Source organism: Rheinheimera texasensis (assembly GCF_964031785.1).
GTDB classification, from domain to species: Bacteria; Pseudomonadota; Gammaproteobacteria; order Enterobacterales; family Alteromonadaceae; genus Pararheinheimera; species Pararheinheimera texasensis_A.
On the sequence record NZ_CAXIRE010000024.1, the window covers coordinates 57,672 to 115,342 of the forward strand.

Below are 57,671 nucleotides of genomic sequence, written 5' to 3' on the forward strand. Positions count from 1 at the left end.
GCCGAACTGGAAGCAACATTAGGTCGTGACGTAAAAGATGTTGAAGTTGCTGAAAAACTTGATATAACTTTAGATGAGTATCATCACATGCTCAGTGATGCCAGCAATGGCCGCATCATTGGCATGGAAGATTTAGGCATCAGTGAAGATGTATTGGTCACTGCAAACGACAAACAAGATGATCAACTGTTTGAAGAGCAGGCCAGTGATTCGTTCCAACAGGCATTGGTAAAAAATATCAGTAGCTTACCGGAGCGTGAGGCAATAGTATTGTCGCTCTATTATAATGACGAACTCAATTTAAAAGAGATTGGCGAAGTGCTTAGCGTCAGCGAATCTCGGGTCAGTCAGATTCATAGTCAGGCATTATTGCGGCTGCGGTCGCGGATGCAGGACTGGTTGTAATTTTTAGGATAACCACTGGGGTATCTCGTCGGAGGGGATTTTGGATAAAAATATGAAAATTCTCGTGGTAGACGATTTTTCTACTATGAGACGCATCATTAAAAACCTGTTACGTGACTTGGGCTTTACCAACGTTCAGGAAGCAGATGATGGCAGCACGGCTCTGCCAATGCTGCAAAATGGTGATTTTGATTTTGTCGTCACCGACTGGAATATGCCAGGTATGCAAGGGATCGATTTATTACGTGCGATCCGTGCTGATGCCAAGTTAAAACATATCCCGGTTCTGATGGTCACCGCTGAAGCCAAAAAAGAACAAATTATCGCGGCGGCTCAGGCTGGTGTGAACGGTTATATCGTCAAACCTTTTACTGCTGCAACGTTACAAGAGAAGTTATCAAAAGTCTTCGAGCGCTTAGGTTAATCCGTATCTGACACAGGAGTGGCGCTATGTCTGCATATACGGCACCTATTATCACCCTTGAACAGGCGCGCGAGCTTGTGCAGTTGTTGGAGATGGGCGAGCAGGATGCTGCCAACGAGCTGGTTCAGGGACTCGCCGTCCCCGGCTCCTCAGAACTCTTCGCCGAAGTTGGAAAACTAACGCGTCAACTGCACGATTCATTAAAAAGTTTTCAGGTTGATCCTTCTATCAGTAATTTACTGGAGGAAGACATCCCTGATGCCAAACGCCGGCTTTCCCACGTTATTGATATGACAGAACAAGCCGCGAACCAGACCATGGACGCGGTTGAGTCTTGTCTGCCTATTGCAGATAAGCTGGGTGTCAGCTTAAACACAATACTTCCGGAATGGCAGAAATTGATGACCAGGAACATGAAACTTGGTGAATTCAAAGCCTTATGCCATAGTTTAAACACCTTTTTACATGAATCATCGACCAATGTCGCTGCGCTGCAGGGGTCTATGACTGAAGTTTTAATGGCGCAGGGATTTCAGGATTTAACCGGGCAAATCTTACGCCGCGTTATTGAACTGGTGCGTGAAGTTGAGGATAGCCTGATCGGCTTACTCACAGCATTTGGACATGTCACTGTCGCCGCGGAAGCTAAACCTGCAGCAGTGCGCAAACCGAAAGCGGGCCATGAGGCCGAAGGGCCAATTATCGATGCCGCCAGCCGGAATGACGTAGTGCAGGGGCAAGATGATGTTGACGATTTATTATCGAGTTTAGGGTTCTGAGAGAGGTAAAGTGGCATGGGCTTTGATTTAGATGAGGATATTTTACAGGATTTCCTAGTCGAAGCCGGCGAGATCCTTGAAGCATTAGCGGAACAGTTGGTCGAACTAGAAAACAACCCCGACGATTCTGCTTTGCTGAACGCAATTTTTCGTGGATTTCATACGGTAAAAGGTGGCGCTGGTTTTTTATCGCTGACAGAGCTTGTTGATGCCTGTCATGGTGCGGAAAACGTATTTGATATCCTGCGTACCGGCAAACGCCGGGTAACCTCCGAATTAATGGACGTTATCTTACAAGCGCTTGATGCCATTAATGAGATGTTCGCTAATGTCCAGGCCCATCAGCCACTGGAACCTGCTGCACCAGAACTACTGGAAGCCCTGCATCGGTTGAGTGAACCGGAAGGCGAGGGTGAAGCTGCGGATGTTCAGCATGCGGTTGCTGCAGAACCCGAGATGAGCATTGAATCCTTTGATGCCGCAGTATCCTATGAAACAGAAGCTGAGCCTGTTGCTGATACCGGCTCACTGGATGATATCAACGAAGACGAGTTTGAACGTTTGCTCGATGAGTTGCATGGTTCAGGTGCTCCGGGCCGCGATAGTGCGCCGGCAGCCGCTGCGCCTGTAGCGGTCACCTCCGACAGTACTGACATCACCGATGATGAGTTCGAAGCTATCCTGGATCAACTGCATGGCAAGGGTTCTTTTATCCCGGGCCAGGTCGATGCAGCGCCGGCAGCTCCCGCGATTTCTGCGAAAGTCGTGACACCGCCGTCGCCAGCTCCTGCAGCCGGTGGCGATGACATCAGTGATGATGAATTTGAGTCTTTGCTGGATGAATTGCATGGCAAAGGCAAAGCGCCGGCAGGTCCAGCGGTACCGGCAGCACCCGCAGCAAAACCTGCAGTTGCAGCGAAACCCGAGCCAGCAAAACCTGCTGTAGCGCCGACACCTGCTCCGGCAGCGAAAGCTCCCTTAGCCAAAGCCGAGGAACCGAAAGCTCCGCCATCTGCAATGAAAGAGAAAGACAGCGGCGACGGCGAAAGCAAAGGCGCAGCGCAGGCAGATACCACAGTTCGGGTCGATACCAAACGACTCGATCAGATCATGAACATGGTCGGTGAGCTGGTGCTGGTGCGTAATCGTCTGGTGAGTCTGTCCAGTGGCGCTCAAAATGAAGAAATGAGTAAAGCCATTTCAAATCTGGATGTCGTTACTGCTGACCTGCAAGGTGCAGTAATGAAAACACGGATGCAGCCGATCAAAAAAGTATTCGGCCGTTTCCCGCGTGTGGTTCGCGATTTAGCCCGCTCCCTGCAAAAAGATATCAACCTGGAGCTGGAAGGTGAAGAAACCGATCTGGATAAAAACCTGGTCGAAGCTTTAGCAGACCCGTTGGTACACTTAGTACGCAACTCAGTCGACCACGGTATCGAAATGCCGGATGTCCGGGTGAAATCGGGCAAACCACGCACAGGTCTGGTGAAGCTGGCTGCACAGCAGGCCGGTGATCATATCCTGCTGACGATTCAGGACGATGGTGCCGGGATGGATCCGGAAAAACTGAAATCCATCGCGATCAAACGGGGTGTGCTTGACCCGGATGCTGCGACCAGAATGTCCGATACTGAAGCCTTTAATCTGATTTTTGCACCCGGATTTTCCACCAAAGAGCAAATCTCTGACATTTCCGGCCGTGGCGTCGGTATGGATGTGGTGAAAACGAAGATTAACCAGCTCAATGGTACTGTGCACATTCACTCGAAATTAGGTCAGGGCACCTTACTTGAGATTAAAGTGCCGCTGACGCTGGCGATCCTGCCGACACTGATGGTCGTGGTTGGTAAACAGCCTTTTGCACTGCCACTTGCAACGGTTAACGAAATTTTCCACCTCGATTTATCTAAGACCAACATCGTCGATGGTCAGTTAACAATCGTTGTGCGTAACAAAGCAATTCCACTGTTCTATTTACAGCATTGGCTGGTCAAAGGCGCTGACAAAAAGTTGCGGCGTGAGCAGGGGCATGTAGTGATCGTTCAGATCGGTACTCAGCAGGTCGGTTTTGTGGTTGATTCACTGATTGGCCAGGAAGAAGTTGTGATTAAGCCACTTGATGCGCTGTTGCAAGGGACTCCGGGTATGGCCGGTGCAACAATTACATCAGATGGCAGCATTGCGCTGATCCTGGATGTACCTAATTTGTTGAAGCACTACGCCAAAAAATCGAAGATTAAATTCGACCGCTTTAATAACTTAGTGTCATAGGAGCCAACTCTATGGCAATCAGAGTATTAGTGGTGGACGATTCCAGCTTTTTTCGTCGCCGGCTGGCTGAAATTATCGCTGCAGATCCGGAGATGGTTGTCGCCGGAACTGCGAATAATGGCCGGGAAGCGATAGAAAAAGCTGCTGAACTGAAACCGGATGTTATCACCATGGATGTGGAAATGCCGGTGATGGACGGCATCCAGGCGGTCAGAGAAATCCTCAAAGTCCAGCGCACGCCAATCCTGATGTTCTCGTCTTTGACGCATAATGGCGCCAAAGCAACGCTGGATGCGCTGGAAGCCGGAGCAACTGATTTCCTGCCAAAGAAATTTGAAGACATAGCCCGGGATAAAGCGGATGCTATTGATTTGTTGCGTCAGCGGATTAAAGCTGTTGCCCGGCGCAGAAGCATTGTAAAAACGCCGTCTGCGCCTTTAGCTGCGCCGGCAGCTCCAGCGCGTCCGGTGCCACCACCTATCGCGCGCACACCGGCAAGCCGGGCAGAGTTGCTTCGCACTGTAGAGCGGCTCGATTCTGTTGAAAGCCATGAACGTCCGTTTAAAGTTTCAGGGAAGTCCTACCGTCTGGTTGCTATAGGCACTTCAACCGGTGGCCCTGTTGCACTGCAAACCATTATTACGGCGTTGCCGGCTAATTTCCCGTTACCTGTTTTGCTTGTGCAGCATATGCCGGCCGCTTTTACCGGCGCTTTTGCGGCGCGGTTAAATACCCTGGCAAAAATTGAAGTGAAAGAAGCTGCTGATGGGGATGTATTACGTCCTGGCGTGGCTTACCTGGCTCCAGGCGGCAAACAAATGTTGCTGGAAGGTTCAGACACACATTGCAAAATCCGCATCAAAGAAGACGATTCTCCGCGCATAACTTTTAAACCCAGTGTTGATATTACCTTTGGCAGTGCCGCCAAGGTGTTCCAGGATAAAGTTTTGGCAATTGTCTTAACCGGAATGGGGGCTGACGGCCGCGATGGTGCTCGTTTATTAAAACAATTTGGTTCGAAAATCTGGGCTCAGGATGAAGCCAGTAGTGTCGTGTACGGTATGCCACAGGCCGTGACTGCGGCAGGACTCACTGATGTCGAAGTAAGTTTGGCGGATGTTGCCAGCAAAATGCAGGCGGAAGTCGGCCATGGATAGACTGGCATTACTGGGACTAACCCTCGGTTTGTTCGCGATTGCCAGTGGTTTTACCTTACACGGCGGCCATCTCGATACCTTATTTGATCTGCCCGCGTTGGTGATTGTGATCGGCGGTACTTTGGGCGCTGTGCTGTTTCAGACGCCATTGCCACAATTTACTGTGGGCGTGAAAATGCTTGCCTGGGTGTTTAAAGCGCAATATGTGCCGCTGAACGCGACTGTAGAACGGCTGATTAATTGGGGCACGGCGGCCAGAACCAATGGTTTTTTGTCGCTTGAAGCAGAAGCTTTACAGGAGACAGACCCATTTCTGCACAATGCACTGAATTTATTAGTCGACGGTATTGAACCCGCCATAATTCAGGATGCACTTGATGCTGAATTGACTCTCGAGCGTGAACGTTTACTGCGCAGCGCGCGCATTTACGAAGCGATGGGCGGCTATAGTCCGACTATTGGCATCATTGGTGCTGTACTCGGTCTTATTCAGGCGATGCAGAATATCAATAATCCGGAGCTGCTCGGCAGTGGTATTGCCACCGCTTTTGTCGCAACGATTTATGGTGTTGGTTTCGCGAACCTGATTTTTATTCCGATTGCGAATAAATTAAAAGCTGTAGTCGTACAGCGTTGTTTGTATCAGGAATTAATCGTTGAAGGTGTCGTTTCCATTGCAAATGGCGAAAATCCACGGGTGATTGAACGCAAACTCGCTGCTTACCGGGTGAGCTGAAATGTATCGTCATCGGGTTCGGCATCAGGAAAACGAGCAGGAGCCGCTGGACCGCTGGCTGGTGTCTTACGCCGACTATGTCACGCTGATGTTTGCTTTGTTTGTGGTGCTTTATTCCATTGCTATACACAAAGAAGAACAATACAAAACCATTTCAGAAACGCTGTCGCAAGTCTTTGAAAAGCCAGTTGATAAACAAACCGGCGTCACGGGCGATGCAGTGCTGACGGATAATCAGCCACGCAGTGATTACCAGCAATTTGGTGCGTCCCTCGAAGTGCCGAGCGGCCCGGAAATAGTGGCGGATGCAAAAGAGCAGCCAGTGCTGGAAAAACCGCAGTTTGGTAATCCGCTGGTGTCTTTACAAGAACAGCTGACTCAGTCACTGGCCAATTTGATTGAAAAGGGCGTGGCTAAAGTCGAATCTGACGAAGACTGGCTGACCATCCAGCTCAACAGTGGTTTATTGTTTCCAAGTGGTAGTGGCTCGCCTATTGCGTCGGCCGACATTGTCCTGAAAGAAATTGTCACATTGCTCAACCAAACCAACAACGTCATCAGAGTCCGGGGCTACACCGACAATGAGGCGATTCACAATGAGATTTTTGATTCGAACTGGGAATTGTCGATGACCAGAGCGATGGCCGTGTTAAGGCGGCTGCAAGCGTTGGGGGTCAATCCGGAGCGCATGGCGGCGGAAGGCTATGGTCAATATTCGCCTTTTGCAGATAACGGCACAGTGGCTGGCCGTACTGAGAACCGTAAAGTAGTGATTGCTGTTTCTAAGTTGTCAGCGCAGGTTCCTCAGGCTGCGGACGAGCTGCAGCCTGCAGAACAGCAAGCAGTGAAGCGCGAAGGCGAGTCATTGCCGGCGCAGGCGCAGGAAGATGTTGAAGTGTCGGCAGACGGCACTATTAAAGTGATTCGATTGCCACACGGTGGTATTAAAATTACATCGGTGGCGGATAAGACAGCGCCGGTGCAGCAGAAGCGGGATAATTGAATTGGTAGTCTGGACTATTGCGAATCAGAAGGGCGGCGTAGGGAAAACCACGTCGACTGTGACATTAGGCGCCTTATTGGCTGGCCGTGGATCCCGGGTGTTACTGATCGATACCGATCCGCATGCGTCATTGACCTATTATTTTGGCATTGATGCGGAAGAGTTGGAAAACAGTGTTTACGACATTTTTATTCGCGGCAAAGACATTACCAAAGAAGAGATCCTGCAGTCATTATGTCCGAGCGGTGTTGATAATCTGGATATTTTGCCGTCGTCGATGGCGCTGGCCACGCTGGACCGCTCGTTGGGCGACAAAGGCGGGATGGGGCTTATTCTGAAGAAGGCGCTGGCGAAGATTGCCGACGAATATGATTACGTGCTGATTGACTGTCCACCGGTGATTGGGGTGCTGATGGTTAATGCGATGGCGGCCTGCAACCGGATTTTAATTCCGGTCCAAACCGAATTCCTGGCATTAAAGGGTCTGGACCGGATGTTAGCGACTATGCAGCTGATGCAGTCGCCGTCACAGCCGGCCTATGATTTTACCATTGTGCCGACAATGTATGACAAAAGGACAAAAGCGTCGCTGGAGGCCTATAAAGAGCTCAAAGCGAAGTATGGTGATTTAGTCTGGTCAGCGGTTATTCCAATCGACACTAAAATGCGCGACGCCAGTCTGGCACAGACACCGCCACCGGTTTATGCGCCAAAATCCCGTGGCGTCTTTGCCTACAATACATTATTGACCTATTTACTCCAGTTAAATCAGGAGTCTGCGCATGAGTGATCTGTTCGCCAGCCGCAAGGTGATGCGCAGTTATCTGAATGCCTTACTGACCGAAGAGCAGGAGCCGGCCCCGGTGACTGTCCAGAAGCAGCAGCTGAATAAGCTGCTTGCTGATGTTAAACCCGTCACAGAAATTCCGGCTGCTAAAGTAGTGGTGAAACCTGCTCCTGCCGCGGTCCCGGTGCAGGCAAAACCGGTCGCGCCCGTAGTAGCAAAAGTCGCGCCGGTGCAACCTGTACCCGCGGTACAAAAAGTGGTCACGCCACCGCCACCTGCTACGCCTGTCGTTGAAAAAAGCTATCGGCAGGGCAAGTTTCAGGCGCTGTTTTTTGAAGTCGCCGGCTTGAAAGTTGCGTTACCCTTGAAGGAACTGGGTGGCATTCATCAAATGGGAACACTGAACACCTTACCAGGCAAGCCTGACTGGTATAAAGGTGTCATGTTGTATCGTGACCAGAAGATTAATGTGGTCAATACTGCAATGTGGGTGATGCCAGAAAAATATGACCAAGCACTGGCAGAAAAGCTAAACTATCAATATGTTATTATGCTTGGTAAGAGCTCATGGGGCCTTGCCTGCGAAACACTGGTCAATACGGTTTCCCTTGAACAAGATGATGTGAAATGGCGGTCCTCCGAAGGCAAGCGCCCTTGGCTCGCCGGATTAATTAAGCAGCATATGTGTGCGTTGTTAGATGTTGACGCCCTGATTGCCCTGTTGGCAAAAGGTGCAGCGAGTTCTGACTGAACGCTGAGAATGAATCAGGTAGAGGAGCGTTAAATGAGTAATTTACTGGCCCAGTCCGGCAAAGGCAAAGAGAGCACTGATCAGGTTCTGCAATGGGTAACTTTTAAGCTGCAGGAAGAAACCTACGGTATTAATGTCATGCAGGTGCAGGAAGTACTGCGTTATACCGATATCGCACCGGTGCCGGGTGCTCCGATGTACGTGCTGGGTATTATTAATCTGCGCGGTAATGTGGTCACTGTTATCGACACCAGAGCCCGTTTTGGTTTGCCGCCTTCAGACGTTACTGAAAATAGCCGCATCGTGATTATTGAAGCAGATAAACAGGTGATTGGTATTCTGGTCGACAGCGTTGCTGAAGTGGTTTACCTGCGGGCTTCAGAAATTGATACTGCGCCAAATGTGGGCACAGATGAAAGCGCTAAGTTTATTCAGGGTGTATCAAACCGCGATGGTGAACTGCTGATTCTGGTTGATTTGAATAAACTGCTTACTGATGAAGAGTGGGAAGAAATTACCAGTATCTGATGATTATCCTGTGATTGTATCTTTTGAATTGCTCGTTTTGCTAACGGTACCGGCAGCCTGTGTGCTGCTGGTTGTTTTTGTGTTATGGCAACACAAAATTCAACGTGAAGAGCGGATAGCGCAAAGTCTGCAGCACCAACTGGCTTTAGAGCAACTCAGTTTGCTGAATGCCGAAATAGAAGAAATCCGGGCTGGATTTATCGGTATCGGCCAGCGGGTGATTGCACTGGAGCAGCAACAGCTGTCATTCAGCAGTCAGCTGGCTGAAGTCATGGAGATGCAGTCGCAGATCACGGAGCAACAGCAAAAAATCGATATGTTTGATCCGGATTCCAAGTTGTATAACAGAGCAATGAAAATGGTACAGCTTGGTGCGCCGCTTGAAGAGGTCATGCGCGAGTGCGAATTGCCGCGTGCTGAAGCCGAATTGTTATATAACCTGCATAAAACTTAAGTTGGTGTCGTTTTTGCTGACTGTTGCTTATTTGTTGCCATTTATTAACTGATTTTTGCCGATTTTTCCGCGAATTCTTCAACTCACCAGTAAGCGCCCCTATGCGCAGCGCAACAGTTTTGTTAAGCTAACTGCCATTTTTGGTATGATCGCAATGGAATCCGCTGATGATTAAAGTCCTGAGTGTCTTTGGTACCCGCCCTGAAGCCATAAAAATGGCACCACTGGTCAATTTGTTAAAACAAGATCCGGCGATAGACAGTCGGGTATGTGTCACCGGCCAGCACCGGGAGATGCTCGATCAGGTGTTGAAGCTGTTTAACATTGTGCCAGAGTATGATTTAGCCATCATGAAAGCGGGTCAGGACTTATATGACGTTGCGACCAGCATTCTGTTGAACATCAAGCCCGTATTGCGTGACTTCCAACCTGATATTGTCCTGGTCCACGGTGACACCAGTACAACATTCGCAGCTGCGTTAGCCTGTTATTACGAAAAAATAGCAGTTGGTCACGTTGAAGCAGGCCTGCGTACCGGTAACATCTACAGTCCTTGGCCGGAAGAAGCAAACCGGCGTCTGACTGGTGCTATCACCACTTTGCATTTCGCACCGACAGCCACATCCCGTGACAATCTGTTGCGTGAAAACACCAGCCCGGCGCATATCGAAGTGACCGGCAATACGGTGATTGATGCACTGCATCAGGTGGTGGCGAAAATCGACGCTGACCAGACGTTGAGCCAGCAGTTTGCCAGCCAATTTCCTTATGGTCAGGACGGTCGCCGGTTGATTCTGGTCACTGGCCATCGCCGCGAGAGCTTTGGGGCCGGTTTCGAAAATATCTGCGCGGCGCTAAAAACCATTGCCGAGCAATTCCCTGCCTGTGATGTTGTTTATCCGGTGCATTTGAACCCTAACGTGCGTGAGCCGGTTTACCGTCTGCTCAGTAACAGCCCGAATGTGCATTTGATAGCGCCGCAGGACTACTTACCTTTTGTCTATCTGATGAGCCGCAGTTATCTGGTGCTGACTGATTCAGGCGGAATTCAGGAAGAAGCCCCATCCTTGGGCAAACCTGTGCTGGTGATGCGTGACACTACTGAACGTCCGGAAGCAGTCGCCGCAGGTACTGTCAAACTGGTGGGAACTGATCAGCAGGTGATAGTGTCAGAGGTGCACAAACTGATGACAGATCAGGCCTATTACGACAGCATGAGCTTTGCCCATAACCCTTATGGTGACGGTTTGGCTTGTGGCCGGATTGTTGAAAGTATCAAAGCTCATTTTCAAAACGCCGGAACTCATGGCCAAACGAAGTAAAGGAATATCCATGTTGAATTTGTCGGAAGTAAAAATTGGTGTGATTGGCCTGGGCTATGTTGGACTGCCGCTGGCTGTAGAGTTTGGTAAAAAATTCCCGACGGTTGGTTTTGATATTTCAGCAGCGCGTATTGAGGAGTTAAAGCAGTTCAAAGACCACACACTAGAGGTCGATTCTGAAGAATTACGTTCCGCGCGGCTGCTCACTTACAGCTGCGATAAAACTGAATTAAAAGCCTGCAATTTTTTTATTGTCACAGTGCCGACGCCTATTGATGAGCATCATCGTCCGGATCTCATTCCATTGATCAAAGCTTCGGAGACATTAGGAGCAGTGGTCAAACCGGGCGACATAGTTGTTTTTGAATCCACAGTTTATCCGGGTGCTACAGAAGAAGACTGTATCCCGGTCATCGAGCGCGTATCCGGTTTGAAATTCAACCAAGATTTTTTTGCCGGCTATAGTCCTGAGCGAATTAACCCTGGCGATAAACAACATCGTCTGGTAAACATCCGCAAAGTAACCTCGGGCTCAACTGCACAAATCGCAGATTTTGTTGATCAGGTCTATGGCAGCATTATTACTGCCGGTACTTACAAAGCCAGCAGTATCAAAGTCGCTGAAGCGGCGAAAGTAATTGAAAACACCCAACGTGATTTAAATATTGCATTGATCAATGAACTGGCGGTTATTTTTAATCGTCTTGGCATCGATACCGAAGAAGTTTTGTTAGCCGCAGGCACAAAATGGAATTTCCTGCCGTTCCGTCCAGGCCTGGTTGGCGGTCACTGTATTGGCGTTGATCCTTATTACCTAACTCATAAAGCCCAAGCTGTTGGCTATCACCCGGAAGTGATTCTGGCTGGTCGTCGGATCAACGATAACATGGGCCGTTACGTGGTCTCACAGCTGATTAAACAAATGATCAAACAGCAAGTAGCAGTATCAGGTGCTCGTGTCCTGGTGCTGGGCCTGACCTTTAAAGAGAACTGTCCAGATATTCGCAATACAAAAGTCATTGATATTATTAATGAATTATCAGAATACGGTATTGAGCCCGATATTTATGACCCTTGGGTCGATGTTGAAGAAGCTCAGCATGAATATGGCATTACCCCAGTGAAGCAAGCGAGCACAGGCTGCTACGATGCAGTAATCCTGGCTGTCGCGCATCATCAATTCAAAGCCTTGGGCGCTGAAGGTATTCGTGCTTTTGGTAAAGAAAATCATGTGTTGTACGACCTGAAATATGTGTTGTCTGCACAGGAATCTGATATTCGGCTTTGAGAACAAGATATGACAAATAAATACCAGCAGATATGCGAAACCCTCAAAGCAAATCCGAAAGTGTGGTTGGTCACCGGAGTTGCAGGATTCATTGGTTCCAATTTGCTGGAACAATTATTGAGGCTTGACCAGCAAGTTATTGGGCTAGACAACTTTGCTACCGGGCATCAACGTAACCTGGATGAGGTTCATACCAGCGTGACTGCAGAGCAGTGGCAGCGTTTCCGCTTTATCAAAGGTGATATCCGTGAATTCAGCGATTGTCAGCAAGCTGTACTCGGCGTGGATTACGTGTTGCATCAGGCTGCGCTGGGTTCAGTGCCGCGTTCAATTCATGACCCCATTACTACCAATGCAGCCAATATCACAGGCTTTCTGAATATGTTGGTGGCAGCGAAGGACGCTGGTGTCAGCAGTTTTACTTATGCGGCCAGCAGTTCGACCTACGGTGACCATCCGGCGTTGCCGAAGATTGAGGAAAATATCGGTAATCCATTATCACCCTACGCCGTGACTAAGTATGTTAACGAGTTATACGCCGGTGTGTTCGCCAGAACTTATGGTTTTAAATGCATCGGCTTACGGTACTTCAATGTCTTTGGTAAACGTCAGGACCCGGATGGCGCCTACGCAGCAGTTATTCCGAAGTGGACAGCTGCTTTGCTCAAAGGTGAAACGGTTTTCGTCAACGGTGACGGCGAAACCAGCCGGGATTTTTGTTACATCGATAATACGGTGCAGATGAATATCCTGGCCGCCACTGCACCGGATGATGCAAAAGACCAGGTTTATAATGTTGCCGTCGGTGACCGCACCACGCTGAATACCTTGTTTGCGGCGATTCGGCAGTCATTATTGACTGAGGGAGCTGCGGTACTACAGCCACAACCGGAGTACCGCGATTTCCGTGCTGGCGATGTCCGCCATTCGCAGGCTGATATCAGCAAAGCGAAAACACTGCTTGGTTATGACCCAAAATTCCGGATAGAGCAGGGCATAGCTGAAGCTATGGGCTGGTATGTGAAGTTCTGTAATTGAAATGTACAGATCGTCATAATCGCCGGCAGTTTTACTCGTAGTGCAACTGAACTATAGGTAAAATGCAACCCCTGAAATACAGATGCATATTATTTACATTCTGAAAGCCGGCATCTTTGCTTAATCGTTAACAATCACGGAGCCAGAGAGTGATTAAAATAATCAGGGTATTCATGCTGTTAGTAGCAGTGTGTTTTCCTATCTCCGCAATGTCACAAACCGCCGCGATGTCGCCGGCGATGATGGCGCAATTCAAAAAGTTACCAAAAGCTGAGCAGCAGCGTCTGATGAAGCAATATGGCCTGAAAGCCTCAGATTTAAAAAAGCAATCTGCGAAAGATAAGTCGATGGTTGATTCGGCCGATGAGGAATATCTGGACGAAGAACCCGAAGAGAAAGAGAAGGTCGTTGAAGAAGCCGGAGAAAAAAAGGCTGAGCGTTTTGGTTTGAACCTGTTTAAACGTAATCAAAATCTGTCTCTGGAAAATGTTCCTGTACCGGACTCTTACATCGTTGGGCCTGGTGATCAGTTGTTACTCCAAGTGTTTGGTAAAGAAAGTCTGACCGAGGAATTGACCGTAGAGCGCAACGGGACAGTTTCTATCCCGGACATCGGCTCCTATCCAGTCTCGGGACTGACTTTTGCGGAAACGCGGCAGCTGTTGAGTGACAAAATAAAATCGCAAATGCTAGGTGTCGAAGTGGCACTCAGCATGGCTGAACTTCGCACGATCACAGTTTTTGTCGCTGGTGAAGTCAATAATCCTGGTAGTTATGCAGTGCCAGCAATGGCAACCGTCAGTAGTGTCCTGACCCTGAGCAAAGGGATTTCTGATATCGGTTCGTTGCGGCAAATTCAAATTAATCGAAACGGCGAGATTATAAGTCAGTTTGATGTCTACGATTTGTTGCTACGAGGGGACTCATCAGGCGATATTCCGGTCCAGCAGGGCGACGTGATTCTGGTCAAACCGGTCGCTGGTCTCGTGGAAGTTGTTGGTGAAGTAGTTCGTCCGGCTATCTATGAAATCAAATCAGGAGAAACCGTCGCCCAATTACTTGAAATGGCTGGGGGTAGCAAACCCGGTGCTTTTACACAAAATGCCATCGTCGAGCGCGTCAATAAACAGAACGTAAGGGATTTGCTCAATCTGGACCTCACGAGTGCAGAAGGGCTGCAGGTGAAGCTGAAACCAGGCGATGTGTTGCGGCTGGGCTCAACATCGCCGCGTTTTGAAAACGAAGTCATCGTCGCAGGGGCTGTGGTCCGCCCTGGTAAATATGCCTTTAAGCAGGGTATGCGGGTGAATAGTTTGATCCAGTCGTTCTGGTCGGATTTACATACGACAGCCGATCTGGATTACGCATTAGTAGTTCGCGAAGTGAATTACGGTGGTGAGATAAAACTGTTCCAGTTTGATCTGGCTGAAGCCGTAAACAACCCGGGTTCCGCAGACAATTTGTTATTGCAGCCACGCGATCAGATTTTGGTGTTTCATCATGAAGATAAAGCATTTGACCGTCAGGTATTAAACGAGTTTTTCCGGAAGAAAGCAGAGAAAGCCGGTTGGTTCGATGAAGAATCCATTTTGCAGTTCCAGAAAGCCCGTGAAGAAAATGGTAGTTCGGAAGTTAAACAAAAAGATGGCCTGGCGTTGCAGGTAGAGTCTTTGGTTGACCAGGCATTTGATTTGATTTTAGAGAAACAGAAAACAACACAGTTGTTTGCTGAGTCCCGGCAATGGGCAAACGAAGAAAAATGGTTGGTGGCGGAATTCCAGGCCTTCTTGGATAAATCGTTAACTGATCCTGAAATACTCGCGAAAACAGTACATTTAAGGCGCTCCGAGTTGTTGTTCGGTGTACTGGAAAAATTAAAAAGCGGCAAAAATGCCCTTGGGGGACAACGGATCGTTTCGATTTCTGGCGAAGTGAAGGTTCCGGGCGAGTACCCTCTGGTTGAAAACAGCTCCGTCAAAGGATTGATCGCAGCTGCAGGTGGCTTAAAAGGTAGCGCCTTTTTAGATCGTGCAGAACTGACGCGCGCTTTCATCGAGCCCAATAGTGGTGATATGCAGGTTAAACATGTCAGCTTTAGTCTGCGGGAAGTATTAGCGGGTCGTGAGGTTGAAGACTTGCAAACTCGCGACAAATTGAACATTTTTGCCATCCCGAACTGGAATATCGAACGTCAGGTCCGTTTAACAGGTATGGTCCGATTCCCTGGCGTCTACACCATAGTTCCAGGCGAAAAATTATCAACAGTTCTAAATCGAGCAGGTGGCTTGAAACCAGACGCTTTTGCGGAAGGTGCGGTCTTTACTCGCCTACAGACTCGCCAGCGTGAGTCTGAGCAAATCCAGAAACTTAGCCAACAATTACGCGCAGATATTGCCGCGCGCAGTCTGACTCCTGACGGCGCAGGTATAGCGCCACAAGAGGCTATGGCTATGATTGCTGAAATTGAAAAAGTGAAGCCTGTTGGCCGCCTGGTTGTGGACATCAATGCGATTCAGCAAGCCGACTCTAGCTCGGATATTGTGGCAGAAGATGGCGATGAGTTATTCGTGCCGCCAATGAATACCGCAATCAGTGTGGTGGGTGAAGTACAACACGCGTCAAGTCACAGATACAGAAAAGAGCTGATGATTGAAGATTATCTGGCATTAGCCGGTGGAGTACGTAAACGGGCAGATGCTGACAGAGTCTATATCATCCGTGCAGACGGCTCAGTCTACGTACCACAAAGCTCTCAGTGGTTTGCGGTTACTGAGCAAGGCTTGAAACCTGGAGACACCGTGGTTGTGCCTTTAGATACTGAGTTTAAAGACAGCATGACGTTATGGACTCAGGTCACGCAGATCTTCTATCAAAGCGCCGTGGCATTGGCTGCGATTAACTCGTTCTAAGGAGCTGAATGAAGATGTCTGATTCAGCGGATTTGCAGCAAATGCCATCTGTGAAAAAATTGACCTTTTTGCATGTTGCTGAGCAAATGTGGCAGAGAAAATGGCTGGTGATCGCGATTTGGGTTGGCTCCGCGATGGGCTCAGTTTTTTATGCTCTGTCTCTGTCAAATGTCTACAAGTCGGAGGCTGTGATGGTTGCAGCCATCGACACTGGCAGTATGGGTCTCAATGGCCAAATTGGTAGTCTGGCGGCAATGGCCGGGATTAGCATTGGCAAAGACAAGCAGGGCGATAAATCGGAGCTCGCCGTTCAACTATTAAAGTCTCGCGATTTTGTTACCGGTTTTCTGGTCCGTCACCAACTTGCCGTCGACCTGATGGCAATTAAGAGTTGGGATCCGATCACTGATAAAGTCGAATATGACCCTCAGGTTTACGATATTCATAACAAGCTCTGGACACGAAAAGTCGAGCCGCCTTTTACACCTGAGCCGAGTCCACAAACTTTGTACAAACAGTTTGACGAGATGTTTACTGCAGACAAAGACAAATTGACCGGTATTATCAAGGTGTCTTTACAGCATCCTTCGCCAAAAATTGCTCAGCAATGGTTGACTCAAATTATCGTGGATGTGAATGAAGAAATCAGGCGTCGGGACATTGAAGAGGCGAACCGAAGCTTGCAATACCTGCAGAAGAAGGTCGATGAAACCAATATCGCGGAACTGAAAACATTGTTTTATACGCTGATTGAGGACCAAACCAAGACCTTGTTACTGGCGAATGTGAAACAAGAATATGCATTGCGCATGATTGATCCTCCTTATGTCCCAGAAGAAAAGGCTGCGCCACGTCGCGCTGTGATCGTGGTATTTCTGACATTTGCCGGTGTTTTATTGAGTGTCTTACTGACTTTATTTGCTCCCGGCATCGCGGCATTCTGGCGGATTTTTCGTCCTGTCAGGTAATAATATGCATGAGTGTAAACTGAAGTAGTTTTTGGCTCTTAGCCGTTGAGACAGCTGATTGCAGATTTGTGAGGTTTGAAAAGTGAGAACAATTTTGGTCACCGGTGGTGCAGGGTTTATTGGTTCTGCGGTGTGCCGCCATATCATTGATCAGACCAAAGACCGGGTCATCAATCTGGACAAGCTAACGTACGCTGGGAATTTAACTTCGCTGGCTCAGATCTCTGGTTCAGATCGGTACATCTTTGAGCAAGCCGATATTTGTGACAAAGAAGCGCTGGACCGCATTTTTGCTCAATATCAACCAGATGCAGTGATGCATCTGGCAGCGGAGAGTCACGTTGACAGATCGATAGACGGGCCTGGTGACTTTATTCAGACAAATCTGGTAGGCACTTACACGTTGCTTGAGGCGACCCGGGCTTATTGGAAGCAGTTGCCGGCCGCCGCGGCTTCGTCTTTCCGGTTCCATCATATTTCAACCGACGAAGTATTTGGTGATTTGCATGGTACCGACGATTTATTCACTGAAACAACACCCTATGCGCCAAGTAGTCCATATTCTGCCAGCAAAGCTGGCTCCGACCATTTGGTTCGAGCCTGGCAGCGCACCTATGGTTTACCGACCTTAGTGACTAATTGTTCGAATAACTACGGACCATTCCATTTTCCGGAAAAACTGATTCCGGTGATGATTTTAAATGCGTTGGCCGGAAGACCTTTGCCGGTCTATGGCAAGGGTAACCAAATACGCGATTGGTTATATGTCGAAGATCATGCGCGAGCGCTGTATCAAGTGGTCACCGCAGGTCTTGTCGGTGAGACCTATAACATTGGCGGTCATAACGAACGCCAGAATATTGAAGTTGTTCAGCTGATTTGTCAGTTGTTAGAAGAGCTGGCGCCACAGCGAAAAGTCGCTGGTTTAAAACAGTATAAAGACTTGATTACCTACGTCAGTGACCGTCCGGGGCATGACTTACGGTATGCCATCGATGCCGGGAAAATTGAACGGGAATTAGGCTGGCGTCCTGCAGAGACCTTTGAGACCGGGCTACGTAAAACGGTGCAATGGTATTTAAACAATGAGTCGTGGTGGACTGCAGTACTGAACGGCAGTTATCGGTTAGAACGATTAGGGAATACCAATTAAAATGACCGCATATAAGGGAATTGTGTTGGCTGGTGGGTCAGGTACCCGCTTGTATCCGCTTACTCGGGGGGTATCGAAACAGCTGCTACCCGTTTACGACAAGCCGTTAATTTACTACCCGTTGTCGACATTAATGCTGGCAGGGATCCGCGATATCTTAATTATTACGACGCCGGAAGATGCCAGCTCATTTCAACGCCTGTTAGGCGATGGCAGCAGTTTTGGCGTCAAGCTCAGTTATGCGCAACAGCCTCAGCCTGAAGGTTTAGCTCAGGCATTTTTGATCGGCGAACAGTTTATAGGTCAGAGCCCGGTATGCCTGGTACTGGGTGATAACATTTTTTACGGTCACAACTTTTCTGCGACTTTAAAAGCTGCGGTACAACGCACAGAAGGCGCAACAGTATTTGGATATCAGGTCAAAGATCCGCAACGATTTGGTGTGGTTGAATTTGATACCGAAATGCGCGCGGTGTCCATCGAAGAAAAACCAGTTGCGCCGAAGTCAAATTATGCTGTGACGGGTTTGTATTTTTATGACAATCAGATCGTGAGCATTGCAAAGGGAATCAAACCTTCAGCCCGCGGTGAACTGGAAATAACTGACATCAATCAAAAGTACTTATCACAGGGACAATTGAATGTGCAGTTATTAGGTCGTGGTTTTGCCTGGCTCGATAGCGGCACCCACGAAAGCTTGCACGAAGCCTCTTCTTTTGTACAGACCATTGAGCACGTGCAAGGGCTCAAGGTTGCATGTCTGGAAGAAATTGCCTGGCGTAACGGCTGGATTAGCGCGGATCAGCTGCGCAGTATTGCTGCACCTATGGCAAAAAATCAGTATGGGCAGTATCTCATGCGGCTGGCCGGAGGGTATCAGCAATGAAACCCCGAGTGTTGCTAACCGGTGCGCATGGGCAGGTTGGTCGTTTAGTTGCAGCATTGTTAAAGGACAAAACCGAGTTGTTTGCCTTTGGCCGTCAAGAGTTAGATTTGACTGACGTTTCGGCAATTCGTGCAACTGTTGCTGAATGCGCGCCAGATTTTATTATCAACGCAGCTGCCTATACGGCGGTAGATTTAGCCGAAACTGAAGAGTTTAAGGCAGATCAAATCAACCATGTTGCGGTTGCGGTTTTGGCTGAAGCCGCAGCGGCGACAAACGCTGTATTACTGCACATCTCCACTGATTATGTCTTTGATGGCAATGGTGATAAACCCTTTTCTGAATCCGATATGCCTGCGCCGGTCAGTAGTTACGGCCGTAGTAAATTGGCAGGTGAAAAAGCAGCAATTGCAGCCTGGCAGAAAGTTATCGTCCTCAGAACCGCCTGGGTATTTGCTGAGCAAGGTCAAAATTTTGTCCGCACTATCTTACGTTTTGCTCGCGAGAAGTCTGAACTGAGTGTCGTGAATGACCAAATTGGCGGTCCCACTCATGCCGGTGATATTGCATCAGCGTTAGTAAAGATCATGTGGCACATTCACGAACATCCATTCAGCCAATGGGGTATCTACCATTTTAGTGGCTTGCCTTATGTCAGCTGGTTTGAGTTTACCGACGCTATTCTACAGACCACCCGGCAGAAGGGATACACAGGGCCTTTGGCAGAACTGCGAGCTGTCAATTCTGAGGCTTTTGTCCGGCCGGCAAAACGACCGGCAAACTCCAGATTAGATTGTCAAAAAATACAGCAAATTTTCGGTATTGAGCCATCGAATTGGCGCAGTAAGCTTGAAAACATCAACGAGTATCTTTGAGCAATGAATATTATCAAAACAAAAATTGCTGACGTTTTTATCATTGAGCCGCAAGTTTATGGCGATCCCCGTGGCTTTTTTATGGAAAGCTGGAATCAACAGAAATTTGACCAGGCAGCGGGCTGTGAAGTTCGGTTTGTTCAGGATAATCATTCTCGTTCTGCGCACGGCGTGTTGCGTGGTCTGCATTATCAACTTGAGCAAACACAAGGGAAACTTGTGCGTGTCACTCAGGGGCGGGTATTCGATGTCGCGGTGGATATGCGCCGCAGCTCACCGACTTTTGGCCAACATGTCACTGTTGAACTGAGTGGTGACAATCATCGGCAGTTCTGGGTGCCTGCCGGATTTGCGCATGGTTTTCTGGTGTTAAGTGAGTCGGCAGATTTCTTATACAAAACAACGAATTATTATCACCCGCAATCAGAGCGTAGTTTGTTGTGGAATGACCCGGCATTAGCCATCGCCTGGCCATTCCATGAGTTACAAGCTGATCCACTGCTTACGGCGAAAGACCAGCAAGGCGTATTATTCGCGCAAGCTGATACTTTTGCATGATCAAACTATCCCATATCAGCTGGAATCTGGCTGGTTTGCTGTTGCCTCTGATCATTGCGGCGATCACAGTACCAGCCTTGTTATCTTCGCTCGGACAGGAACGATTTGGGTTACTGGCGTTGGTATGGGGAATTGTTGGTTACGCCGGCTCGCTTGATTTGGGTTTAGGTCGCGCGTTAACGCAATATGTGGCGACTTTGCCAGTAGAGCAATGGCGACTGCAAGTTCGCTCGGTATTAAAGACAACGTCAACGTTGACATTTTTTAGTGGCTCATTGTTTGGGTTACTACTTTTTGCTGCTGCTTCGGGTGGCGCTCAACATTGGTTCAACACCAAGACAGTGACCGAGACTGAACTCGCAACTGTTATCCTGCTGGTTGCCTTTGTGCTGCCGGTACAGGCAATGAGTGCGACTTATCGAGGGCTTTGCGAAGCCTGTCAGCGTTTTCAGGGTATTAATATCATCCGGATCCTGCTTGGTGTTGTGACTTTTGCCGGGCCAGGCATCGCTTTGTTGTACAGCGAACAACTGATCCTACCCGTCTTATTACTCGTGATTGCGCGGCTGTTGGCTTTAGTTGCGTTCCGCATTTTGGCACTACGTTGTTTAGTTGATGCCTCGTCGAATGCTCAATTCGATCGCTCCGTGGCTCATCGGCTATTTAGTTTTGGCGGCTGGGTGACTGTTAGCGGGATCCTGAGCCCTGTCATGTTGCAGGCAGACCGTTTTACGATTGGCGCTTTATTGTCCGCAGCTGCCGTCAGTGCTTATGTTATTCCCTATGAAGTTGTTGTACAGAGTCTGGTGCTGGTTGGCGCGGTTTCTGCGACTGTGTTTCCGGCATTTAGCCGGATGATTGCTTCACAGCCTGAACTACTCCATGATTATTTTAAGTTGTGGTTTCGACGGATCGCCGTGTTAATGCTATGCGTCGCTATTGCGCTTGTTCTGATACTGCCGGTGTTATTACCGTTTTGGTTGGGAGACAAGTCGACACCCGATATGGCGCTGATTGGTCAAATCTTGTGTGTGGGGGTTTTTGCGAATGCACTGGCCGCCATGTATTACGCGCTGATTCAGGCGCACGGTAGGGCTGATGTGACCGCAAAGTTTCATTTGATTGAATTGCCGGTATTTCTGATATTGTTGTTTTTATTGATTCATCTGTTTGGCCCTGCCGGCGCAGCTATGGCCTGGAGTAGCAGAATGTTGTTGGATTTATTGTTGCTGCGCAGTTATGCCGGGAAACATTATGTTTGAAGCTTTGCTACTGGTGACCTTCATCGGCTTTGTGCTGGCCAATCACAGCCGGCTTGGCACCGGGAACCCCTATCAGATTTTTTTCTTTGTCTGGTTGACGGTGTATACAGGGTATTATTTAACCCGCGATTTGTTTATCCGAATTGACGATTCATTTGTCTTTGTCACTTTGGTATCTCAATATTTTGCCTTGTTTTTACTGATTATTTCTTATCTTAAATCGGCAGGGATCACACAAGCACAAAAAGCGCCGGATTTGGCGTCTATTCACTTGAACAAGTGGTTCTATTATCCGTTGTTTTTTCTGGTTGTCCTCGGAGCTTACCCAACATATCTCAAGGCGATTGAACTGGCGAATGGCCAGAGTATTTTCACAATTATCGGATTTATGACGCTGCGAAATACCATCACTTATGAGGACCGGAACTTTGGCGTGTATGGTTATTTAACGCCTTTGTCTATCATCGTGGCTATGGTATCCGCAGTCGGATATCGCAACAGACAAATCCTGTTACCTTATTTTCTCGTGAGTCTCGGAATTGCTTTGTTTTATTGTTATATGGCCACGGGGCGGACTTTTATTCTGATGTTGTTCTGCTTTGTATTTATGCCCTTTTTCATCGCAAAAATTTTTAGTAGAACGTCATTAGTGATGACTGGCGTTATCTTCATCTCACTGTTTCTATTTATTGCAGGGATGACCGGGAAGGGGATTTCATTCGATAATACAACTGCGCAGAATATCCGCACTTTTCAGGAAAATATTGTCGGGTATACCACAGCACCATTTGTGGCGATGTCTCAGTTGTTTTCGACATTCGATAGACCTGAGTATGGCCAAAACAGCCTGCGATTCTTCTTTGCGGTGATGCAAAAAGTAGGAATGGCCGACGTCCAGTCTGTTGAGTTGGTCAAAGACTATGTGATGACACCTTTCCCTACCAATGTTTACACCGTATACGAAGTCTATTACCGCGATTTTCTATATTATGGCTATTTTATCCCGCCTCTATTCCTGCTTCTGCATTTCTGGTTGTACCGCTATGCAGTTGTTCGGGGCGGGCGTTGGATCATGTTTTATGCAGCGTCGACCTATCCATTGGTTATGGTGTTTTTTCAGGATCAATATTTTTCGCTGACTTCACAATGGATCCAGATGATATTTTGGTTAACTTTATTGTGTGTGCGCAGCAGGACCGGCAGGAGCCAGATGTGATTGATGTTGTTATCGTAAACTGGAATGCCGGTTTGCAGTTAAAAGCTTGTGTTGAGTCTGTCGTTGATTTTGGTGCTGGCTTAGTAGGGAAGATCATCGTTGTCGATAACGGCTCTACCGATCATTCGATGCAGTTTATCGAACATATGCCCTTAGTGCAGCCCGTGCTACTGGCAGAAAATGCAGGTTTTGCCCGTGGTTGCAACCAGGGCGCACTGCATGCAACCAGTCCCTACATTCTGTTTTTGAACCCGGATGCGGCTGTTTACGCAGATACTTTACCGGCTGTGTTTACCTGTATGGAAGATCCGGCGCATATCAATACAGGTATATGTGGCGTGCGCTTACTCGATGAACTCGGGCACGTTTCTCGCAGTTGTTCCCGCTACCCATCAGCATTACGATGTGCGGCGCAGTCCCTGGGGCTTGATAAATTTATTCCCAATTTCGGTTCTGCTATGACGGAATGGGATCATCTTGAAAATCGCTATGTCGATCAGGTTATTGGTGCGTTTTTTCTGGTTCGTCGCGACCTGTTCATTCAGCTGAATGGTTTTGATGAACAATTTTTTGTGTACTACGAAGAAGTCGATTTTGCCTACCGTGCTGCCAAAGCCGGCTTTCGTAGCTATTACCTAAACGATGCCAGTGCTTTCCATCTAGGTGGTGGAGTTTCCAACCAGGTGAAAGCCCGTCGGTTGTTTTACACGTTAAGAAGCAGACTCCTGTATGCGGTTAAACATTTCTCAGTTGTAGCGATTGCACTGGTGGTTTTGTCGACTCTGGTGCTGGAACCATTAACCAGACTCGCGCTGGCGCTATTAAAACGTTCCGGTGCTGCGTTTAAAGAGACACTGAGTGGATTTGCGATGTTATACCGCTGGTTGCCTCAATGGCTGCTTCATGGCAAAACCCGCTGAGTGTATTTCGATGAAAATTTTGTTGGTCAGCAAATACTCAAGACTTGGCGCAAGCTCACGTTTGCGTACTATGCAGTTCTTGCCGGGACTCAGTGCTGCCGGATTTGAGATCAGCGTGCAATCACTGTTCGATGATGTATACCTTGAACAGTTGTATCAGAAAAAAGGCCGTAGTCTGGGCCATATCCTGAAGTGTTACTGGCGGCGTTTGTTCACTCTGCTTCGGGTCAAACAGTTTGATGCGGTCTGGCTGGAGTATGAATTGTTGCCATATTTTCCGGCATGGCTGGAAAGTTATCTAAAATGGCGCAAAGTGCCTTTTGTAGTCGATTATGATGATGCACTATTTCATAACTACGATATGTCAGGGAATCCATTGCTACGGACGTTGCTTGGAAACAAAATTGACCAGGTGATGGCGAAGGCTGACGTGGTATGTGTCGGCAACATGTATTTAAAGCAAAGAGCGTTAAAGGCTGGTGCGCAAAGCATTTCTTGGATCCCGACCGTCATTGATCTGGATCGTTACCCTATTGTTACCGGTGGGACGAAAAATGCGGCACCGGTTTTTGGCTGGATTGGTTCTCCTGCTACACAGTCATATTTGACAATGATTGCTCCGGCACTTTGCAAAGCATTAGCCCACTGTAGCGGCCGGTTGGTGCTTATCGGAGCAAACAGCGATGTATTGCCGCATTTTGCGGGCTGTGAAATTGAACTGCGGGCCTGGTCGGAAGCGACAGAAGTGCTGGACATCTGCAGTTTTGATGTAGGTCTGATGCCGCTACCGGATGGTCCCTGGGAACGTGGAAAGTGTGGTTATAAACTCATCCAGTATATGGCCTGTGCAATTCCGGTGATTGCCTCGCCTGTCGGCGCGAATGTCGACATTGTGCAGGGGAGCGGTGCTGGACTGCTTGCATCGACAGAAAGTGAATGGTTCGATGCGCTGGTTACGTTAGCGACGGACGCTCCGTTATCTCAGCGTTATGGCCACGCCGGTCGTCAAGCGGTAGAGAAAGTGTATTCGTTACAGGCACAACTCCCTGAGCTAGCTCGTATTTTTAATTCTCTTAATAGGATTTCAGCTCCCTGATGTGTGGATTCATCGGTTTTAGCCGGATAGACGGTATAGACAATCAGCAAATTGCACAGCAAATGTGCCAGAAAATTGTGCATCGTGGTCCGGATAGTGAAGGGATATGGCAGACCGAAGGTGTCCCTGTGGTGCTCGGGCACCGCCGCCTCTCGATAGTTGATTTGTCCGCCGCCGGTCATCAGCCGATGTTGTCGGCGACCGGCCGTTATGTCATCGCTTACAACGGTGAAGTATATAACCATGTTCAGTTGCGCGAGATGTTGCAGGCTGAAGGTTACGCCGAGCAATGGCGTGGACATTCAGATACTGAAACATTATTAGCCTGTATCGAAGCGTGGGGGATCGTTAAAACCCTGCAGGCTGCCGTTGGTATGTTTGCTTTTGCCTTGTGGGATCAGCAGGCGCGTCAGCTGACGCTGGCGCGGGATCGAATGGGTGAAAAACCGCTTTATTGGGGATGGCAGGGCGATGTCCTGTTATTCGGCTCAGAATTAAAAGCCCTCAAAGCGCACCCGGCATTTAAAGCCGGTATCAGCAGAGATGCGCTGACGCTGTTACTCCGCCATTGCTATATTCCGGCGCCTTATTCTATTTATCAGGGTTTCTATAAGTTAAAACCGGGCCATTACCTGCAACTCGAGCTTGATTCGCCACTGCGCGCCAAGCTTGCTGTAGAACAGGCCTATTGGTCTTTCAATCAGATGGTAGAGCAAAGTCAGGCTGCGGCAATCACTGGTACAGACACTGAGGCGACTGATCAGCTGGAAGCCATGTTAACCCAGAGCATCCGCGGCCAAATGCTGGCTGATGTTCCACTGGGAGCCTTTCTCAGCGGCGGGGTAGACAGTAGTTCTGTTGTAGCACTGATGCAGATGAACAGTCAGCGGCCGGTGAAAACTTTTACCATTGGTTTTAATGAAGCTGGGTTTGACGAAGCCATATGTGCAAAAGATGTCGCCAGACATCTGCAGACTGACCATACGGAGTTATACGTCAGCCCACAAGACGCACTGGACGTTATTCCTCGTCTCCCATCTATGTACTGCGAGCCATTTGCAGATAGTTCGCAAATTCCAACTTTTCTGGTGAGTCAGCTGGCAAGACAGCATGTCACTGTGGCACTGAGTGGTGATGGTGGGGACGAACTATTTGGTGGTTACAACCGGCATTTGGCAGCAGGTAAGGTATGGGGGCCTTTCCAAAAAGCGCCGTTATTTTGCCGCAAAGCTGCAGCAGGCTTGCTGAATGCAGTTCCGCCAAAACGTTGGGATCAGCTGTTTGAACTGGCAAAACCACTGCTGCCTAAAAAATTGCACCTGGCGATTCCGGGGGAAAAAGCGCGTAAACTGGCCGAAGTGCTGGCATTGCCGGATGGGCAGCAGTTTTACCGACGCTTAACTAGTCATTGGCACGAACCTGAAAAAGTGGTGTTGGCTGGGCATGAGCCCAAGACTATGCTGACGGATCCTGCTCTTTGGCCAAAAACCGATAGTCTCGAACATTTTATGATGGCAATGGACGCGCAAACGTACATGGCTGACGACATTTTAACCAAAGTTGACCGCGCAGCGATGGCGACGAGCCTCGAAACCCGGGTCCCGATGTTGGATCATCGTTTAGTTGAATTTGCCTGGCAATTGCCTTTGCATTTCAAGATACGCCAGGGCCAGGGGAAGTGGCTGTTACGGCAGGTACTGTATCGCCACGTGCCGAAAGAATTGATCGAAAGACCCAAAATGGGGTTTGGTATTCCTCTAGACCAATGGTTGCGTGGGCCGTTGCGAGATTGGGCAGAGCAGCTGCTGGATAGCCGTTTGCTGGACCAGCAAGGCTATTTCCGCACAGAAACCATCAGAACTATGTGGTTGCAGCATCAGAGCGGCAGTCACAATTGGCAGTATCATTTGTGGAACGTATTGATGTTTCAGGCCTGGCTTGCGGAACAATGAAGTTTTTATTGGTTGCAGGGTACAGCGAATCCCTGACGAATTTTCGCGGCCCATTAATCGAGGCCCTGATTGCCAGCGGTCAGGAAGTGCACGCGGCTGCGCCCGGACTTTGTGAGCATCCTGAAGTTGTGGCAAAGTTGCTTGCCAAGGGAGTCCGTATCCATAGTGTGTCGATGAACCGCACCGGCATGAATCCCTGGCATGACCTGAAAACGTTACTGTGCTTATACCGCTTGATGCGACAAATCCGCCCTGAACGGGTGTTGGGGTATACCATCAAACCGGTGATTTATGGCTCGCTGGCGGCCTGGTTGGCGCGAGTGCCAGAACGTTATGCCTTAGTCACCGGTTTAGGCTATGCCTTTGCCGGTGAGTCTGGTCAACGAACATTACTGCGTCGTATTGCGACTCGCCTTTATCAGGTCGCACTGCATTTTACGCACCGGGTCTTTTTTCAAAACCCAGATGACAGAGATTTGTTTGTGCAACGGGGAATTCTGTCGGCTGCAGACAAAACTGTCGTAGTGAATGGCTCCGGTATTGATATCAGTATCTTTAGTCCTATGCCTTTACCGGCACAACCGGCATTTTTGCTGATTGCCCGCTTGTTGGGTGATAAGGGCGTGCGCGAATATGTGACCGCCGCGCGCTTGGTACATCAGCAATATCCGCAGTGCAAATTCCGGTTAGCCGGCTGGATTGATGATGCACCTGACGCTATTGCACAAGCGGAGCTGGACAGTTGGATTCAGGACGGCGTGATAGAGTTTTTGGGTCGATTAAAAGATGTACGTCCAGCAATTGCAGATAGCACTATTTACGTATTGCCCTCATACAGAGAAGGTACACCGAGAACAGTCTTAGAAGCGATGGCGATGGCAAGGGCCGTCATAACTACAGACGCACCTGGCTGCCGCGAAACGGTGATCCCTGGCGTCAATGGCTTGTTGGTGCCGATTAAATCAGCCGAGGCGCTTGCACAAGCGATGTTAGATTTGGTGCGAGACCGGCAGCAGGTTGAAGCTATGGGGCAACAGGGGCGGCGGATTGCCGAACAAAAATACGATGTACAAAAAGTCAATCAACAGATGCTGACAACCATGGGAATTTTCAATAAGTGAAACGCTTGATCGATTTTCTTGCCGCCGCAGCTGGACTCTTCTGCCTGTGGCCAGTGTTGTTAGTGTTAGCATTTTTAGTAAGGCGCAAACTGGGCTCACCTGTGGTCTTTAGTCAGGTCCGGCCTGGCCTGGCCGGCAAACCCTTTCGGATGTATAAGTTCCGGACTATGACTGATGTGAAGGATGAAAAAGGTGAGTTGCTGCCGGATGACGTTCGATTAACGTCCTTTGGCCGTTTCCTGCGCTCGACCAGTCTGGATGAACTACCTGAGCTTTGGAATGTATTAAAAGGCGAGATGAGCCTGGTTGGCCCGCGCCCGCTGCTGATGGAATATCTGCCACTTTATACCGCTGAACAAGCCCGCCGGCATGAAGCGCGGCCTGGTATTACTGGCTGGGCGCAAGTGAATGGCCGCAATGCCATTAGCTGGGAAGATAAATTCTCTCTGGATGTTTGGTATGTCGATAATCAAAGTCTGTGGCTGGACATGCGGATCTTGTGGATGACCGTCAGAAAAGTGCTTGTCCGGGAAGGGATCGCGGCAGCTGGTGAAGCGACTACAACAAAGTTTACCGGGAGTGCCCAATGAAAAATCTGATTCTGGTTGGTGCCGGTGGTTTTTTTCTCGAACTTTATGATTATCTGCAAGTTGATGCACAGGCTCTGCAACAGGTTCACCTTAAAGGGGTGCTTGATGATGCGGCACATTGTGCGCAGCAGCTTTTACCGCACTTAGGCGCTGTGGCTGATTACGAGCCGCAAGCGGATGATGTATTTTTAATCACTATTGGCAATGTGCTGCATCGCAAACGTTGTTATGACTTGCTAAAACAAAAAGGTGCTGTGTTCTACACTTATGTACATCCAACTGCCATCGTCGCGCGCAGTGCTGAGTTAGCGGAAGGTTGTATCGTCGCACCTTATTCCGTTATTAATGCCAAAGCGTCAGTCGCAGCTAATGTAGCCGTGAATGTTCACTGCAGTATTGGTCATGAAGCGGTGATTGGTTTTTGCAGTGTGTTGTCGCCCTTTGCCGCAGTCAACGGTAATGCCAAAGTCGGTGAGTTATGTTTCCTTGGCACCCGGTCGACCATCTTCCCCGGTAAATCTCTCGCAGATAAGGGTATTGTTGACAGCCATTCTTATGTAAAATCTGACGCCCCCGAAAAGTCGATTGTGTCTCTTCGGGGCGAATATCTTGTCGTACACAACAGATTAATGAGGTAAGCCATGTCGCAAGCGACTTTAATCCAATGTTTTGCAGAGTCACTCGGCATCCCGGCTGAACAGGTCACGGATGAACTTCAATACAATACGATTCCACAATGGGACTCAGTTGCGCACATGACATTGATTGCAGCACTGGAAGATGCCTTCGATATCATGCTTGATACAGATGACATTATTGATATGAGTTCCGTAGCGAAAGCCAAAGAGATCCTGGCCCGTTATGAGATCAGTCTCTGACATGCTGCTCAAGGACAAAATCTGTATCGTCACAGGCGCGACCCGCGGTATTGGCCTTGCCATCGCGAAGTTTTTTGCGGCACAAGGCGCCTGGGTTTTTGTCAACGGCCGGGACCCTCAGCGTGTAAATGAGGTCGTGGCAGAGCTGAATGCCTCTGGTGGTCGGGCTGATGCTTTTGTTTGTGATGTTGCCGACCCGAATTCAGTCAAATTGGCCTACAAAGAATTTCTGACCAAATCCAAAGCCATTGATGTGTTGGTCAATAATGCCGGCATCCTCGATGATGCGTTGATTGGCATGGTGACGCCGGCACAAATTGAGCGGACATTCTCGATTAATACCTATGCCGTGTTGTATATGAGCCAGTATGCCGCGCGCATTATGGCAAAAGCCAAAACCGGCAGTATTGTCAATCTGACATCTATTATCGGTACAAACGGCAATAGTGGTCAGGCAGTGTATGGTGGCTCTAAAGCCGCCGTCATTGGCATTACTAAATCATTGGCTAAAGAGCTGGCGGTTAGTCACATCCGCGTCAATGCGATTGCGCCTGGTTTTATCGATACCGATATGGCGCGGTCTATCCCGTCCGCAGTGTTCGAGACGCGGGTTGCTTCGGTTGCGATGAAACGGATTGGTACACCGGAAGAAATTGCCGGTGTTGCGGCATTTTTGGCTTCAGATTTATCCGCTTATGTCACAGGCCAGATTATTGGTGTGGACGGCGGTATGTTAATTTAATGGCAAAGGCCTGATCCATGAGCTTTTTTTGGGATTTAGCACTGTCAGAGCGAACAGCGGTCGCTATTGTCGATCAGCTGGAAGGTGAAGTTATTTACGCTGAGTTGGCACGGCGCGTCACTGCCTGTACCGAGCAGCTGCCGCCGACCCGGTCTTTGATAGCGCTTTGTATGGATACTGATTTGCAGAGTGTTTGCTGGTATCTTGCCGCTTTGCAAGCCGGACACCCGATTATTCTGCTTGATACCTCGTTAGCCCCTGATTTGTTGCAGGCATTGTTAGCGACCTACCAACCAAATGTGTTGTTGCGCGGCTCTGAAATCAACGTGTTACATCAGGAGCCGCTGGCACTGCATGCGGATTTAGCGTTAATGTTATCAACTTCCGGCACTACGGGCTCGCCGAAGTTGGTGCGGTTAAGTCGGCAGAATTTGCAAAGTAATGCCAGTGCCATTGTGGATTACCTGCGGCTGAATGCCACGGAGACAGCCATCACTACAATGCCACTGCATTACTCCTACGGTTTATCCATCCTTAACAGTCATCTGCAGGCCGGAGCCAAGCTGGTGCTGACCGCTTTTGGGTTGTTGTCTCGGGAATTTTGGCAGTTAGTGCAGCAGCATCAGGTATCGTCGCTGTCAGGCGTGCCTTATATCTGGCAAATGCTGCGCAAAATGCGGTACGAACGGTTTAAAACAGATTCAGTGCGTTACCTGACCCAGGCTGGTGGCCGGTTGGATAATGACAGCTTGCTGTACTTTCAGCAGCAAACCCAGGCGAAACAACAGCAATTCGTGGTGATGTATGGCCAGACCGAAGCGACGGCCCGCATTGCTTATTTACCCGCAGACCTTTTGGCAGTCAAAACCGGCTCCATCGGCCGGGCTATTCCTGGCGGCAAACTCTGGATCCGTCTGGCGGACGGACAGCTGGTCGATTCTGCAGATACCGAAGGCGAACTGATTTATCAGGGGCCCAATGTCATGCTGGGATATGCCGAATCGCTGGCTGATCTGGCTCTTGGCGATGAATGCCTTGGCCAGCTTGCTACCGGAGATATTGGTTATTGTGATCAGGATGGGTATTTTTATATCACCGGGCGGGCGAAACGTTTTATCAAAATGTTTGGTCTGCGGATCAGTCTTGATACCGTTGATGAAATGCTGGCCCGCCGTGGACTGGATGCAACCAGCACAGGCCGCGATGATAAACTGGTCATTTTTATCAGCGACCGCGCAGTGACGGAACCAGCAGCGCTTGCAACGGAACTTTCAGCGCTGTTTAAGATCAACGTCAACGCTATCGCTGTCCATCAGATCGCAGCGATCCCACGCAGCAGTAATGGAAAAGTAGATGGCCAGGCCATCAAAGCATTGATGGCGCAATATGAATAATCTGGATTTCTTTTATCAGCAACAGTCGCCCTACAGTCTGGCTGCAGCTGAAAAACAACTGGCATTACAACAGCACCTGAATGCGCTTGATGCACATCATCAGCAGCATTGTGAGTTGTACCGCCGCATCGCCAGTTCGCTGGCACAAAGCGGTTGGTTTGGCCAGCAGGTGTATTTACCAGTGCGCCTGTTTAAACAATTTGAGCTGAAGAGTGTCACACAAGATGATGTTTTTAAAGTATTGACGTCATCAGGTACAACTTCTCAGCAGGTATCCCGCATTGTGCTGGACCGCCAAACTGCAGCGCATCAGAGTAAAGTGCTGGTGAAGATTATGCAGCATTATCTTGGCGTGCAACGGCTGCCGATGCTGATTATCGACCATCCTTCCGTGGTTAAAGACCGGTTGTCATTTTCGGCGCGCGGTGCCGGTATTCTGGGCTTGTCGACATTTGGTCGGGATCATACTTACGCACTTGATGATGACATGCAAATCAATCTCGAACGTGTACAGGCCTTTATTGAAAAGCACCAGGGCAAACCAGTATTTATCTTCGGTTTCACTTTTATGGTGTGGCAGTATTTTTTTCAGGTGCTGCAACAAAATGGCCAGCGGCTGGATTTAGCCGGCTCTGTACTGGTGCATAGTGGTGGCTGGAAAAAGCTGATTGATATCGCCGTCGATAACTCAGTGTTTAAACAAGTCGCGTTGGATACTTGTGGGATCCAACGGGTGCATAACTTCTACGGCATGGTGGAACAAGTTGGCTCCATTTTCGTCGAATGTCCGCACGGTTATCTGCATGCGCCGGACTATGCAGACATCGACATCGTTGATGCACAGACCATGCAGAAAATGCCATTCGGCCAACAAGGTCTGATAGCTGTCAGCAGTGTGTTGCCTTCAAGTTATCCGGGGCATCGGTTGTTGACTGAGGATTTAGGCACTGTGTTTGGCGAAGACGATTGCCTTTGTGGTCTCAACGGCAAATATTTTCATGTGCATGGTCGGTTACCCAAAGCTGAAGTGCGCGGCTGTTCTGATACCCATGCCGCTGAGGTGAAATCATGACGCTTTCCGCTATCCGTCTGCTGGCGCCGCAACAATCCGCGCAATCTATTGAACATTTCTGTCAGACCCGCACGGATTTGCTGACACCATTTTCCGCAGCTGCACTTGAATTTGTCGAAACCTTATCGCGGCAATTATTGCGGGAGCCGGCTTTTAAAGCCCATCCGGAAATGATTGCTTTGGGTTACTGGCTACGCAAAGCCAATATCAGCCGTCTGGCGGAGCAGGCGGCAGTGCCGTCGTCGGTGATCAGTCACGCGGTTCGACTCCCCCGTGGTCTGGTGTTTCATGTCGCGCCGTCTAACGTAGACACCATTTTTATCTATTCACTGGTGATTTCCCTGTTGATGGGGAATAAAAATCTGGTGCGGTTATCGTCAAAATCGTCGGCGCAACAGCAGCTCATTCTGCAGGTGCTGAATCAGGCGCTGACGGCGTTGCCGGACAATCCGATCAGTCAGAGTCTGTTGGTGGTGACTTATCCGCATGATGATGGTATTAGCCGTACCTTGTCTGGCTGGTGCGACGCCCGGATGTTATGGGGCGGTGACCAGACCGTTGGCTATTTCAGTAGTTTGCCGGTTCGCCCGACCGCAGTAGATATTAAATTTGCCAATAAGTACTCGCTGGCGTTGTTGTCGGCAGAGGCTGTGCTTGCGGCCGATGATGCCGAGTTCACCAAATTAGTGCGGGCTTTTGTCAGCGATACTTATCTGTTTGCTCAACAGGCTTGCTCGTCACCGCGTTCAGTGTGCTGGCTTGGAGATGACAATATTGTTAATCTGGCCACTGCGAAGTTCTGGCCAGCAGTCAATTCAGCGGTTAGTCAGTATCCGCATGGCCTGATTGCGGCAGATTTTATGCAGAAACTGGTGTTTGTGGCGGAACACGCGATTGGGTATCAGTCGGAGTTGAGTCCGGTGGATTCAGATCTGACTTTGACGGTATTGAATACCGCGCTGCTTGGATTGATTGATACCAGGGATCATTGTGGCCGCGGGACTTTTCTGCAAGCTGCAGTGAGTCAACTCAGTGAATTGAATGCTGTGCTGCACCGTGGCGTGCAGACACTGACATATTTTGGGATCTCTGCCGTCGAGCTGCAACAGTGGCTGCAGGCTGGGGTGCCGGGGCTTGACCGGCTGGTGCCGGTCGGGCAGGGACTCGATTTTGATTATATCTGGGATGGCGTTGATTTATTCAGCAGCTTGTCCAGATTAGTAACCATCAGATAAAACGGTAATTGCATGTTAAATACTTCTTTTTCAGCCTGGCCTTCTTTTACTCAGGAAGAAGCTGATGCGGTGAGCCGCGTAGTGCTCAGTAATAAAGTCAATTACTGGACCGGTCAGGAATGCCGTGAATTTGAAAAAGAATTTGCTGTATGGGCTGGTACTCAATATGCCGTAGCGCTGGCCAATGGCACACTGGCACTGGATGTTGCGCTCAAAGCACTGAACATTGGACCTGGTGATGAAGTGATTGTCACACCAAGAACTTTCCTTGCATCAGTGTCTTGTGTTGTCACGGCTGGAGCCACGCCGGTGTTTGCCGATGTCGACCTCAATACACAAAATCTTTCTGCCGAAACCATTGCTGCAGCTATTACGCCAAATACCAAAGCGGTGATTGTGGTACATCTTGCCGGTATGCCGGCTGATATGGACCCGATTATGGCGCTGGCGCAGCAGCATGGTTTTTATGTGATTGAAGATTGTGCGCAGGCGCATGGGGCAAAGTATAAGGGCCGTTCTGTCGGTTCAATTGGCCACATTGGCGCCTGGTCTTTCTGCCAGGACAAAATCATGACCACTGGTGGTGAAGGCGGCATGGTCACGACCAATGACAAAGATCTGTGGTCCTTTATGTGGTCCTATAAAGATCACGGCAAAAGCTTTGATTCGGTCTATCACAAAGAACATGCGGCTGGCTTCCGTTGGGTGCATGACAGTTTTGGCACCAACTGGCGGATGTTGGAAATACAGGCTGTGATTGGCCGCATTCAGCTCGCCAGAATGGCTGGCTGGACTGAGATCCGTAACCAGCATATGGCACAGTTAAATGCCGCCGCCGCAGATTTCCCATTACTGCGCCAGCAACAGGTTCCGGCGGACGTGCAGCATGGTGGTTACAAACACTATTTCTTTATTCAACCTGAATTTTTTGCGCCGGGCTGGGACCGGGAACGCTTGATCCGTGAAATCAACGCTGCTGGTGTGCCTTGTTATCACGGCAGTTGCTCAGAAGTGTATCTGGAAAAAGCCTTTGACAATACGGCCTGGCGGCCAGCTACGCGGCTACCGAATGCCCGTTTGTTAGGCGATACCAGCCTGATGTTACTGGTGCACCCGACGTTGACTGCACAGGAAATGCAAAAGTCCTGCGATGTATTACGCACTGTGCTGACCACCGCATCGGTCAAGCGCTGAGTCAGTTGCGGATGAAAATTCTCTATATCGTCACCCGCGGTGATGTCATCGGCGGCGCCAGTATGCATGTACTGGAACTGGCCAGCGAAATGCAGCGCCGCGGTTGTGATGTCACTATTTTATTAGGGCCGGGCGACATTGTGGCGCAACTGGCTCAGCAGCGTGGGCTCTCAATCATTGTTGAGCCTTTATTGTTACGGCAAATATCGCCAATGCAGGATTTACGCTGTTTCATTCGATTGAGCCGGTTATTGCGACAACTGCGCCCTGATGTGTTGCACCTGCATTCGGCGAAAGCAGGATTGTTGGGGCGGGTCGTGGCGAAGTTGCAGCGGGTTCCGGTGATCTATTCGGTGCATGGATGGTCTTTTAGCATGTATCAGGGTAAAAAAGCCCGATGCTTCCGCTGGTTGGAACGGTTACTGATGCCACTGACAGATCAACTGGTGTTGGTATGTCAGCGTGATTTCAACATTGCCCGAAACCTGCTCGGTGCCAAGCCGGCGCAGCTGGCGCTGGTACATAACGGTATAGCCGAGTGCGCAACTTTGCCAAAAGCCACTGATCCATCCTGCTGCAGGCTCATCTCGGTCGCGCGGTTTGAAGATCCGAAAGATCAAATCACTTTATTAAAAGCGATGGCTGGTGTGGCCGCACAGAGTTGGTGCTTAAAGCTGGTTGGCAGTGGTCCGACCCTGCAATGTTGCCGTCAATTGGCACAGGAACTTGGACTGGAGCAGGTGGAATTCCTCGGCGAACGGTCAGATGTTGTTGAATTATTGGCGCAATCAGATGTATTTGTCCTCAGTAGTCTCAGTGAAAGCCTGCCGGTCAGTGTGATTGAAGCGATGCGTGCTGGTCTGCCGGTGGTAGCAACCAACGTTGGCGGTATGGCTGAAATGGTGGCTGATGACCTTAATGGTTACCTGGTTGCGCCTCAGGATGTCAGTCATCTGGGCCAATGTCTGGGCAAGCTCATCGCCGAACCGGGATTACGGCAAAGGATGGGCGCAGAAGCCCGCAGCCGCTTTGAGCAATTTTTTACTTTGCATCAAAACAGCACCCGTATACTGACCTTGTATCGTCAACTGCTGGAGACTGCATGAACAGAGTCGTGCTGACCGGAGCCAGTGGTTTTATCGGCCGACATTTGGTCGAATATCTGGCAGTACAGCCCCACATATCCCTGCTACTGGTTGTCAGGCGGCCTTTAAGTTGGGCTGTCCCTGCAGGTGTGGTCGTTCGGCAGATAGCTGATTTTCGCGATGAAAGTGCCTGGCAAAACCTATTGTTGCCGGATGATTTTGTGATCCATCTGGCGGGACTGGCACATCGTGATTTACCGGCCGAATTGCAGGTAGAAGGCTTTTTTGAAGCCAATGTGGCGACAACCCGCGCGATAGCACAGGCCGGAGCGCAGCAGCGGATTAGCAACTTTATATTTATCAGTTCTGTCGGTGTTTATGGCAGCAGCCGTGATGATATCGTTGGACCGAATAGTACAGTGCATCCGGATCACCCCTATGCGGAGTCAAAACTGGCGGCTGAGCTGGCCCTGCTGAGTGTACCGAACCGGCACTACAATTGTACGATTCTGCGTCTGCCATTAGTTTATGGCGCTGACGCTCCGGGCAATTTTGGCAAACTATTACGTCTGGTTGCGCTTGGTATACCGCTGCCTTTTGCCGGACTCAATAATCGCAAATCGTTTTTGGGGATTGAGACCTTAAATCAAATTCTGCACCGGTTGATTCGCGCGCCGTTACAAGGGGATTTTACCTTAATCGCGGCCGAGCAAGACGCGGTAACCTTAGCGACGTTGCTGAGCAATCTATCTCAGGGCATGGGAAAAACATCACGGTTATTTTATGTCCCGGCCTGGCTGTTAAAAATGCTGTTGATCTGTGTGGGGCAGAAAAAAATGTATAAAAAACTTTGCCTGACGCTGGAGGCTGATAGCAGCCAGTTATTTGAACTGATCAATTGGCGGCCGCAGCAGACTGTCGGCGAAATCATTCGCAAAGTTGGCTCGGAATACAAAGGATCTCGTCGCACATGATGTTGCTTAGTCTGCTCGCATTCTTCGTTACTTTTGCCGGCACCTGGTTGTGGATCAGGTTTGCCGGTCAAAAGGTCCTGCAGGATATACCCGGGCCGCGTAGCAGCCACTCCCGGCCTACAGTGCGCGGGGGAGGGGTGGTGTTTGTACTGGCTTTTCTGCTGGGTACTTATCTGGCTTCTGAGCAACAGTGGGTGCCAGCGTTACACGGCTGGCAGTTTGTTGCGGTTGGCGTGATGATGCTGGTCGGGATGATAGACGACATCCTTGGTTTGCCCGTGCTTAGCCGGTTACTGGTCCAAATTGCCGTGGCGTCTTTATTATTGTATCCAGCGCTGGCACAGAGTTTTCAGCCGGTCTGGCTATGGTTACCATTGATTCTGGCGGCAGTCTGGTTGATCAATCTTTATAACTTTATGGACGGTATCGACGGTATTGCGACACTACAGGCAATGAGTGTCGCTTTGGTGATCGCGGGCTTGTGCTACTGGCAGCACCAACCACAGTTGGCACAACTCTGTGGTTTGTTGGCTGCCGTGATGGCTGGATTTCTGTTCTGGAATTTTCCCCATAGCCGGATTTTCATGGGCGATGCAGGGAGCGGAGCTCTGGGCACTATCTTTGTGTTGCTGATGGTGCTAGTGGCAGCAAGTTCAAAGGCTTTGCTGTGGTCATGTATTATCATGATGTCAGTATTTATCCTGGATGCCAGCTGGACTCTGACGGTACGATTGATGACCGGTCAAAAAATCTGGACTGCACATAAACTACACGCTTATCAAATTTTAAGTCGACGCTGGGATAGCCACAGTAAAGTCAGTTTGCTGGTCAGCGGTTACAATCTGACTTGGTTGGCTCCCATCGCTGGTCTGTATGTCGCTGGTGTTTTGAATTTATCTGTGGCCTTTGCTTTGGCATGGGGACCGGTACTGTGGGTCTGCTATCGCCTGAGAGCAGGGCAGGCGCTGCCGGATGCAACATAACCCGCCAGACGTTGGTAAAACCGGAGATCTATTCCTCTCGGTGATCATACCGCTTTATAACAAGGAACTATCAGTCGGCAGAGCGATAGCGTCAGTGTTGGCCCAGCACTATCCCAACTTCGAATTACTGGTGGTTGATGATGGCTCCACAGATGAAAGCTATGTGCGTGCCGCAGCATTTGCGGACCCGCGCGTTCGCCTGATAAGGCAATCCAATCAGGGGGTCGCAGCCGCACGTAATCAGGGTATGTTGCATGCTCGGGGCAAGTATTTGTGTTTCCTCGACGCTGACGACCAATACTTGCCAGAATTTCTTAGCCAGATGGCGTGCCTGATTAGACAAGCACCTGAAGCCGCGTTGTATAGCTGCCGTTTTGATATCGTTGATGAACATGGCCGAATGATGCAGTTGAATAGTAGTTTTGCTCCGGAGTTTGCCGGTCCAGTTGCAGATTTTTTTACGGCTTACCGGCAAAATCGCAGTTTGATTTGCGCTTCATCTTTTGCCATTCGTCGTGAACTATTGCTGGATATCGGCGGTTTTCCTGCAGGTATTCGGATCGGCGAGGATATCTTTGTCTGGCTCCAGGCAGCATTAACCGGGCCGATGCTGTATAGCGCAAAAACGGCAGCAGTGGTCTATCAAAATGCCGAAAACCGCACTGTTCATCAGCAGACCCAGGAGTTAGCCTGGCATCTGGTTTATTTCCTGCGGGATCGGCGCTGGACTCAGAATCTCGCCGCTGAGAAAGTGCAACAGATCGACCGGTTTATTCGGCATAACGTTTTGGTTGCGGCCTTCGGCGCTTTGCGTTTTGGCCGGTGTGATGTTGCACGCGGCTACGCCGGGTTGCTCCGTCAGCAATCTTTGTTGATGTCATTGCTTATTCAATGTGGTAGTTATTTGCCGCTTGGACTTTATCAGGGATTGCGATTGCTACGTAACTATCTGACCACGAACCGGCCACGCCCGCGATGAATCAGCCTCTCGTTTCTGTGTATATTCCAACAAAAAACCGGCCGCAATTATTGCAGCGCGCGCTGCTATCTTGTCTGTCACAGGATTATGGGGCCATAGAAATTTTACTGGTTGATGATGGCTCTGATGAAGCAGCTGCCGCTCAGATTGCTGCGATGGCTGCAAAAGACCAGCGGATTCGTTTGTTTAGGCTATCTCCCAGTGCGGGCGCACCTCAGGCGAGGAATTTGGCCATTGCTGAGGCTAGTGGTGAGTTTATTACTGGTCTGGACGATGACGACGAGTTTCTGGCCGGGCGGATCCGTAGTTTTGTCTGCGCAGCGCAACAGAACCCTGAAATTGGATTTTTTTGTTCTGGTTATCAATATGCGCTGGCTTCTGGCCAAACGTTGCGTGGGTTAACCGGGTCGTTGCAGTTCGGATTGCAGCAACTTCTGATGAAAAACTTGGTCGGTAATCAGATTTTTTGCCGAACCGGAGTGTTGCGCCAGATCGGCGGTTTTGATCCGGCTTTGCCCGCCTGTCAGGATTATGATTTATGGATCCGACTCTGTGCAGCAGGACTGGCCGGACAGCGGCTGGATTTACAGAACTATCTGGTCCATCAGGCACATGAATTACCCCGGATCTCAACACAACAACGTCGTTTGCAAGGTCAGCTCATGCTGGCGGAAAAGCACCGCGCATTAATGACCCCTATGCAATACCGGGCTCAGCATTTTTATGCGCAGCTTTATGCCGGGCCTGTCACGCTAGGGCAAATTTTTCGCGATTGTCCGCTGCCATTGTGGCCACTTGCGCTGAAAATGACCGTTTTGCGTTGGCTCGGTCGTAAGGTCTAGCCAGAGTACCGGATATACATTCACAATAACGGTCAGATTCGGCATAATCAGACCAGTTCGTTCAAATGGAAAGAAAAATGAAGTCAGCTATTAAACAAGGTTTTTCATTACTTGAGTTGTTAATTGTTATCGCCATCATGGGGTTGATTGTCTCGCTGGTTGCGCCGGAAATGTTCAGCAAACTGGATAGTTCAAAGCAAAAAACTGCAATGGCGCAAATGAAAATGCTGCAGACTTCAATAGATACCTATCGCTTGGATGTGGGGGATTTCCCTGCCAGTCTCGATGAACTGGTCAAAAGCAGCAAGAAAGGCTGGGATGGTCCTTACCTGCCAAAAGAAGTCCCGCTGGATCCATGGGGCAACCCTTATGTGATTGTAAAGCCGGGCGAAAATAATCAGCCATACCAATTGATGTCCTATGGTGCAGATGGCAAAAAAGGCGGCACTGATCTGGACGCGGATGTTGTTGCATCATGATCGATCCTGTTGAGCTGCTAAAGACCCGATTTGGTGTCGCCGGCGAAGAGATTGAAAAAGCCCGGACTTATCAGCGTAAATACGGTGGTCAGCTTGAACAGATCCTGATATCTCTCGGGGCTGCCGCCAGCGAAATTCTGCCGGAATTTTATGCTGAATTGCTGGGGTTGCCGCTCGCTCTGCAAATTCCCGACAATGAATGGACTTTACCCGAAGCAGCTCATCAGTTACCGCTGGACGCTTTGCTTGCCAAACTGTGGATCCCATACCGCTTTGACGACAACGGCTGGTTGTTTTATACCGCGACTCCGCTTGATGCTGAAGCCCAGGAGCTGATTGCCGGCTTGCAAGTACCGGTGGCATTAAGTTTGTTACCCACTGAGCAGCTTGCCACGCTTAAATTGCTGGCCGCGCAAACGCAGGAACAGAGCCGGCTTGAGTCTTTGACATCGCACGAAGAAGCCCGTCTGCGCGAACTTGCCTCCGAAGCGCCGACGGTACATTTGCTGAACTCCCTCATTACGCGGGCATTGAAACTACGTGCCTCTGATATGCACGTTGAACCAGAACATGGCCGCGCCAGAGTGCGTTTACGTATTGATGGTGTGTTACAAGAGATCGAGCAAATCAGCGCATCGTTGGTGATGCCTCTGGTCACTCGGTTAAAAATCCTGAGCAATATGGATATTGCCGAAAAACGTCGGCCACAGGATGGTAAAATTGAAATGCGCATCAGTGGTATCGATCTTGATATCCGTGTGTCCTGCTTGCCGCTGAATGATGGTGAGAGCGTTGTGATGCGTTTCCTGCGCAAAGATTCCATTCGTTATGACATGGCCACGCTGGGTATCTCTGCCGACCTCGAACGGTTGATTCAGGAAGATTTGCAGCGCACAGCTGGTGTTATTTTGCTCACAGGCCCGACCGGCTCTGGTAAAACCACCAGTTTGTATACTTTTTTGCATCAGCTGAATTCACCGGAAGTGAAAATTATCACACTGGAAGATCCGGTGGAGTACCAGTTAGACGGAGTCAATCAGGTACAAGTACAACCCGATATCGGTTTTGATTTTGCGGCCGGCCTGCGCAGTATAGTCCGGCAAGATCCGGATATTGTGATGCTTGGTGAGATCCGCGACCGCGAAACGGCATCGATTGCGATGCAGTCGGCTTTAACGGGTCATCTCGTGTTTTCTACCGTTCACACCAATGATGCGCCGAGCGCTTTTACCCGTTTACTCGATTTAGGAGTCGACGAGTTTTTACTGAACGCTGCGTTGATTTCGATTGTGGCGCAGCGCTTAGTGCGAAAATTGTGTGAGCATTGTGCTGAACCTGATACCGCAACATTAGAGCCTAAGTTCGCAGCACAATTAGCCGATGTTGCCGGGCAGGCTGGTGTGACTGAATTATCGTTGCGTAAAGCCTGTGGGTGTGAACATTGCAATTTCAGCGGCTATCGTGGTCGTGTCGCTATTATCGAATATTTGCGCTGTGATGAAGCAATCCAATCCTTACCAAAAGATCAGAACTTTATACTGGCGGCCCGTAAACTGAATCTGCAACGCGGTGGCCGCACTCTGTTAAGTGATGGTTTCCTCAAAGTCGCGCTGGGTGTCACCACTCTGGACGAAGTACGCAGAGCAGCCAGCTAACATGAACAAAGCACGATGAACAGATACAGTTACAAAGCTTTTGATCAGGCTGGCGCACCGCTGAAGGGTGTTCTGACTGCGCTGGATCAGGACGATGCCCGTCAACAGTTAAAAGCTAGAGGTCTGCTGGTCAGTGATCTGCAACCGGAGCAAAAGCGCCGTAGTTTCAGTATCAACCGTAAGTTATCTCTCAGTGATTTAGAGTTCCTGACCGCGGAGCTCTCTGTGCTGCTAGACGCCGGATTAAAAATTGATAAAGGTGTTGAAGTGCTGGCGCGTAGTGCGTCGAAACCAGCGCAGGCTGAACTTCTGAATAAAATCAGTGGCGATTTAAAGAAAGGTCTGCAGTTGTCACAGGTTTTGCGCCAAACGGGGGTCTTCGACGCGCTGTACATCAACTTGGTTGAGATTGGTGAAGCCACTGGTCAACTCGCGCAGATGTTCCGCAAGTTGGCGGAAGATTTAGCCTTTCGGCGCGATTTACAACAAAAAGTCACGCAAGCGATGACTTATCCTGCGGTGGTGTTGAGTGTCTGTCTGGGCGCTTTGCTGTTTATCCTGAACTTTGTGGTACCGAACATGGCGCAAATGTTCCGGGGACAGCAGGATCTTCCCATCTATACGGAAATTCTACTCGGTACCGCAGATTGGTTTGGTCATTACCAGTGGTATCTGCTGTTGTTTTTGCTGGGGTTGGCTGCGCTGGTGAAGTCGTCATGGCATAAACCACAATGGCAGGCGATGATCTCCCGCACCCAGCTCAGGTTGCCTTTTTTACGTACCTTAACGCTGTTGTTAGAACGGATCCGCTTTAATGGTGCTTTGTCGATGATGCTAAACGCCGGCGTTTCGATTGATCAGGCGATGACGCTGGCCGCAGGCAGTGTGCGCCAGCCACAACTGCGCCACGAGCTGGAATCAGCCATTGCACGGGTGAAACGTGGCGAGCAGTTATCTGCCGTCCTGGGCCAGAGCCGGATTTACCCGCAGTTTTATCAGTCGCTGTTAGTGGTTGGGGAAGAGACCGGCGAACTGGGCCGCATCTTCAATGAAATCACCAATCGCAGCCAAAAAGAGTTCAGTCAGTGGGTACTGCGGTTTACCAGTTTACTCGAGCCTCTGATGATCCTGTTCATGGGTGGCCTGGTCGGTGGGGTCGTCGTGATCCTGATGATGAGTATCACCTCCGGCACATCGGCGCTTTGATATGACACAGCGCGGCTTCAGTCTGGTTGAACTGTTAATTGTGATGGCGCTGATGGGACTTGTCTTAAGTCTGGTCGGTCCATTAGGCATGAAGCAGATTGAACGCAGTGAAGCCGTCTACGAGAGTATGCAATTACAGCAGTTGCTGAATAAAGCAGTGCAACAGGCTTATGTGCAGGCGAAACCGGTTGAACTGCAGCTGGATGGCAAACAGTTACTGGGTAGCGATGGTCAAAACGTGCTGCTCAACCAGAGTTTTAGTCATATCTTCTTTCCACGCCAGCTGGTGCAAATCAACCGAAACGGTTTTGCCTCACAACCGCAGATTTCAGCTTTAGTCCGCGGTCAGCCCCGAACTTTTGATTTTGAGGCGGACAATGCGCGGTAAAGCAAAAGGCTTCACGTTGATTGAAGTGCTGATCGCCGGCAGTATCATGTTTATCGTTCTGGTCATGGTAACGGATAGTTTTCTGACTGCCCGTAACAGCGCCCGCCATGCCGACAATATCATTGCGATGTTACAGCCTTTGCCTCTGGTCAAAGCGGACATTCAGCAACAGCTGCAGCAAAGCCCGGGCCAGCCTGCGACGGGTCAGGGGACGTTCGGCCAGGTGACTTTTCAATGGCGAGCCGAGAAAACTGCAGCTGCCGCACCGAAGCCTCGCTTTGAGCTTGAATCCGGCACCAGTACCTTGTTTGCGGAACGCTTTTATCTGTATCAGGTTGAGCTGACGTTAGCCGTGGCAGATCAGCAAAAGATCCTGACTTACACCGAGTTGATTTGGCGCCAGGGTCCGGGAGTGCCGCAATGAGACAACGTGGCTTTACACTGGTCGAAATGCTGATTTCGGCGACTTTACTGATGATAGTGCTCGGGACTGCGATGTATGGTTATCAACTTTACATGCAGTACTGGCAACGTGAACAACAGCAGCATTCCGCTCAGTTCAGAGCCTACCGGCAAACCGATTTACTCTATAACGCCGTTCGCAGCATCGTGCCATATGCGGTACAGAATGCGCAGACCAGCGCCTTTTACTTCCTCGGACGTGATAATGGTTTTACGGCTGTGACACAGTCGCCGGTATTTAATCCCGGGGCTTTGGCGGTGATCCGGGTCTTTCGTGAAGAGACACCCCAAGGTCAGTTTCAGCTGGTCTACGAAGAAGCGTCGCTGCGGGATATGCTGTTGCTGGATGCCGAGCAGGAACTCCCTTTTAGTCACCGCATGGTGCTGGATACCCGGTTCAACCGGCTTGAATTCCTCTATCAACAGTTAGAGCTCAAAATTAATGAGCAGTTTCCTGACCAGACCGACCGCATCAAACGTTGGGTACCTGCAATGGATGGGATGACACAACGCCAACATCCAGTGCAAATCCGTCTGCAACTTGACGGGCTTGCGGTCGATTTGGTCATACCGGACCGGCAAAACCTGTTGCTGCAACGCTATCAGCGCGGGGACATTCAGACATGAACCAGTCGCAACGTGGTATTGCTTTACTTCAAGTGTTGTTTTTGTCGATGATTTTATCTGTGATGCTGATTTCCATGCATCTGAAAGCCAAAGCGGCATTAACCCTCGCGCAAGAGTTAACTGACAGGGCGCAGGCTGAGCTGCAACTGTATTCAGCAGACGCCGAGTTCAAATTTGTTGTGCTGAGCCAGCCATTGACATTGCAGGGCAGTGAGAACGGCCAATTGCAGTGGAATCTGCATGATGAACCTTTCGCCTTTGCTGGCATCAACATGCAGGTGCAGGACGTTAGTGGTTTAATTAATTTGTACAATTACAACGACATGGCCCGTTTATTCCGCTATTTCAATGATGAGTCGACTGCAGCACAGTTGGTAGGGCAACTGCAGGATTGGCAAGATGATGACAATGACGCAGGGATCAATGGCGCTGAACAATCAGCCTATCCGGCCGAAGTCCGGGTGCGGAATCAGCTGATGCAGACGGAAAGCGAAATCCGTTTTCTGAAAAGTATGACACCGGCACAGGCTGATTTACTATTACCCTGGCTCAGCACAGCGCCGCAGAGTTATCAAAACCCGCTGGTGATGCCGGATCTGGTTCTGCAGGTCATGTTTGGTAAAACTCTGGCGGACCAGCTGACTAGATTGCGGCAAACGAACAAACTGGATGGCGACATGTTGCGTGTTGTGATGGGCGCTATTCACAGCGATGACTGGGTTTTTGGCCCATCGGGCAGCTATCGGGTGACCTTCACTTCCCAAGTTAACAATGTTAAGCTTTCGCGCAGATACACCATCCGCCTGTCACCATATCAGGAAGACCCATTCACCTATTGGGAATATGTAAATCAATATCATGCCGAAAATCGTTGAAATCTGGCCGCAACTTCCGACCGGCATTGTTCCTGTGCTGCAAAGACTGACTGAAAGCCTGGTGACTGTCTGTAGCAAACAGCAGCTGTTCAAGTGGCAATTTACGTCACAACAGGCCAGTTTAGTGGCGACAACCGCTGCTAAATTTGTGCAAATTCTGGGTCGTGAATGTTACAGCGAGCAACATAAACAATATCCGGCCTTGTCAGGTTCTGCATTAAAAGCAGTACTGGCGCAGGAATTCCATGGGCAGCCCGTGTTGCACCGGGTCGGCCCGCTGCAGAATGGCCAGCAGCAAGTGACGACTTATTCCCTGACGCCAACGCTGACTGAGAAGTTAAAGACTGGTTTTTGGTTACCTGAAACCCTGTTATTGGGCAGTGCGCTTCCCGGTGAAGTGTTAGCGGTGCAGGACAGTGGACAAAATTTCTTTTGTTGTCATTGGAATGGTCAAAGCTACTCGGCGCTACAGACCGCTATTTGTGCCGATGCGAACCGGTTTAAAATGGTGCAGGGGCTACCGGCAGATTTGCCGGTACGGCAACTCAGTCGTGCCGAGCACCAACTATTATTACTCCGCGGTCTTATGGCATTGCCGCTGCAGTCTTACACCGGCTTTTGGCGGGTACAACAATCATCGATGTCCTTCAACTGGCGCGCCATGCTGATTGCGGCTCTTGTTGGCTGGTCAGCTTATTTGACGCTGGTTTCTGGCTGGTTGCACTGGCAAAACGGTCGCATTCAACAGCAGACGGATGCGATGGGCCCGAAAGTGAACGAATTGCTGGATTTACAAAAGCAATACGAGACTAGCCGTGCTTTGCAGCAAGAGATTGCGGATTCATTACAACAAGCCGTTTACCCGGAACAGCTCAGCTTATTAATGTTGTCGCTGACCAGTCAGCAAGTCACTGTCGAGCGTCTGCAATTAAAAGGCGGGGCTGCAGAGCTTACCGCGCGCGCAGCAAAGGCAACAGCAGCCTTAAGCGCGATCCAGCAAATGCCTTTTGTCGCTTCAGCGAGCTATATCAATGCCACCCGCAGAGTCGGGGAGCAGGAGCAGTTCACGGTGTCGATCCAATTCAAATCCGGAGCTGCCAGCCATGACAAATAATCAGCGGCAGCTGGCTTTGGCTGTCCTTGGCAGTCTACTGATTGCTCGTTTTGTGTTTGTCCCCTGGCAAACCGCGCAGGACGACATGCATCAACAGCTGCAAATCAGTGCCAAACGTTTGGATAAAGCCGAGCGATTGGCAGGGATTGAAGCAGAGGTCAGGGATAAAACGACGCAGCTACAAAACCGGCAGCAAGACATGCTGAATACGATGCCGGTGGTGCCTTCAGCAGAGCAATCTGCACAGGTCCTACAGCAGTTACTGCAATCTCATTTTGAAGCCGCAGGTGTCACAGTGGCTTTGTTTAACTGGCAAGGTATCCAGCCCTACAGTGATAGCACCGTGCAACGTGGCAGGGCGAGCCTGCGCCTGAGTGCTCAGGTACCTGCATTAGTCCGCTCTTTATCTGCTCTGCAACAACGTTATCCGTATTTGATGCTCTCTGAATGGATTTCGGCCGAAGTGCCGGCAGATCAAACGCAGTCGTATGAAATTTTCATCACTGTGGATCTGTTAGTCAAAGTGGAGCCGTCATGAAAATCAGTCAATTCTGGCTCCCTGAAGTCAAATATACACTGGTTGCAGTGGCCGCTATGGCAAGCCTGAACCTGTACAGTAGGCTGTATACGGGCATGGAGTCCAAACCACAGCAGAGTATCGACGCGCAAACCGAGGTGAAGGTACCAACACCACCGCCACTTACTGCTGCGCTGGAACCCTTGTTACTGCAACTACAGCCGGTGGCAGCGGGCGAAGCGACTCATGCAGCGATGCCTGTCGACCCGTCGGCAGGGCAGCTTGGGGCCTTGCAAGTCAGCCTGAAAGCGGTATTTTTGCAGGAAGGGCAACGCAAGGCTGTGTTGCGGCTGGTCGATGGCAGCAACGCCGAATTAAAAACAGTCCGGCTTCAGGATGAAGTCAGCGGCTACCGCCTCACGACATTACAGCAGGATTTGGTTATTTTTCAGCAGGGCGACCAGCGAGTCGTCTTGCGCCTGTTTAAAAACAACACTGCAGCAGGTCAGCCTGCGCAAGGAAATTAATAAATGTATCTGGTCCGCACTACGGTCTCTTTATTTGTGCTGGCGGCGTTGTCAGCCTGTGCCACCAAACCGGCAACTTTTACCATTCCACAAAGCAAAATTGCGGGTTCAGGCAACACATCAAGCATTGCCAATGAATTACCGCCGGAAGATTTGCCCAAAGCGAATGGCGGATATACCGAGCTAACGCCGTTAAGCGTGCAACGCACCCGCGTACAAAGCAGCCTGGATGTAGCCTCTGCCTTTTCGGACCAGGGCGAATTGACACTGTCTGCTGACGAACTGCCGGGCGATGAGTTTATTCACACCGTATTTGGAGAACAGCTCAAAGTCAATTATGTGTTGGCTGACGGCATCGCCAATTTAGAGCAGCCATTTTCCCTGAACATTCAGGATAGTGTCAGCCCACGTCGTTTGTTTATTCTGGCAAGCGAACTACTGGCCAGCCGCAATATTCAGGTGACGCGAAAAGATGATGTATTTTTCATCCATCCCAAAGCGGCGGATAATCAGCCGACCGGTACCTTCGGTTTTGGCCGCAACCCGCAGGATGTGCCGCAAAGTTTGGGTATTGTCACGCAGTTAGTGCCGGTTAAATACAATCGCGATTTGTCGATAGAAACCACTATTCGTGACATCGCCGGCGTGCGGGTGCAGGAAGTCCAGGGCCAAAGCGCTTATTATTTTCAGGGCGAACGCGACAAAGTCATTCGCGCCATTGAACTGTTGAATATCCTCGATACGCCAGCTGTGCGTGGCAAAAATATCGGCCTGATGCGTTTGACCTATATTTCGACTGACGATTTTACCAAACAGGTCAATGAACTGTTGGCAAGTGAAGGTTTACCGCTGGATATGGGCAAGCCGGGTAGTCGGAATCTGGTGCTTATTCCATTGCCGCAAATCGGTTCAGTCGCAGTGTTTGCTGCAGATCAGCTGTATATCGACCGCTTAAAATATTGGGCGATGCAATTAGACCAACCCAATCAGGGTGATGAAAAACGTTATTTTATGTTCCACCCGCGTTTTGCCCGTGCTGCAGATATTGGTGAGTCGTTATCCGCGTTAATTGGACAGGACAACGGTCAGGGCAATACCCGTCGCGATACACAATCGGCGCAGCCAGCAGCAGCGCGTCAACCGCAGCAAACGCAGGCGCGGACTGGCAGCACCGGAACCACAAGCAGTGGTGCTGCTTCGGTGCAAAATGATTTGTTAAAAATGACCGTAGATGCGCGGTCGAACTCATTGATTTTCTACACCGCTGGCAAGCATTACAAAGAATTGCTGCCAATGATTGAAAAACTCGATGTGATGCCCAAACAAATTATGTTGGAAACCACCATCGCGGAAGTGAGCCTCAAAGGTGAATTTGCCATGGGCGTTGAATTTGCGCTGAAAAATGGCAGTTTCGGATTGGGTGATGCCGGTAATATGGGTGTTGGCAGTATTGTCGGCATTGGCGCCACTTACTCAAAGAATCTCGATACTTTTGTCGCACGCTTGCGGTCAACTGACGAGCGCGTCAATGTCCTGTCAAGCCCATCTATTGTAGTACGCGATGGGGTGACGGCTGAAATTAATATTGGTGAAGATGTGCCTGTTGTCACCGGCACCACTGAGAATCCGAACACCGGTGCGCAAACGCGTAGTGTCGCCAGCCGTAAAACTGGCATCAAGCTGTCTGTGACGCCCAGTATCAGTGCGCAGGGCTTGGTCGTGATGGAGATCAAACAGGAAAGCTCAAACGCGGTGAAGGGGGGCGTAACGGTCGAAGGCAACCAAACCATCTTTGAACGTCAAATCAGTACTGAAGTGATTGCACAAAGCGGTCAGACCATTTTACTCGGTGGCTTAATCTCTGAGCGCAGCACAGCGTCTGACAGCAAAGTGCCGGGTTTAGCCAGTTTACCGTTGCTGGGAGCCCTATTTAAATCAGAATCTGAGACAAAAGAAAAAACTGAACTAGTCTTACTCATCACGCCAAGAGTTGTGGATAACAGTGAAGAATGGGAAAGTATCAGCAGTAAACTATCCGAAGCACTGGATTCAATTCATTTTGTTGAAGAAAAAACAGGCAATTAGCGAGTGAAAAGGGTAGTTTTTTTAAAAATTTACCGTTGACAATCTTTGTCACGGTAATAGAATGTGGTGAGGAAATTGGTTAGTCCCAGTTTCTTAATCTAAAAAGAAACGAAAGCAAGATGCTAGATGTTTCAATTTCATGAAATTGGAGAAAGTTCGAATGAAAACAATTTTTAAAAAGACGTTAGTTGCTGCTGCTTTAACTGCTGCTGCATTCAACGCATCTGCTGTTAACCTGTCTACGACAGTTGCAGTTAACGTATCTCAAGAGGGTGCTGTTAACCAAACTAATATCGACGTTCCTCAAATCAATGCTGCTGCTGGTGCTGAGTACACCACAGGTGATACTATCACTCTGACTTTCGCTGGTGCTGAACTGGATACAGCAGCTTCTGTTCCAGCAATGGCAGTTAGCTTCGGTGGTAACGGTGACGGTGCTACAGTTGGTTTCGTATCAGCAACTGCCAACTCTGTAACTTTCCGTATCACTACCACGACTGACGGCGCTGACGCTGATGCATTAGTCGCTTTCAACGGTGTTGCGACTTTCCAGGCTACTGGTCTGAAATTTAAAACTGCGTCTGTAGTTGATGCGGCTGGCGCAATTAAAGTTACACACTCTGCAGCTAACGTAACTGGTACTCTGGTAATCGACAACCTGGGAACTAAAGAAGCAACTGTTGTGAACGTGATTTCTCAGTTCGCATCAAGCGTTACTACCAAACTGGACGGCGTGATCAACGTAGCTAAGTCTCGTCAGATCTTCGTTGACGCGGCTGGTGCAGACGTTGCAAACGATGTTTTAGTAATCACTCCTACTGAAGCAGCTGCTGCAGTTCACGATGCTAACTTCGATTCTGTTGCATACAAAATCACTGGTGACTTCTCATTTGCGGATACTAACAAAGACGGTACTGTAAGCGCTGGCGAGTTAGCTGCAGCGGTTGTTGTTACTACTGCTGATGAAGGCGCTGCAGGTGCTGCTGGCGATGATACTATCTCTGTAGGTACTCTGAACGCTGCCAAAACTGAATACTCTTTCACTGTTACTGACGTAACAGACGGCCCAGTTGCAACAACTGTCCAGTTCAACGCTCCAGGTGTTTCTGCAACTAAACCAGTTCTGGTTCCGGGTGCTTTCACGGTAGCATCTACCATCGGTTACACTCCAGCTACTGGTGCAGCTACTTCTAAAGTAGTTTCTGCTGACGCTGGTGCATGGACTCTGAACGGTGCAACTGTTCAAGTTCCATACCTGGTATTCGGTACAGTTGGCGGTAAAGCGTACAACACTATCGTTCAACTGAACAACGCTTCAACTGTATCTGGCGACGTATATGTTGACGTTTACAAAGAAGACGGTACTTCAGTACTGAGCAACAAGAAAGTTGCAACTGTAGCTGGTCAAACCACTACTAACATCGCAGGCGCTATCAAAACTGAACTGGCTGCTGCCGGTGCTGCTGATGGCAAATTCTCTGTGAAAGTTGTTGCTAACGTTCCAGAGAAAACAGCTTCTGTTTACTCTGCATTCGTTGACACTGTTACTGGTGAGCGTATCATTGTAAACAACGACTCTAAAGTTCAAGTTAAGTAATTAACTGAATGATTAAAAAACGGACCTTTGGGTCCGTTTTTTTATGCCTGAAAGAAATAAAAGGCTGCATATTCCTGTCAATGATTCTCACTTAAACCTTTGATTTATTCGAATTTATGACAACCAGATGGGATTTTTTTGACAATGTTAAAAATCGGCCGATTTTTCTGCATTTTCTGCAGAAAAAACGAGATTTTTTACTTTTTTCCGATTACAATGTGCTTGGACTGAATTCAATTTCTATGTAAGCTTCGCAAAGTTTTTTGTGAAGCTTTTTTTTTTGGCGCAATTGGAATGTTGTCATTATGTTAGCCACTCACCGCCAAGATCCCGGCATTCAGGGATTACGCGCGGTCGCTGTTTCTCTGGTTCTGCTCTTCCATGTTTTGCCTTATATCTTCAGCGGTGGTTACATCGGAGTTGATATTTTTTTTGTGATCTCCGGTTTTGTTATCACGCGCCTGATCCTGCGGGATCACAGCAACAACCACTTTAGTTTCAGTGTTTTTTACACCCGTCGTTTGCTGCGCCTGGCACCACCGTTGTTACTGACTTGTCTGGTGTCGCTGCTGGTTGCATGGTTTGTATTGCTGCCTGATGAATTCAGTGCGCTGGCAACCACAGCCATCAGCGCATTGCTCTACCTGTCCAATTGGTATTTTGCGAGCGAGGCCGGTTATTTTTCAGAACAACTGGAAACAAATCCCTTACTGCATACCTGGAGTTTAGGGGTCGAAGAGCAGTTCTATTTATTGTTTCCGCTGCTGTTGATATGGCTGCTTCGCCGACGTCACCAGCTATTTGTAAGTTTAGTAACGCTGACGGCCGTACTTTATGCAATGGCGTATAGCTGGACGTTACTGGATCCTGAGTCGGCATTTTTTGCCAGTCCGTTACGTTTCTTCCAGTTTACTGCCGGTGCCTGCATGGTATTTGTCTGTGGTAAATACAGGCAGCATCCTTTATTGGCTGACGGGCTAGGGGTCGTTTCGATTGCGGCTTTATTGCTCGCTATGCTGATGATGAATAAGACCACCGCATTCCCCGGTATAGCCGCTTTAGTACCAACGCTGGCCACTATGGTGTTGCTTTGGGTTGTTACTCAACCTGAAACCTGGGTTAGTCGGTTGTTGAGTGTCAGACCCGCAGTGTGGCTTGGTAACATCTCGTATTCGGTCTATTTATGGCATTGGCCGCTGATCATTTTTTGTAAGCTGGCTTATACCGCGGCATTCTCGTTGCCTGTTATTATCACTTTGCTGGCCGGTTCGGTGTTGTTGGGTTTTGTCAGTTGGCGCTTTGTCGAACAACCTTGCCGCCGTATGGCGCCAATGTTTCGAAACCGCGCCTTGATGGTTGTATTGCTGTCGACCCTTGGTCTGTTGGCGATGTCTGGCTGGATAGCTGGGCAACAGGGACTGCCATCACGTTTTGACCCGGCACAGGTCGCTTTGGCCGGTTATATGAAAAAGCAAAACAGTCATTATGGCCAGGGCCAGTGTTTTATCACGCAGGCCAATGCGCAGTGGCAGAGTCTCAGAACAGAACAGTGTTTGCCGCATAGCCAGCAACAGCAAGCTTTGTTGTTGCTTGGGGATAGTCATGCCGCTCATTTAAATCAGGCTTTACGGGATAAATTCAGCGGAACCATTGTCGGGCAAGTCACAGCGGCGGGGTGTAAACCATTGTTATCCGGTGCTACGCCGTTAGCAGGCCGTTGTGCTGAGATTGTCCGTTCAACTTTTGATAAGGTATCGGAACAACCTGCCTATCGCGCGGTGATTCTGGCCGCTCGCTGGCAATTAAACGATATTCCTGCATTGCGGGAGACGCTTCGCCTGTTGAAAAATCAACGTGTTATAGTCATTGGTCCAGGCCTCGATTTTAAACTGGCGCTACCCCGGTTACTGATTTTTAACCAGGTAGCGCCCAACAATGTCGCGGCTCAAAGTAATATTACCAATTTGAGAGTGGTTGACCTCGGACTGTCAGAACTTGTAAAAGCAGAAGGTGGTCAATACTACTCGATGCTCGAACAGCAATGCGCCCCAGACTGCCGATATACCGACAACAACGGCATTCCTATACAATGGGATACATCTCACCTCACCAGACAAGGCGCAGACTTTATGCTTCGCAATCTGCAGATCGATTAAATTGGCTAGTATGTTGAAACAACTGTTGTCACCCGCATTCAAGCAAAGACTCAAAACATGGCTGGCGGCTCTGGATCACAGAGCTGTTGCTGTCTGCAGTCGCAGTCGCGTGACATCCGTCCTCTATTATCTGATGTTGAGGCCCGCTTTCGGACGAGAACAACATGCGGTATTAGCCGGCCGCGCCCGGCATGCAGAGGAACTAAAAGCCCCGGCCTTCAGCAGTGCCCAATTACGACGGAATATTCATCGGCTGGAAAAAGCTTTGATCATGCGACCGCGTAAAGACATTTTTGCTTTAGATTATATTGATCAGACCATTGATCTGTTTGAGCTTTGCTTACGCAGGTCAGAGTTTTCGCCGTCTGAGTTGGCCTGGGCACAGGCAGTGCTGGCGCAGTATTTTTCTGTCGTCTCTCCCACGCCGCATGTAAGTCACCTGGCAGAAAGATTTAGCCAGTTACAGCAACACGGTTCGCAAAGGGACCGTAACGAGGACGTCTTAACGCCATATCCAGCAGCCGATAAGACCGTCGCAGCGATCAGTCCTGAAGCGCTGCATTTGTTGATGCAACAACGACGTTCCGTGCGCTGGTTTACTGAACAGCCCGTGCCGGCTGATTTAATCGCACAGGCCATTCAGATGGCCAGTCAAGCTCCTTCAGCCTGTAACCGGCAGCCGTTTTTTGTCAAAATGAGTCAGCACCCGGCCCAAGCTGCCCGTATCGCAAAACTTGCGATGGGAACCAGCGGTTTTGCTGAAAACATTCGTTGTTTATGTGTCATCGTCGGAGATCAGTCCTGTTATGAAGCGGAACGGGATCGTCATGTCATTTATGTCGATGGTGGTTTGTTTGCGATGCAACTGATGTTGGCTCTCGAAACCCTGGGATTATCGAGTTGCCCGATTAACTGGCCAGATATTGAATCGCTGGAACTGAAGATGCAGCGTCGTCTCAAACTTGCGGTATTCCATCGTCCGGTCATGTTATTAGCCGTTGGGTATGCAGACCAAAGTGGTGGCATCCCGGCATCTGTAAAAAAAACCTCTGATCAATTACTTCAGACTATCGATGATTAAACCATGATTGTAGAAATTAAAGGCGTGCAGTTTGTTAACAAAGGCGCCGAGTTGATGTTGCATGCAGTTTTGCAGCAAATGAAACAACTTTATCCGGATGCGGAATTAGCACTTTTACCAGGGCCAAATTCACCCTATAAAAAGCGGGCACTGCTTGGTGCCTTACAGATAGCTCCACTGCAATTTTATCGGGCTGATCTCAATTGGCTGGTGGCTTGTTTGCCTTCCTTTGTTCGTCGAAAGTTACGTCAATGGTTTGGCATTGTGTTCCAGTGCGATATCGATGTGGTTTTGGACGCATCCGGCTTTGCCTATGGCGATCGCTGGGGGCGTTTTGGCGTGACGTTTTTGGCAGCGAATACGCGTCGCGTAAGGCAAAATCAGGGTTATTACGTCTTATTACCTCAGGCTTTTGGCCCATTTACGGCGTCCAGCGATCAGGCGAAATTGCGTCAGGCCGTAGCCAATAGCACACTGGTATTTGCCCGTGATGCTGAAAGTTTCAATTACTTAAAAGACGCCGGTTGTGATGAAAACAAGCTACGTCAGGCGCCGGACTTTACTAATCTGCTGCACAGTTCGGCATTGGCTGATGAGCGCGCAAAGCAGTTTTTTGCCCTGTTGATCCCGAACTACCAGATGATCAAGGGTAAGACCGCGATCGAGGTTCAGCAATACAAGCAACTGATGGCCCGTTATGTAAAATTGTGTCGTGAAAAAGACTGGCCTGTGTTGATCCTGAATCATGAAGGTGACATTGATCAAGCACTATGTGTTGAACTTAAACAGCAATTTCAGCAAGATGAGATGGTTTCAGTTTTACAGCCCGATGATCCGTTGACGGTCAAGGCCTGGATTGGCCATGCCGGTCTGGTATTCAGCTCCAGATTTCACGGTTGCGTTAGCGCATTGAGTCAGGGCGTACCATGCATTGGCACATCCTGGTCGCATAAGTATCAACACTTATATGCAGATTATGCTTGTACTGAATGGTTAGTTGGACTGGATTCCAGTGAAGAGGTGCTTGAAAAGCTCTTTACGCAATGTAGTTCAGACGAGTTAAAAAATTCCTTGCAGCAACATTCAGCCAAGCTTCAGCAACTTGCCGCCAACATGTGGCTTGAAGTGGCTGACAAAACGTCGGTTCGCGCGTAGAATTAGTCATCAGCCTTTTCTCCGGATTTTGTTTTAGAGACCGTTTTTCGAGACAAGGGAGAAATGTATGCTGCCGGGTAAAATGGAGGTTCACTGATGTTGGAGCTGCTGTTAGCGCTGCCAAGATATGCAAAACGCTTTATCAGTGTCATTGCCGACGTTGTTTTCTTATTCATATCTATTTTTTCCGCGACTTTCATTACTCAAAATGATGTCGATTCCATCCTGACTAAACTTTCAGTGATGTTCTTATTATCCCTGCCGATTTCCATCATGGTGTTCGTGAAGCTAGGTCTCTACCGTGCTGTGATCCGGTATATGGGACAACACGCTCTCGGCGCTGTGCTGGCCGGTGTCATTAGTAATGTTTTGGTGTTGTTACTGCTGTTCGAACTGTTCCAAATCGAAAACATGGGGCGTTTGTTGGCAGTCTATGTGCTGATTAGCTTGTTATTGACAGGCGGCAGCCGTCTGCTGGTGCGTAATCTGATTTTACAACGGAACGTTGTGCATAAAGAGCGGGTGCTGATTTATGGCGCCGGTTCTTCAGGGCGGCAGTTAGCGCAGGCTTTACTAAATGGCGAACAGTTTCATCCGGTTGCCTTTGTTGACGACGACGTTACCCTGCAACGCTCGACCATTCTTGGCATTCACGTGGGAAGCCCTAGTCAAATTGCAGCCATTATCCGCGCAAAAAATGTCAGCCGTATTCTACTGGCTTTACCATCGGCCAGTCGTGCCCGCCGGCGTGAAGTATTAGAAAGCCTCGGCAACATGCCGATTCCGGTGCAAACAGTGCCGGGTATGAGCGACATCGTTGATGGCTCGATGCGAATAGATGAGCTGCAGGATGTCAAAATTGAAGATTTATTAGGACGGGATCCGGTCGAACCTAAGCTCAAACTGATGCATGCCAACATCAAAGACAAAGTGGTGATGGTCACCGGTGCCGGTGGTTCTATTGGTTCTGAACTCTGCCGACAGATTGTGCAGTATGAGCCAAAGTCACTGATTTTGTTTGAGCTCTCTGAGTTTGCTCTATACAGCATTGAGCAGGAATTACGCGCGCTGATCCAAAATGAACATCTGGAAATTGAATTAAAGCCAGTACTAGGCAATGTACAGAATCAAGCTAGAGCTCATGCGGTGATGACTAAGTTTGGCGTGCAGACGGTTTACCATGCGGCAGCTTATAAACACGTGCCTCTAGTTGAATACAACGTTGTTGAAGGCGTCGTCAACAACGTATTCGGAACTTGGCATGCTGCGGAAGCTGCAGTTGCAGCTGATGTTGAAACCTTTGTGCTGGTATCCACTGATAAAGCGGTGCGGCCAACCAATATTATGGGCGCGTCCAAACGCCTGGCTGAATTGGTATTGCAGGGGCTTGCAATCCGGCAGAGCCGTACTCGCTTTTGTATGGTGCGTTTTGGCAACGTGTTGGGTTCTTCCGGCTCTGTGGTGCCGTTATTTCGCGAGCAGATCCGTAACGGCGGTCCCATTACTGTGACACACCCGGAAATTATCCGGTATTTCATGACCATCCCTGAAGCCGCGCAGTTGGTGATCCAGGCCGGTGCCATGGGCAAAGGCGGCGATGTATTTGTGCTGGATATGGGCGAGCCGGTGCGCATCGCCGATTTGGCACGGCGCATGGTGCATTTGATGGGGTTGGAGGTCAAAGACAACCAACATCCGGATGGTGACATTGAAATTTCGTTCTCTGGCTTGCGTCCTGGCGAAAAATTGTATGAAGAATTACTGATTGGCGAGAATGTGCGGCAGACTGCGCATCCCCGTATCATGGCGGCCAACGAACTCTCTTTGAACTGGAAAGACATGGCTGAGCTGTTGCGGCAGCTGGAACATCATTGTGATCATTTTGCTGTGGAACGTATTGTCGAGCTCATCACAGAAGCG

General features: G+C 49.4%; 55 protein-coding genes (2 of these 55 cut by a window edge). All 55 read left to right on the plus strand.

Features of this window, described 5'->3' with window-relative positions:
* Nucleotides 1-405, plus strand: the 3' portion of a protein-coding gene (locus ABNT34_RS18815) for an RNA polymerase sigma factor FliA (protein ID WP_348734419.1). The gene continues 315 nt to the left of window position 1, outside the view; only the last 405 of its 720 coding nucleotides appear in the window; its start codon lies off the left edge, out of view; its stop codon occupies nucleotides 403-405.
* Nucleotides 406-445: 40 nt separating this feature from the next.
* Nucleotides 446-829 (plus strand): chemotaxis response regulator CheY, encoded by a 384-nt coding sequence (gene cheY, locus ABNT34_RS18820; protein ID WP_037046658.1) that lies wholly within the window; start codon nucleotides 446-448, stop codon nucleotides 827-829.
* Nucleotides 830-855: 26 nt separating this feature from the next.
* Entirely contained in the window at nucleotides 856-1,608 is a 753-nt protein-coding gene (locus tag ABNT34_RS18825; RefSeq protein ID WP_348734422.1) for a protein phosphatase CheZ, read from the plus strand.
* Nucleotides 1,609-1,623: 15 nt separating this feature from the next.
* Nucleotides 1,624-3,879, plus strand: coding sequence for a chemotaxis protein CheA (locus tag ABNT34_RS18830; protein WP_348734424.1), 2,256 nt, complete (start codon nucleotides 1,624-1,626; stop codon nucleotides 3,877-3,879).
* An 11-nt stretch (nucleotides 3,880-3,890) separates the two neighbouring features.
* Nucleotides 3,891-5,036, plus strand: coding sequence for a chemotaxis response regulator protein-glutamate methylesterase (locus ABNT34_RS18835; protein WP_348734426.1), 1,146 nt, complete (start codon nucleotides 3,891-3,893; stop codon nucleotides 5,034-5,036).
* Nucleotides 5,029-5,772, plus strand: a complete 744-nt coding sequence (locus tag ABNT34_RS18840; RefSeq protein WP_348734428.1) for a flagellar motor protein — start codon at nucleotides 5,029-5,031, stop codon at nucleotides 5,770-5,772. Before ABNT34_RS18835 ends, ABNT34_RS18840 begins: the two co-directional genes overlap by 8 nt.
* A gap of 1 nt (nucleotide 5,773) precedes the next feature.
* Nucleotides 5,774-6,775 (plus strand): OmpA family protein, encoded by a 1,002-nt coding sequence (locus ABNT34_RS18845; RefSeq protein WP_348734430.1) that lies wholly within the window; start codon nucleotides 5,774-5,776, stop codon nucleotides 6,773-6,775.
* Between the two features lies 1 nt (nucleotide 6,776).
* Nucleotides 6,777-7,565, plus strand: a complete 789-nt coding sequence (locus ABNT34_RS18850; protein WP_348734432.1) for a ParA family protein — start codon at nucleotides 6,777-6,779, stop codon at nucleotides 7,563-7,565.
* Nucleotides 7,558-8,313 carry a chemotaxis protein CheW gene (locus ABNT34_RS18855; protein WP_348734434.1) on the plus strand — a complete coding sequence of 252 codons (756 nt, stop codon included), beginning with the start codon at nucleotides 7,558-7,560 and terminating at the stop codon, nucleotides 8,311-8,313. The genes ABNT34_RS18850 and ABNT34_RS18855 overlap by 8 nt, the downstream gene beginning before the upstream one ends.
* A gap of 33 nt (nucleotides 8,314-8,346) precedes the next feature.
* Nucleotides 8,347-8,841: a chemotaxis protein CheW gene (locus ABNT34_RS18860; RefSeq protein ID WP_348734436.1), complete on the plus strand. Its 495-nt coding sequence runs from the start codon at nucleotides 8,347-8,349 to the stop codon at nucleotides 8,839-8,841.
* Nucleotides 8,842-8,902: 61 nt separating this feature from the next.
* Nucleotides 8,903-9,295 (plus strand): DUF2802 domain-containing protein, encoded by a 393-nt coding sequence (locus ABNT34_RS18865; protein WP_348734438.1) that lies wholly within the window; start codon nucleotides 8,903-8,905, stop codon nucleotides 9,293-9,295.
* Nucleotides 9,296-9,462: 167 nt separating this feature from the next.
* The gene (gene wecB, locus ABNT34_RS18870) at nucleotides 9,463-10,617 is read left to right on the plus strand and encodes a UDP-N-acetylglucosamine 2-epimerase (non-hydrolyzing) (RefSeq protein ID WP_348734440.1); all 1,155 of its coding nucleotides are present in this window, start codon (nucleotides 9,463-9,465) and stop codon (nucleotides 10,615-10,617) included.
* Between the two features lie 10 nt (nucleotides 10,618-10,627).
* Nucleotides 10,628-11,905 carry a Vi polysaccharide biosynthesis UDP-N-acetylglucosamine C-6 dehydrogenase TviB gene (gene tviB, locus ABNT34_RS18875; RefSeq protein WP_348734442.1) on the plus strand — a complete coding sequence of 426 codons (1,278 nt, stop codon included), beginning with the start codon at nucleotides 10,628-10,630 and terminating at the stop codon, nucleotides 11,903-11,905.
* 9 nt (nucleotides 11,906-11,914) lie between these two features.
* The gene (locus tag ABNT34_RS18880; protein WP_348734444.1) at nucleotides 11,915-12,943 is read left to right on the plus strand and encodes an NAD-dependent epimerase/dehydratase family protein; all 1,029 of its coding nucleotides are present in this window, start codon (nucleotides 11,915-11,917) and stop codon (nucleotides 12,941-12,943) included.
* 149 nt (nucleotides 12,944-13,092) lie between these two features.
* Nucleotides 13,093-15,852: an SLBB domain-containing protein gene (locus tag ABNT34_RS18885; protein WP_348734446.1), complete on the plus strand. Its 2,760-nt coding sequence runs from the start codon at nucleotides 13,093-13,095 to the stop codon at nucleotides 15,850-15,852.
* An 8-nt stretch (nucleotides 15,853-15,860) separates the two neighbouring features.
* On the plus strand, nucleotides 15,861-16,820 hold the full coding sequence (locus tag ABNT34_RS18890) for a Wzz/FepE/Etk N-terminal domain-containing protein (protein ID WP_348734448.1): 960 nt from the start codon (nucleotides 15,861-15,863) through the stop codon (nucleotides 16,818-16,820).
* An 82-nt stretch (nucleotides 16,821-16,902) separates the two neighbouring features.
* Nucleotides 16,903-17,973: a dTDP-glucose 4,6-dehydratase gene (gene rfbB, locus ABNT34_RS18895; RefSeq protein WP_348734450.1), complete on the plus strand. Its 1,071-nt coding sequence runs from the start codon at nucleotides 16,903-16,905 to the stop codon at nucleotides 17,971-17,973.
* A 1-nt stretch (nucleotide 17,974) separates the two neighbouring features.
* Entirely contained in the window at nucleotides 17,975-18,859 is an 885-nt protein-coding gene (gene rfbA, locus ABNT34_RS18900; protein ID WP_348734452.1) for a glucose-1-phosphate thymidylyltransferase RfbA, read from the plus strand.
* A complete protein-coding gene (gene rfbD, locus ABNT34_RS18905) occupies nucleotides 18,856-19,734 on the plus strand; it encodes a dTDP-4-dehydrorhamnose reductase (RefSeq protein WP_348734454.1) in 879 nt (292 codons plus the stop codon). Before rfbA ends, rfbD begins: the two co-directional genes overlap by 4 nt.
* Before the next feature lie 3 nt (nucleotides 19,735-19,737).
* Nucleotides 19,738-20,292 carry a dTDP-4-dehydrorhamnose 3,5-epimerase gene (gene rfbC / locus ABNT34_RS18910; RefSeq protein WP_348734456.1) on the plus strand — a complete coding sequence of 185 codons (555 nt, stop codon included), beginning with the start codon at nucleotides 19,738-19,740 and terminating at the stop codon, nucleotides 20,290-20,292.
* Nucleotides 20,289-21,554 (plus strand): oligosaccharide flippase family protein, encoded by a 1,266-nt coding sequence (locus ABNT34_RS18915; RefSeq protein WP_348734458.1) that lies wholly within the window; start codon nucleotides 20,289-20,291, stop codon nucleotides 21,552-21,554. Before rfbC ends, ABNT34_RS18915 begins: the two co-directional genes overlap by 4 nt.
* Nucleotides 21,547-22,770 carry an O-antigen polymerase gene (locus ABNT34_RS18920; protein ID WP_348734460.1) on the plus strand — a complete coding sequence of 408 codons (1,224 nt, stop codon included), beginning with the start codon at nucleotides 21,547-21,549 and terminating at the stop codon, nucleotides 22,768-22,770. Before ABNT34_RS18915 ends, ABNT34_RS18920 begins: the two co-directional genes overlap by 8 nt.
* Entirely contained in the window at nucleotides 22,767-23,690 is a 924-nt protein-coding gene (locus ABNT34_RS18925; protein WP_348734462.1) for a glycosyltransferase family 2 protein, read from the plus strand. The genes ABNT34_RS18920 and ABNT34_RS18925 overlap by 4 nt, the downstream gene beginning before the upstream one ends.
* 10 nt (nucleotides 23,691-23,700) lie before the next feature.
* Nucleotides 23,701-24,786 carry a glycosyltransferase family 4 protein gene (locus ABNT34_RS18930; RefSeq protein WP_348734464.1) on the plus strand — a complete coding sequence of 362 codons (1,086 nt, stop codon included), beginning with the start codon at nucleotides 23,701-23,703 and terminating at the stop codon, nucleotides 24,784-24,786.
* Nucleotides 24,786-26,738: an asparagine synthase (glutamine-hydrolyzing) gene (gene asnB / locus ABNT34_RS18935; RefSeq protein WP_348734465.1), complete on the plus strand. Its 1,953-nt coding sequence runs from the start codon at nucleotides 24,786-24,788 to the stop codon at nucleotides 26,736-26,738. Before ABNT34_RS18930 ends, asnB begins: the two co-directional genes overlap by 1 nt.
* A complete protein-coding gene (locus tag ABNT34_RS18940; protein ID WP_348734466.1) occupies nucleotides 26,735-27,859 on the plus strand; it encodes a glycosyltransferase family 4 protein in 1,125 nt (374 codons plus the stop codon). Before asnB ends, ABNT34_RS18940 begins: the two co-directional genes overlap by 4 nt.
* On the plus strand, nucleotides 27,856-28,449 hold the full coding sequence (locus ABNT34_RS18945) for a sugar transferase (protein WP_348734467.1): 594 nt from the start codon (nucleotides 27,856-27,858) through the stop codon (nucleotides 28,447-28,449). The genes ABNT34_RS18940 and ABNT34_RS18945 overlap by 4 nt, the downstream gene beginning before the upstream one ends.
* Complete coding sequence (locus ABNT34_RS18950; protein WP_348734468.1) at nucleotides 28,446-29,087, plus strand: acetyltransferase; 642 nt, start codon at nucleotides 28,446-28,448, stop codon at nucleotides 29,085-29,087. Before ABNT34_RS18945 ends, ABNT34_RS18950 begins: the two co-directional genes overlap by 4 nt.
* 3 nt (nucleotides 29,088-29,090) lie before the next feature.
* Entirely contained in the window at nucleotides 29,091-29,327 is a 237-nt protein-coding gene (locus ABNT34_RS18955) for an acyl carrier protein (protein WP_348734469.1), read from the plus strand.
* Nucleotides 29,311-30,069 carry an SDR family NAD(P)-dependent oxidoreductase gene (locus ABNT34_RS18960; protein WP_348734470.1) on the plus strand — a complete coding sequence of 253 codons (759 nt, stop codon included), beginning with the start codon at nucleotides 29,311-29,313 and terminating at the stop codon, nucleotides 30,067-30,069. The genes ABNT34_RS18955 and ABNT34_RS18960 overlap by 17 nt, the downstream gene beginning before the upstream one ends.
* Nucleotides 30,070-30,086: 17 nt before the next feature.
* On the plus strand, nucleotides 30,087-31,463 hold the full coding sequence (locus ABNT34_RS18965; RefSeq protein ID WP_348734471.1) for an AMP-binding protein: 1,377 nt from the start codon (nucleotides 30,087-30,089) through the stop codon (nucleotides 31,461-31,463).
* Nucleotides 31,456-32,535, plus strand: a complete 1,080-nt coding sequence (locus ABNT34_RS18970; RefSeq protein WP_348734472.1) for an acyl-protein synthetase — start codon at nucleotides 31,456-31,458, stop codon at nucleotides 32,533-32,535. Before ABNT34_RS18965 ends, ABNT34_RS18970 begins: the two co-directional genes overlap by 8 nt.
* Nucleotides 32,532-33,770, plus strand: coding sequence for an acyl-CoA reductase (locus ABNT34_RS18975; RefSeq protein WP_348734473.1), 1,239 nt, complete (start codon nucleotides 32,532-32,534; stop codon nucleotides 33,768-33,770). The genes ABNT34_RS18970 and ABNT34_RS18975 overlap by 4 nt, the downstream gene beginning before the upstream one ends.
* A gap of 12 nt (nucleotides 33,771-33,782) precedes the next feature.
* Nucleotides 33,783-34,964 (plus strand): DegT/DnrJ/EryC1/StrS aminotransferase family protein, encoded by a 1,182-nt coding sequence (locus tag ABNT34_RS18980; RefSeq protein WP_348734474.1) that lies wholly within the window; start codon nucleotides 33,783-33,785, stop codon nucleotides 34,962-34,964.
* Nucleotides 34,965-34,975: 11 nt separating this feature from the next.
* Nucleotides 34,976-36,070 carry a glycosyltransferase family 4 protein gene (locus tag ABNT34_RS18985; protein ID WP_348734475.1) on the plus strand — a complete coding sequence of 365 codons (1,095 nt, stop codon included), beginning with the start codon at nucleotides 34,976-34,978 and terminating at the stop codon, nucleotides 36,068-36,070.
* Nucleotides 36,067-37,023 carry an NAD-dependent epimerase/dehydratase family protein gene (locus ABNT34_RS18990; RefSeq protein ID WP_348734476.1) on the plus strand — a complete coding sequence of 319 codons (957 nt, stop codon included), beginning with the start codon at nucleotides 36,067-36,069 and terminating at the stop codon, nucleotides 37,021-37,023. The genes ABNT34_RS18985 and ABNT34_RS18990 overlap by 4 nt, the downstream gene beginning before the upstream one ends.
* On the plus strand, nucleotides 37,020-38,006 hold the full coding sequence (locus tag ABNT34_RS18995; RefSeq protein ID WP_348734477.1) for a glycosyltransferase family 4 protein: 987 nt from the start codon (nucleotides 37,020-37,022) through the stop codon (nucleotides 38,004-38,006). The genes ABNT34_RS18990 and ABNT34_RS18995 overlap by 4 nt, the downstream gene beginning before the upstream one ends.
* Complete coding sequence (locus ABNT34_RS19000; RefSeq protein WP_348734478.1) at nucleotides 37,996-38,985, plus strand: glycosyltransferase family 2 protein; 990 nt, start codon at nucleotides 37,996-37,998, stop codon at nucleotides 38,983-38,985. Before ABNT34_RS18995 ends, ABNT34_RS19000 begins: the two co-directional genes overlap by 11 nt.
* Nucleotides 38,982-39,827: a glycosyltransferase gene (locus ABNT34_RS19005; RefSeq protein ID WP_348734479.1), complete on the plus strand. Its 846-nt coding sequence runs from the start codon at nucleotides 38,982-38,984 to the stop codon at nucleotides 39,825-39,827. The genes ABNT34_RS19000 and ABNT34_RS19005 overlap by 4 nt, the downstream gene beginning before the upstream one ends.
* A gap of 77 nt (nucleotides 39,828-39,904) precedes the next feature.
* A complete protein-coding gene (gene gspG / locus ABNT34_RS19010) occupies nucleotides 39,905-40,306 on the plus strand; it encodes a type II secretion system major pseudopilin GspG (RefSeq protein WP_348734480.1) in 402 nt (133 codons plus the stop codon).
* A complete protein-coding gene (locus ABNT34_RS19015) occupies nucleotides 40,303-41,961 on the plus strand; it encodes a type II/IV secretion system protein (protein WP_348734481.1) in 1,659 nt (552 codons plus the stop codon). Before gspG ends, ABNT34_RS19015 begins: the two co-directional genes overlap by 4 nt.
* 15 nt (nucleotides 41,962-41,976) lie before the next feature.
* Complete coding sequence (locus ABNT34_RS19020) at nucleotides 41,977-43,167, plus strand: type II secretion system F family protein (RefSeq protein ID WP_348734482.1); 1,191 nt, start codon at nucleotides 41,977-41,979, stop codon at nucleotides 43,165-43,167.
* A 1-nt stretch (nucleotide 43,168) separates the two neighbouring features.
* Entirely contained in the window at nucleotides 43,169-43,555 is a 387-nt protein-coding gene (locus ABNT34_RS19025; RefSeq protein ID WP_348734483.1) for a type II secretion system protein, read from the plus strand.
* Nucleotides 43,545-43,979, plus strand: coding sequence for a prepilin-type N-terminal cleavage/methylation domain-containing protein (locus ABNT34_RS19030; protein WP_348734484.1), 435 nt, complete (start codon nucleotides 43,545-43,547; stop codon nucleotides 43,977-43,979). Before ABNT34_RS19025 ends, ABNT34_RS19030 begins: the two co-directional genes overlap by 11 nt.
* Nucleotides 43,976-44,644, plus strand: coding sequence for a prepilin-type N-terminal cleavage/methylation domain-containing protein (locus ABNT34_RS19035; RefSeq protein ID WP_348734485.1), 669 nt, complete (start codon nucleotides 43,976-43,978; stop codon nucleotides 44,642-44,644). Before ABNT34_RS19030 ends, ABNT34_RS19035 begins: the two co-directional genes overlap by 4 nt.
* On the plus strand, nucleotides 44,641-45,519 hold the full coding sequence (locus ABNT34_RS19040; RefSeq protein WP_348734486.1) for a hypothetical protein: 879 nt from the start codon (nucleotides 44,641-44,643) through the stop codon (nucleotides 45,517-45,519). The genes ABNT34_RS19035 and ABNT34_RS19040 overlap by 4 nt, the downstream gene beginning before the upstream one ends.
* Complete coding sequence (locus tag ABNT34_RS19045; protein WP_348734487.1) at nucleotides 45,503-46,633, plus strand: hypothetical protein; 1,131 nt, start codon at nucleotides 45,503-45,505, stop codon at nucleotides 46,631-46,633. The genes ABNT34_RS19040 and ABNT34_RS19045 overlap by 17 nt, the downstream gene beginning before the upstream one ends.
* Nucleotides 46,623-47,171 carry a hypothetical protein gene (locus ABNT34_RS19050; protein WP_348734488.1) on the plus strand — a complete coding sequence of 183 codons (549 nt, stop codon included), beginning with the start codon at nucleotides 46,623-46,625 and terminating at the stop codon, nucleotides 47,169-47,171. The genes ABNT34_RS19045 and ABNT34_RS19050 overlap by 11 nt, the downstream gene beginning before the upstream one ends.
* The gene (locus tag ABNT34_RS19055) at nucleotides 47,168-47,677 is read left to right on the plus strand and encodes a hypothetical protein (protein WP_348734489.1); all 510 of its coding nucleotides are present in this window, start codon (nucleotides 47,168-47,170) and stop codon (nucleotides 47,675-47,677) included. The genes ABNT34_RS19050 and ABNT34_RS19055 overlap by 4 nt, the downstream gene beginning before the upstream one ends.
* A gap of 3 nt (nucleotides 47,678-47,680) precedes the next feature.
* On the plus strand, nucleotides 47,681-49,762 hold the full coding sequence (locus ABNT34_RS19060; RefSeq protein ID WP_348734490.1) for a hypothetical protein: 2,082 nt from the start codon (nucleotides 47,681-47,683) through the stop codon (nucleotides 49,760-49,762).
* Nucleotides 49,763-49,922: 160 nt separating this feature from the next.
* Nucleotides 49,923-51,359: a hypothetical protein gene (locus ABNT34_RS19065; protein WP_348734491.1), complete on the plus strand. Its 1,437-nt coding sequence runs from the start codon at nucleotides 49,923-49,925 to the stop codon at nucleotides 51,357-51,359.
* 305 nt (nucleotides 51,360-51,664) lie between these two features.
* Nucleotides 51,665-53,515: an acyltransferase family protein gene (locus ABNT34_RS19070; RefSeq protein WP_348734492.1), complete on the plus strand. Its 1,851-nt coding sequence runs from the start codon at nucleotides 51,665-51,667 to the stop codon at nucleotides 53,513-53,515.
* 10 nt (nucleotides 53,516-53,525) lie between these two features.
* Nucleotides 53,526-54,596: a nitroreductase family protein gene (locus ABNT34_RS19075; protein WP_348734493.1), complete on the plus strand. Its 1,071-nt coding sequence runs from the start codon at nucleotides 53,526-53,528 to the stop codon at nucleotides 54,594-54,596.
* Between the two features lie 3 nt (nucleotides 54,597-54,599).
* A complete protein-coding gene (locus ABNT34_RS19080) occupies nucleotides 54,600-55,751 on the plus strand; it encodes a polysaccharide pyruvyl transferase family protein (protein ID WP_348734494.1) in 1,152 nt (383 codons plus the stop codon).
* A gap of 96 nt (nucleotides 55,752-55,847) precedes the next feature.
* A protein-coding gene (locus tag ABNT34_RS19085; protein ID WP_348734495.1) for a nucleoside-diphosphate sugar epimerase/dehydratase crosses the window boundary here: on the plus strand, nucleotides 55,848-57,671 show its 5' portion. Its footprint extends 135 nt past the window's final position; 1,824 of the gene's 1,959 nt are visible here — the first part of the coding sequence; its start codon is at nucleotides 55,848-55,850; the stop codon falls past the right edge of the window.

Bases quoted from the DNA above. Each gene is read 5' to 3' on its own strand.
- ABNT34_RS18970 (WP_348734472.1), top strand. From the start codon at position 31,456: ATGAATAATCTGGATTTCTTTTATCAGCAACAGTCGCCCTACAGTCTG.
- ABNT34_RS18960 (WP_348734470.1), top strand. From the start codon at position 29,311: ATGAGATCAGTCTCTGACATGCTGCTCAAGGACAAAATCTGTATCGTC.
- ABNT34_RS18890 (WP_348734448.1), top strand. From the start codon at position 15,861: ATGAAGATGTCTGATTCAGCGGATTTGCAGCAAATGCCATCTGTGAAA.
- ABNT34_RS18840 (WP_348734428.1), top strand. From the start codon at position 5,029: ATGGATAGACTGGCATTACTGGGACTAACCCTCGGTTTGTTCGCGATT.
- gspG (WP_348734480.1), top strand. From the start codon at position 39,905: ATGAAGTCAGCTATTAAACAAGGTTTTTCATTACTTGAGTTGTTAATT.
- ABNT34_RS19020 (WP_348734482.1), top strand. From the start codon at position 41,977: ATGAACAGATACAGTTACAAAGCTTTTGATCAGGCTGGCGCACCGCTG.
- rfbC (WP_348734456.1), top strand. From the start codon at position 19,738: ATGAATATTATCAAAACAAAAATTGCTGACGTTTTTATCATTGAGCCG.
- ABNT34_RS19080 (WP_348734494.1), top strand. From the start codon at position 54,600: ATGATTGTAGAAATTAAAGGCGTGCAGTTTGTTAACAAAGGCGCCGAG.
- ABNT34_RS18950 (WP_348734468.1), top strand. From the start codon at position 28,446: ATGAAAAATCTGATTCTGGTTGGTGCCGGTGGTTTTTTTCTCGAACTT.
- ABNT34_RS19070 (WP_348734492.1), top strand. From the start codon at position 51,665: ATGTTAGCCACTCACCGCCAAGATCCCGGCATTCAGGGATTACGCGCG.
- ABNT34_RS18825 (WP_348734422.1), top strand. From the start codon at position 856: ATGTCTGCATATACGGCACCTATTATCACCCTTGAACAGGCGCGCGAG.
- ABNT34_RS19000 (WP_348734478.1), top strand. From the start codon at position 37,996: ATGCAACATAACCCGCCAGACGTTGGTAAAACCGGAGATCTATTCCTC.
- ABNT34_RS18880 (WP_348734444.1), top strand. From the start codon at position 11,915: ATGACAAATAAATACCAGCAGATATGCGAAACCCTCAAAGCAAATCCG.
- ABNT34_RS19045 (WP_348734487.1), top strand. From the start codon at position 45,503: ATGCCGAAAATCGTTGAAATCTGGCCGCAACTTCCGACCGGCATTGTT.
- ABNT34_RS18955 (WP_348734469.1), top strand. From the start codon at position 29,091: ATGTCGCAAGCGACTTTAATCCAATGTTTTGCAGAGTCACTCGGCATC.
- rfbA (WP_348734452.1), top strand. From the start codon at position 17,975: ATGACCGCATATAAGGGAATTGTGTTGGCTGGTGGGTCAGGTACCCGC.
- ABNT34_RS18975 (WP_348734473.1), top strand. From the start codon at position 32,532: ATGACGCTTTCCGCTATCCGTCTGCTGGCGCCGCAACAATCCGCGCAA.
- ABNT34_RS19025 (WP_348734483.1), top strand. From the start codon at position 43,169: ATGACACAGCGCGGCTTCAGTCTGGTTGAACTGTTAATTGTGATGGCG.
- wecB (WP_348734440.1), top strand. From the start codon at position 9,463: ATGATTAAAGTCCTGAGTGTCTTTGGTACCCGCCCTGAAGCCATAAAA.
- ABNT34_RS19030 (WP_348734484.1), top strand. From the start codon at position 43,545: ATGCGCGGTAAAGCAAAAGGCTTCACGTTGATTGAAGTGCTGATCGCC.
- tviB (WP_348734442.1), top strand. From the start codon at position 10,628: ATGTTGAATTTGTCGGAAGTAAAAATTGGTGTGATTGGCCTGGGCTAT.
- ABNT34_RS19040 (WP_348734486.1), top strand. From the start codon at position 44,641: ATGAACCAGTCGCAACGTGGTATTGCTTTACTTCAAGTGTTGTTTTTG.
- ABNT34_RS19035 (WP_348734485.1), top strand. From the start codon at position 43,976: ATGAGACAACGTGGCTTTACACTGGTCGAAATGCTGATTTCGGCGACT.
- ABNT34_RS19075 (WP_348734493.1), top strand. From the start codon at position 53,526: ATGTTGAAACAACTGTTGTCACCCGCATTCAAGCAAAGACTCAAAACA.
- ABNT34_RS18860 (WP_348734436.1), top strand. From the start codon at position 8,347: ATGAGTAATTTACTGGCCCAGTCCGGCAAAGGCAAAGAGAGCACTGAT.
- asnB (WP_348734465.1), top strand. From the start codon at position 24,786: ATGTGTGGATTCATCGGTTTTAGCCGGATAGACGGTATAGACAATCAG.
- ABNT34_RS19050 (WP_348734488.1), top strand. From the start codon at position 46,623: ATGACAAATAATCAGCGGCAGCTGGCTTTGGCTGTCCTTGGCAGTCTA.
- ABNT34_RS18930 (WP_348734464.1), top strand. From the start codon at position 23,701: ATGAAAATTTTGTTGGTCAGCAAATACTCAAGACTTGGCGCAAGCTCA.
- ABNT34_RS18845 (WP_348734430.1), top strand. From the start codon at position 5,774: ATGTATCGTCATCGGGTTCGGCATCAGGAAAACGAGCAGGAGCCGCTG.
- ABNT34_RS19065 (WP_348734491.1), top strand. From the start codon at position 49,923: ATGAAAACAATTTTTAAAAAGACGTTAGTTGCTGCTGCTTTAACTGCT.
- ABNT34_RS19005 (WP_348734479.1), top strand. From the start codon at position 38,982: ATGAATCAGCCTCTCGTTTCTGTGTATATTCCAACAAAAAACCGGCCG.
- ABNT34_RS18940 (WP_348734466.1), top strand. From the start codon at position 26,735: ATGAAGTTTTTATTGGTTGCAGGGTACAGCGAATCCCTGACGAATTTT.
- ABNT34_RS18990 (WP_348734476.1), top strand. From the start codon at position 36,067: ATGAACAGAGTCGTGCTGACCGGAGCCAGTGGTTTTATCGGCCGACAT.
- rfbD (WP_348734454.1), top strand. From the start codon at position 18,856: ATGAAACCCCGAGTGTTGCTAACCGGTGCGCATGGGCAGGTTGGTCGT.
- ABNT34_RS18965 (WP_348734471.1), top strand. From the start codon at position 30,087: ATGAGCTTTTTTTGGGATTTAGCACTGTCAGAGCGAACAGCGGTCGCT.
- ABNT34_RS19015 (WP_348734481.1), top strand. From the start codon at position 40,303: ATGATCGATCCTGTTGAGCTGCTAAAGACCCGATTTGGTGTCGCCGGC.
- ABNT34_RS18835 (WP_348734426.1), top strand. From the start codon at position 3,891: ATGGCAATCAGAGTATTAGTGGTGGACGATTCCAGCTTTTTTCGTCGC.
- ABNT34_RS18985 (WP_348734475.1), top strand. From the start codon at position 34,976: ATGAAAATTCTCTATATCGTCACCCGCGGTGATGTCATCGGCGGCGCC.
- ABNT34_RS18915 (WP_348734458.1), top strand. From the start codon at position 20,289: ATGATCAAACTATCCCATATCAGCTGGAATCTGGCTGGTTTGCTGTTG.
- ABNT34_RS18920 (WP_348734460.1), top strand. From the start codon at position 21,547: ATGTTTGAAGCTTTGCTACTGGTGACCTTCATCGGCTTTGTGCTGGCC.
- ABNT34_RS19055 (WP_348734489.1), top strand. From the start codon at position 47,168: ATGAAAATCAGTCAATTCTGGCTCCCTGAAGTCAAATATACACTGGTT.
- ABNT34_RS18995 (WP_348734477.1), top strand. From the start codon at position 37,020: ATGATGTTGCTTAGTCTGCTCGCATTCTTCGTTACTTTTGCCGGCACC.
- ABNT34_RS18830 (WP_348734424.1), top strand. From the start codon at position 1,624: ATGGGCTTTGATTTAGATGAGGATATTTTACAGGATTTCCTAGTCGAA.
- ABNT34_RS18980 (WP_348734474.1), top strand. From the start codon at position 33,783: ATGTTAAATACTTCTTTTTCAGCCTGGCCTTCTTTTACTCAGGAAGAA.
- ABNT34_RS19060 (WP_348734490.1), top strand. From the start codon at position 47,681: ATGTATCTGGTCCGCACTACGGTCTCTTTATTTGTGCTGGCGGCGTTG.
- ABNT34_RS18855 (WP_348734434.1), top strand. From the start codon at position 7,558: ATGAGTGATCTGTTCGCCAGCCGCAAGGTGATGCGCAGTTATCTGAAT.